This window comes from Candidatus Margulisiibacteriota bacterium, from assembly GCA_003242895.1.
In the GTDB taxonomy this organism is placed as follows: domain Bacteria; phylum Margulisbacteria; class Riflemargulisbacteria; order GWF2-39-127; family GWF2-39-127; genus GWF2-39-127.
Genome location: QKMY01000043.1, coordinates 1 through 57,671, shown reverse-complemented (window position 1 = coordinate 57,671; position 57,671 = coordinate 1). Strand labels below are relative to the sequence as shown.

The 57,671-nt window shown below is 37.9% G+C and carries 47 protein-coding genes (1 of these 47 running past the window's edge); 12 read left to right on the top strand and 35 right to left on the bottom strand.

The window, feature by feature from the left end; all coding sequences use genetic code 11:
- The 3 genes in view from DKM50_06010 to DKM50_06000 are tightly spaced (at most 48 nt apart) and all read right to left on the bottom strand, a layout consistent with a single transcriptional unit that may run on beyond the window.
- On the bottom strand, window positions 1-669 hold the 5' portion of the coding sequence (locus tag DKM50_06010) for a hypothetical protein (GenBank protein PZM80103.1). It extends 582 nt beyond the left edge of the window; 669 of the gene's 1,251 nt are visible here — the first part of the coding sequence; it begins with the start codon at window positions 667-669; its stop codon lies beyond the left edge, outside the window.
- Window positions 615-1,820: a hypothetical protein gene (locus tag DKM50_06005; GenBank protein PZM80102.1), complete on the bottom strand. Its 1,206-nt coding sequence runs from the start codon at window positions 1,818-1,820 to the stop codon at window positions 615-617. The genes DKM50_06010 and DKM50_06005 overlap by 55 nt, the downstream gene beginning before the upstream one ends.
- Before the next feature lie 48 nt (window positions 1,821-1,868).
- Window positions 1,869-2,651, bottom strand: coding sequence for a methyltransferase type 11 (locus DKM50_06000; protein PZM80101.1), 783 nt, complete (start codon window positions 2,649-2,651; stop codon window positions 1,869-1,871).
- Between the two features lie 75 nt (window positions 2,652-2,726).
- On the opposite strand from DKM50_06000, the gene DKM50_05995 reads away from it, so the two are divergent.
- Complete coding sequence (locus DKM50_05995) at window positions 2,727-3,854, top strand: glycosyltransferase family 1 protein (protein ID PZM80100.1); 1,128 nt, start codon at window positions 2,727-2,729, stop codon at window positions 3,852-3,854.
- Window positions 3,855-3,937: 83 nt separating this feature from the next.
- On the opposite strand, the gene DKM50_05990 is transcribed toward DKM50_05995, so the two are convergent.
- The 4 genes from DKM50_05990 to DKM50_05975 all read right to left on the bottom strand — a co-directional run bounded on the left by DKM50_05990 (window position 3,938) and on the right by DKM50_05975 (window position 8,390).
- A complete protein-coding gene (locus tag DKM50_05990; protein ID PZM80099.1) occupies window positions 3,938-5,080 on the bottom strand; it encodes a hypothetical protein in 1,143 nt (380 codons plus the stop codon).
- Window positions 5,081-5,130: 50 nt separating this feature from the next.
- Window positions 5,131-6,321: a glycosyltransferase family 61 protein gene (locus DKM50_05985; GenBank protein PZM80098.1), complete on the bottom strand. Its 1,191-nt coding sequence runs from the start codon at window positions 6,319-6,321 to the stop codon at window positions 5,131-5,133.
- Window positions 6,322-6,435: 114 nt separating this feature from the next.
- Window positions 6,436-7,350 (bottom strand): nucleotide-diphospho-sugar transferase, encoded by a 915-nt coding sequence (locus tag DKM50_05980; GenBank protein ID PZM80097.1) that lies wholly within the window; start codon window positions 7,348-7,350, stop codon window positions 6,436-6,438.
- A gap of 98 nt (window positions 7,351-7,448) precedes the next feature.
- Window positions 7,449-8,390 carry an SDR family NAD-dependent epimerase/dehydratase gene (locus DKM50_05975; protein ID PZM80096.1) on the bottom strand — a complete coding sequence of 314 codons (942 nt, stop codon included), beginning with the start codon at window positions 8,388-8,390 and terminating at the stop codon, window positions 7,449-7,451.
- A gap of 370 nt (window positions 8,391-8,760) precedes the next feature.
- Here DKM50_05975 and DKM50_05970 point away from each other — a divergent pair, with 370 nt between their 5' ends.
- A complete protein-coding gene (locus DKM50_05970) occupies window positions 8,761-9,690 on the top strand; it encodes a hypothetical protein (protein PZM80095.1) in 930 nt (309 codons plus the stop codon).
- Between the two features lie 31 nt (window positions 9,691-9,721).
- Window positions 9,722-10,606 carry a hypothetical protein gene (locus tag DKM50_05965; GenBank protein ID PZM80094.1) on the top strand — a complete coding sequence of 295 codons (885 nt, stop codon included), beginning with the start codon at window positions 9,722-9,724 and terminating at the stop codon, window positions 10,604-10,606.
- Between the two features lie 15 nt (window positions 10,607-10,621).
- On the opposite strand, the gene DKM50_05960 is transcribed toward DKM50_05965, so the two are convergent.
- The 13 genes from DKM50_05960 to DKM50_05900 form a co-directional block, all read right to left on the bottom strand.
- Window positions 10,622-11,563, bottom strand: a complete 942-nt coding sequence (locus DKM50_05960) for a hypothetical protein (protein PZM80093.1) — start codon at window positions 11,561-11,563, stop codon at window positions 10,622-10,624.
- 38 nt (window positions 11,564-11,601) lie between these two features.
- On the bottom strand, window positions 11,602-12,537 hold the full coding sequence (locus DKM50_05955; protein PZM80092.1) for a hypothetical protein: 936 nt from the start codon (window positions 12,535-12,537) through the stop codon (window positions 11,602-11,604).
- 163 nt (window positions 12,538-12,700) lie between these two features.
- Window positions 12,701-13,582, bottom strand: a complete 882-nt coding sequence (locus tag DKM50_05950; protein ID PZM80091.1) for a glycosyltransferase — start codon at window positions 13,580-13,582, stop codon at window positions 12,701-12,703.
- Between the two features lie 48 nt (window positions 13,583-13,630).
- Complete coding sequence (locus DKM50_05945; protein ID PZM80090.1) at window positions 13,631-14,566, bottom strand: GDP-L-fucose synthase; 936 nt, start codon at window positions 14,564-14,566, stop codon at window positions 13,631-13,633.
- Window positions 14,567-14,630: 64 nt separating this feature from the next.
- Window positions 14,631-15,668 carry a GDP-mannose 4,6-dehydratase gene (gene gmd / locus DKM50_05940; protein PZM80089.1) on the bottom strand — a complete coding sequence of 346 codons (1,038 nt, stop codon included), beginning with the start codon at window positions 15,666-15,668 and terminating at the stop codon, window positions 14,631-14,633.
- A gap of 77 nt (window positions 15,669-15,745) precedes the next feature.
- Complete coding sequence (locus DKM50_05935) at window positions 15,746-16,987, bottom strand: hypothetical protein (GenBank protein PZM80088.1); 1,242 nt, start codon at window positions 16,985-16,987, stop codon at window positions 15,746-15,748.
- A 190-nt stretch (window positions 16,988-17,177) separates the two neighbouring features.
- Complete coding sequence (locus tag DKM50_05930; GenBank protein ID PZM80087.1) at window positions 17,178-18,167, bottom strand: hypothetical protein; 990 nt, start codon at window positions 18,165-18,167, stop codon at window positions 17,178-17,180.
- A 132-nt stretch (window positions 18,168-18,299) separates the two neighbouring features.
- The gene (locus DKM50_05925) at window positions 18,300-19,454 is read right to left on the bottom strand and encodes a colanic acid biosynthesis glycosyltransferase WcaL (protein ID PZM80086.1); all 1,155 of its coding nucleotides are present in this window, start codon (window positions 19,452-19,454) and stop codon (window positions 18,300-18,302) included.
- An 11-nt stretch (window positions 19,455-19,465) separates the two neighbouring features.
- A complete protein-coding gene (locus DKM50_05920; protein ID PZM80085.1) occupies window positions 19,466-20,599 on the bottom strand; it encodes a dTDP-4-amino-4,6-dideoxygalactose transaminase in 1,134 nt (377 codons plus the stop codon).
- Between the two features lie 47 nt (window positions 20,600-20,646).
- Entirely contained in the window at window positions 20,647-21,699 is a 1,053-nt protein-coding gene (holA, locus tag DKM50_05915; GenBank protein ID PZM80084.1) for a DNA polymerase III subunit delta, read from the bottom strand.
- A 40-nt stretch (window positions 21,700-21,739) separates the two neighbouring features.
- The gene (locus DKM50_05910; protein PZM80083.1) at window positions 21,740-24,211 is read right to left on the bottom strand and encodes a DNA mismatch repair protein MutS; all 2,472 of its coding nucleotides are present in this window, start codon (window positions 24,209-24,211) and stop codon (window positions 21,740-21,742) included.
- Window positions 24,212-24,221: 10 nt separating this feature from the next.
- On the bottom strand, window positions 24,222-26,636 hold the full coding sequence (locus DKM50_05905) for a phenylalanine--tRNA ligase subunit beta (GenBank protein PZM80082.1): 2,415 nt from the start codon (window positions 26,634-26,636) through the stop codon (window positions 24,222-24,224).
- Window positions 26,637-26,661: 25 nt separating this feature from the next.
- Window positions 26,662-27,678, bottom strand: a complete 1,017-nt coding sequence (locus DKM50_05900) for a phenylalanine--tRNA ligase subunit alpha (GenBank protein ID PZM80081.1) — start codon at window positions 27,676-27,678, stop codon at window positions 26,662-26,664.
- Between the two features lie 322 nt (window positions 27,679-28,000).
- Between DKM50_05900 and DKM50_05895 the strand changes: the two genes are divergently transcribed.
- The 4 genes from DKM50_05895 to DKM50_05880 all read left to right on the top strand — a co-directional run bounded on the left by DKM50_05895 (window position 28,001) and on the right by DKM50_05880 (window position 31,011).
- Window positions 28,001-28,960, top strand: a complete 960-nt coding sequence (locus DKM50_05895) for a tRNA-dihydrouridine synthase family protein (GenBank protein ID PZM80080.1) — start codon at window positions 28,001-28,003, stop codon at window positions 28,958-28,960.
- A gap of 55 nt (window positions 28,961-29,015) precedes the next feature.
- Window positions 29,016-29,468 (top strand): YaiI/YqxD family protein, encoded by a 453-nt coding sequence (locus DKM50_05890; GenBank protein ID PZM80079.1) that lies wholly within the window; start codon window positions 29,016-29,018, stop codon window positions 29,466-29,468.
- Between the two features lie 74 nt (window positions 29,469-29,542).
- Window positions 29,543-29,899, top strand: a complete 357-nt coding sequence (locus DKM50_05885; protein ID PZM80078.1) for a cupin — start codon at window positions 29,543-29,545, stop codon at window positions 29,897-29,899.
- Complete coding sequence (locus tag DKM50_05880) at window positions 29,896-31,011, top strand: hypothetical protein (GenBank protein ID PZM80077.1); 1,116 nt, start codon at window positions 29,896-29,898, stop codon at window positions 31,009-31,011. The genes DKM50_05885 and DKM50_05880 overlap by 4 nt, the downstream gene beginning before the upstream one ends.
- A 50-nt stretch (window positions 31,012-31,061) precedes the next feature.
- Here DKM50_05880 and DKM50_05875 read toward each other — a convergent pair whose 3' ends face one another.
- The 9 genes from DKM50_05875 to DKM50_05835 form a co-directional block, all read right to left on the bottom strand.
- The gene (locus DKM50_05875; protein ID PZM80076.1) at window positions 31,062-32,519 is read right to left on the bottom strand and encodes a Ni/Fe hydrogenase subunit alpha; all 1,458 of its coding nucleotides are present in this window, start codon (window positions 32,517-32,519) and stop codon (window positions 31,062-31,064) included.
- Window positions 32,519-33,505 (bottom strand): oxidoreductase, encoded by a 987-nt coding sequence (locus DKM50_05870; protein ID PZM80075.1) that lies wholly within the window; start codon window positions 33,503-33,505, stop codon window positions 32,519-32,521. Before DKM50_05870 ends, DKM50_05875 begins: the two co-directional genes overlap by 1 nt.
- Window positions 33,498-33,944 carry a methyl-viologen-reducing hydrogenase subunit delta gene (locus DKM50_05865; GenBank protein PZM80074.1) on the bottom strand — a complete coding sequence of 149 codons (447 nt, stop codon included), beginning with the start codon at window positions 33,942-33,944 and terminating at the stop codon, window positions 33,498-33,500. The genes DKM50_05870 and DKM50_05865 overlap by 8 nt, the downstream gene beginning before the upstream one ends.
- Window positions 33,941-35,932, bottom strand: a complete 1,992-nt coding sequence (locus DKM50_05860) for a hypothetical protein (GenBank protein PZM80073.1) — start codon at window positions 35,930-35,932, stop codon at window positions 33,941-33,943. The genes DKM50_05865 and DKM50_05860 overlap by 4 nt, the downstream gene beginning before the upstream one ends.
- Window positions 35,933-36,349: 417 nt before the next feature.
- Complete coding sequence (locus tag DKM50_05855; GenBank protein PZM80072.1) at window positions 36,350-37,201, bottom strand: 2-oxoacid ferredoxin oxidoreductase; 852 nt, start codon at window positions 37,199-37,201, stop codon at window positions 36,350-36,352.
- Between the two features lie 61 nt (window positions 37,202-37,262).
- Window positions 37,263-38,966, bottom strand: a complete 1,704-nt coding sequence (locus DKM50_05850) for a 2-oxoacid:acceptor oxidoreductase subunit alpha (GenBank protein ID PZM80071.1) — start codon at window positions 38,964-38,966, stop codon at window positions 37,263-37,265.
- Window positions 38,967-39,147: 181 nt separating this feature from the next.
- Window positions 39,148-42,705, bottom strand: coding sequence for a hypothetical protein (locus DKM50_05845; protein ID PZM80070.1), 3,558 nt, complete (start codon window positions 42,703-42,705; stop codon window positions 39,148-39,150).
- Between the two features lie 228 nt (window positions 42,706-42,933).
- Entirely contained in the window at window positions 42,934-43,911 is a 978-nt protein-coding gene (locus DKM50_05840; protein ID PZM80069.1) for a hypothetical protein, read from the bottom strand.
- Entirely contained in the window at window positions 43,904-44,305 is a 402-nt protein-coding gene (locus DKM50_05835; GenBank protein PZM80068.1) for a YjbQ family protein, read from the bottom strand. Before DKM50_05835 ends, DKM50_05840 begins: the two co-directional genes overlap by 8 nt.
- A 603-nt stretch (window positions 44,306-44,908) precedes the next feature.
- Between DKM50_05835 and DKM50_05830 the strand changes: the two genes are divergently transcribed.
- On the top strand, window positions 44,909-46,051 hold the full coding sequence (locus DKM50_05830; protein ID PZM80067.1) for a hypothetical protein: 1,143 nt from the start codon (window positions 44,909-44,911) through the stop codon (window positions 46,049-46,051).
- Between the two features lie 123 nt (window positions 46,052-46,174).
- Here the strand turns inward: DKM50_05830 and DKM50_05825 are convergent, their stop codons facing one another.
- The 6 genes from DKM50_05825 to DKM50_05800 form a co-directional block, all read right to left on the bottom strand.
- Window positions 46,175-46,747 (bottom strand): dephospho-CoA kinase, encoded by a 573-nt coding sequence (locus tag DKM50_05825; protein PZM80066.1) that lies wholly within the window; start codon window positions 46,745-46,747, stop codon window positions 46,175-46,177.
- A gap of 21 nt (window positions 46,748-46,768) precedes the next feature.
- Entirely contained in the window at window positions 46,769-48,148 is a 1,380-nt protein-coding gene (locus DKM50_05820) for an amidophosphoribosyltransferase (GenBank protein ID PZM80065.1), read from the bottom strand.
- A gap of 16 nt (window positions 48,149-48,164) precedes the next feature.
- Window positions 48,165-50,405 (bottom strand): phosphoribosylformylglycinamidine synthase subunit PurL, encoded by a 2,241-nt coding sequence (locus tag DKM50_05815; GenBank protein ID PZM80064.1) that lies wholly within the window; start codon window positions 50,403-50,405, stop codon window positions 48,165-48,167.
- A 28-nt stretch (window positions 50,406-50,433) separates the two neighbouring features.
- Entirely contained in the window at window positions 50,434-51,045 is a 612-nt protein-coding gene (gene nadD, locus DKM50_05810; GenBank protein PZM80063.1) for a nicotinate (nicotinamide) nucleotide adenylyltransferase, read from the bottom strand.
- Window position 51,046: 1 nt separating this feature from the next.
- Complete coding sequence (gene rfbB, locus DKM50_05805) at window positions 51,047-52,042, bottom strand: dTDP-glucose 4,6-dehydratase (protein ID PZM80062.1); 996 nt, start codon at window positions 52,040-52,042, stop codon at window positions 51,047-51,049.
- 240 nt (window positions 52,043-52,282) lie between these two features.
- The gene (locus tag DKM50_05800) at window positions 52,283-52,663 is read right to left on the bottom strand and encodes a hypothetical protein (protein PZM80061.1); all 381 of its coding nucleotides are present in this window, start codon (window positions 52,661-52,663) and stop codon (window positions 52,283-52,285) included.
- An 843-nt stretch (window positions 52,664-53,506) separates the two neighbouring features.
- Here DKM50_05800 and DKM50_05795 point away from each other — a divergent pair.
- The 4 genes from DKM50_05795 (at window position 53,507) to DKM50_05780 (ending at window position 57,522) form a co-directional block, all read left to right on the top strand.
- On the top strand, window positions 53,507-54,640 hold the full coding sequence (locus DKM50_05795; protein PZM80060.1) for a hypothetical protein: 1,134 nt from the start codon (window positions 53,507-53,509) through the stop codon (window positions 54,638-54,640).
- Window positions 54,641-54,729: 89 nt separating this feature from the next.
- Entirely contained in the window at window positions 54,730-55,644 is a 915-nt protein-coding gene (locus DKM50_05790) for a hypothetical protein (protein PZM80059.1), read from the top strand.
- Window positions 55,645-55,662: 18 nt separating this feature from the next.
- Complete coding sequence (locus DKM50_05785; protein ID PZM80058.1) at window positions 55,663-56,043, top strand: hypothetical protein; 381 nt, start codon at window positions 55,663-55,665, stop codon at window positions 56,041-56,043.
- A gap of 189 nt (window positions 56,044-56,232) precedes the next feature.
- Window positions 56,233-57,522 carry a phosphopyruvate hydratase gene (locus DKM50_05780; GenBank protein ID PZM80132.1) on the top strand — a complete coding sequence of 430 codons (1,290 nt, stop codon included), beginning with the start codon at window positions 56,233-56,235 and terminating at the stop codon, window positions 57,520-57,522.
- The last annotated feature ends 149 nt before the right edge of the window (window positions 57,523-57,671 follow it).

Genomic DNA, 57,671 nt, shown 5'->3' with positions numbered 1-57,671 from the left:
TCCTAATTTCTGCAATAGATCTTTGTTTTTTTGTTGAGGTGAAAGATGAAATTTTTCGAGAGTTATTCCGTTATGGATATCAAAACACTTATTCTGGTATTCTGGGAACCGGTTAATTACTTCAAGGGATGAGGTATAATGGCTCACACCAACAAAAGCGTCGATCATATCGAGATATTTCTTTACTGATTTATCCTTCATATTGCAGAAATAGTGGTTATGGTGATGTAAAATAATTTTCGGTTTAAAAGTTAGAAGCTTTTTATAATATGGCAGTAACCATAATCGACTTCTGATATGGATGATATCAGGTTTTAATTCATTCAGTTTTTTTGCAGTGGCAAAAGCATATGGAAAATGGAAGTTAAAAGATAAATGTCGTAGCCGGAGAAGCGCTTTTTTTCGATCAGAGAGGTAAAAACGATGAATATGATGCTGCCCTTCCTTCTCGTATGATGACAGCTTATCGATTTCCGGTTCATATATCGAGAGTACGTGTACTTCGAATTTTTTCAAATGTGGCAGGATTTCCCATATGCCATTTTCTATTCCGCCTCCCCTGATTGGCGGAACTGGTAATGCATCCGGTGCGATAATTGCTACTTTTTTCATTATTACTCCAATAATTCCAGATAAATTTGCTCTGTAGTTGCGGCAGTTTTCTCCCATGTGAAATTGTTTTCAATCCTTGTCCTGGCTGAACGCCCTATTCTCTCTCGCAATTGCCTATCCGAAACTAACATCTGCATTAAAGGTAGTATTTCGTCTGGAAATTCAGGATGTTCAACCATATAACCTGCATCACCCACAAGTTCCGGTATACCTCCCCGCGTACTCGAAATAACCGGAAGCCCTGACGCCATAGCTTCAGCAATAACAAGTCCGAAAGTTTCTGTTACGATAGACGGCGCACAAAAAATGTCTGCCATTTGGTATAGGTCCTGTATCTTATTTCTTCCGGTAAAGCCGTTGTATATAATGGCAGGTTTATTGGCTATCTCTTTTTTGAAGCTATCAAAAAACACCTTCTGTTCTTTGTCCGGTTTGTCGCTTCCACCGGAAGGACTGCCGATCATCATTAGTTTAACATTTTTATTTATCTTTTCCAGTTCATTGAAAGCTTTAATAACGGAGAGTACTCCCTTATTTTCCCTGATCTGTCCTACATAGAGCAATAATAGTTCATGATCATCTATTCCAAAGGAAGCTCTATGCTTCTTTCTTTCTGACCCATTGAGCCAGTACGGCGTAAAATGTTCAGGATTTATCCCATTATAGATAACCCTGCATTTTTTTTCATAAACCGGATATGGACTTAGTACTTCACGATTAACTACATAACCAGATACCCCGGTAAACATATCGATACTGTTCATTATCGACTTTATTTCCCAGGATTTCATCGATCTGCTGAATGGGCAGGTGTGATGTTGCAAAATGATTTTAGGGTTATATTTCAAAAATCTTTTCAGGGGCCTCACGAACCATGGGTTGACACGGATATGGATTATCTCCGGTTGGATTTCATTGAGATATTGCGCAATCTGGTAACAATAATGTACGTATTCCTTAAGGCTCCATATATCGAATACGGAACTCCTCATACTTTCTTTGGTAACCGTTATATGTATGAACTGTGCATTCCCAATGATGTGCTTTTCCGGGAGCTCTTTATCCGCAACGGAGAAGACATAAGGCTTAAATTGTTTGAAGTGATTGACGACTTCCGCGATCCCGATTTGTACTCCCCCACCCCGTACCGGCGGTACGGGTCTCGTATATGGAGCTATAATGGCTGTTTTTTTCATTATTTTTTTCATATTGTTTGATTTCGTTTTCGAAAAAAGTCATTTTTCTCTTGATTATTATTATTTTCTTAAAATCTCTTCAGTGATGTAATAATAATCATTCATTGTTTTGCTGTCCATCTTGTGTTTAATTTTCTCAAACAATTTGTTTTTAGAACAAAGTAATTTGATGAAATATTTTTCTTTAATGTCATTTTTTGTGAGAAGATGAAAGTTGTTTTTATTTGTATATAAGTTCAAATTGTATTTTTGCGCCAAATAGTTCAATGTTTTAATTGAATAAAACGAAATATGTTGCCCATGATCTAAGCCGTAATACCACCAGTTGTCAGGTTGTGGTATGGGGCTTGGTAGTAATTCCGTCGAAAAAAAGACGCTGTCGGAAATCGCCAGCATAGTCTCAATTTCTTTAATCGGCTCATCAAAATGCTCAAAACTTTCAAATGTAGTAATCAACTCGATATTGGAATGTGTTTCGTTGAATTCGAATCCTCTTCCAAAAAGATTTTTTGAATATTTGTCGCTCCAATAGAAATCGAAGCCTATATCACGCATCAGCCTTGTGAGTATTCCATAACCACCGGCATACTCCAAAAACTTTTTATTTTTGTCAAAAAAATGATATATTAAAATTGCGGTTTTCTCTCTGTAATAAAAATTTCTTTCAAAAATGCCAGTGTCTGATTTGTTGATGGCTTCATTATAGGATTCTTCTAACCAGTACGGTTCTTCTGTTTGCAGAAAATTACAAAAAGGGCAAAAAAAATAAGATACGTTATGTTTGTTCAACAAAATTGATGAAAATATATAAGTAGATTCATTATAGCAAATTTTACATTTCATTTTTCACCCTAATTGTCTTATTTCATTGTATCTCATATACTATAATTGAATAAAAAAAAAATCACAAGTGAACAAATGAAGATACTATACGATCATCAAATTTTTAATATACAGCAATATGGAGGGATCTCCAGATATTTTTCCGAGATTATCAATACGTTTCACCTAGGCACTTCCAAATATAATGTGACCGTCGATTTTTCTCTTCGTTACTCTGACAATCATTATTTGACCAACGCTTCCTTTTCCACACACAAACAATTTATGAAGAACAGGTTTTTTAAAGGACTGAGACGCCACTTTAATAAAAAAAGGTCCCAGGTTAATATAGCGCATAGTGTTAATGCCCTTAGATCTGGGCAATTTGATATTTTCCACCCAACTTATTACGATACGTACTTTTTGGAGCATATTGGCAATAAACCTTTTGTCCTTACTATTTATGATATGATCCATGAATTATTCCCGGGATCTAATCATGCCTCGGACAAATCTATAGAAAGAAAAAAAGAATTAGCCCGGAAAGCAGCAAAGATTATCGCGATCTCTGAAAATACGAAAATAGACATTATGAAGTTTTATAACATAGGTTCTGATAAGATCTCAACGGTTTATCTTGGTCCTCCAACATTAAGCGAAAGTGATTTGAATAAGCATGTTGCGACAACTCCTGAACGATTTATATTGTTTGTGGGCAATAGAGGCGGCTATAAAAACTTCGACACCTTTATTTCTGCGATTACCCCACTATTATCGGAGGACAAAAATCTTTATTTGATCTGTGCCGGAGGTGGTTCTTTTTCCTCTGCAGAATTAGAAGTCTTCGAAAAATTACGGGTGAAAGATAAAACAATTCAATTACCTGTAAATGATGATACTTTAGCGTGTTTATATTCGCGAGCATTAGCGTTCGTATTCCCTTCGCTTTACGAAGGATTCGGACTTCCTATACTCGAAGCGTTTACTTACGGGTGCCCTGTTCTATTGAGTAACAGCAGTTCGTTTCCTGAGGTTGCAGGGAAAGCCGGTATATATTTTGAGCCGACAGAAAAAGATTCCATTCGAAGTGAAGTTGGGAAAATACTCTATGATAAAGATATCTTAAATGATTATAAATTAAAAGGGTATGAACAATTGGCGAAGTTTTCATGGGATAAGACTGCAGAATCAACAAACCAGGTATATGCGAGTATCCTTACGTAACCTTTGTTAACTTCTTTTTTAATCAGGTACTCTTAAATAATACTAATGATACCTAACTATATTAGTAAACAATTAAAACAATATTATACCGGTATAATATTTGTTAAGGCAGCTCTAATCTGTTCTCTATAGTTATTCATCGAATATTTATCACGAACTATTTGCTGAATTCTACTGGATTCATGCCTTATCCATTCACTACTTTTTCTTGCAAATGCTGTTAGAGTTTTATCTATACAATCAATAGAACAATTTTCAAATATATATACGTCCCCTTCGTCTAATCCGCACTCTCTACTTACAATAGGAATTAGCCCGGATGACATCCCTGTCAGTATACTGCCAGCCATTCCTTCCGAACAGGACGGCATAACCACATAGCTGCATTTATCTGCAATTTGCTGATACTGTTTACTATTAATATCTACAAAGCCTATAGGGAAAATGTTTTTGTTTTTGTACAAATATCTTTTATATGCACGGTAAAAATCCCCTTCACTTTCAAAGTTGCTGCAAACATAAAGATTGATATTTTTATTCTTGGAAAAAACTTCTAACAGTAGATCAAGCCCTTTGTGGATTTGACCAAAACTAGCGAAATACAAGAAGTTGTTGGTTTGCTTCTTAGAAAAGTCAGGTTGAGGGAAATTAATGTATCCTGTATTTCTTATTAAAAAAAATCTATTCGCAGCATATTCGTTAAAAGTACTGCGGGTATGCTCGTTACCTATTAGAAAGAATGAATCAAAAGTATCAAGAACATCTTTCCTGAAGAGATTAACTATTCGTCTTTGTTTTAAGGTTGCTCCGGTCCTACTATTTGCTGCCTGCACCCGCAGTAACTCTGCTTTGATAGAAAAATCCGGATTAGATCCGGTTATATAGGCAATTTTTTTGCAGTCAGGACTCATTTTATGCTCATAGATAGGTGCGATTCCAGGATGTATATCGATGATGAGGTCGTACGTTCGGTTTAATTGTAGCTTATTATTGAAATCTACAAGATCTACATTATATTTGTAATTGCCAACAATTTTTACTAATTCTTTTACTTGTAGCATGTTTTGGTGGGTTTTGTTCGGATTATCAGGAAGAAATGGTGCTGTCATGTATAGAATCAATGCATTTTTGCTAAAGTAAGTTCCATTTATATTTTCAAGCAACTCTATCTTTTGTTTTTTCTTCTTTTTATTAAAACCACGAAAAAGTTTATCAAATATAAGCATTTCCTCACCTTAGCATGCAAACAGTTGAAAACGGTAAAAGCGGATATGTTTTAAAAAGCTACAAATGTCTGCAGCATTTTTTTCAGCAGCTCAATATTTATAGTGATATTTTCTCGTCCTTTCCCCGGACAGACAAATCTGGGAGGTTCTTCTCCTTCACCAAGCACATACGCGTAGTCTAAATCGAGTAAATCGGATAAATAATAAAAACATAAATTTAAATAATTAGGAGAGAACAGCTCTATGACTTTGCATTCCGGCTTACAGAAAACGAGATTAGATAATCCCGCACCATGAGCAGCTAATACAACTCCGGCATGCGCAAAATACCGTATCTGTTCTAGAATGGGCATATCCTCAAGAACAATTGTCTTGAATCCTATCGGTTTAATTATGTTCAGCATTTCATTTTCATTGGAAATCTGTCGAACATTGTTCTTTTTGTTTCTCGAAATATAAATTTTCTCCGGATAATTTTTTTTTTGCTTTAAATCAGTTTTATCTAATAAATTTCTTCGTAAAAAATCACAAGACCACTTCGGCATAAACCCAGATAATCCCGGATATGAAGGTACGAGTAGCGAAGAAGCCTGCCCATAAAAACTTTTATCGGCATAAATAAGCTTGCTTTTTGGTATGCCGATTACTTTCAATGTATCGAGTTGAAACTTATTAGTGCATTTGTTGGCAACAAACTTATCAATACTATTGAAAGGGACCCCAGCCTTGGATATCAAGTCAAGCCGGGGTAATACGTCAAACATCCAGTGAAAATAATTTTTACCGGCATCACAGGCGATAACTGCAACGTTGCCATCTATCCTAGTAGGACTGGGAATCGAGTTAAGAGTTAGATATGTGTGGTGAGCTGTTGTTTTACCCATCTCAACAGCTAGGTCTCCAATGATTTTATTGTCAGGCGTAATAACAGAACCTGTCTCCCCAAAGATTTTGCCATTTTTTATCATGGTAAAAAAAGCATCCGGAGTTACAAATTCCCGGTCACGCTCGAATTTCCAGTGTAACTCTCCTAAAGTAAACGGACGTTTTCTCTTAATTCTATGCGATGGGTAAATGAGTTTGTAATCTATTGTGCCATCTGCCTTGATATAGTCTATTATTGTATTGTGATATCCTCTATGAGTGATGTCCTCATTTTTATTAAAAAACCTTTTATTCAAGAATAATTGAATAGAGCTTCTCACGCAATATCCCCCTATCATTAATGGCGCGCCTATCATAGCATATTATTAGGATTTGTGAATATATGTATTTGATTGCCATAAATTGTTTGAAATGGAAATGATATTTTTTTCAGGAATAGACTAAAAAGAATATACTTGGGTTATTTCTGGCTAGGCATTTAAGGAGCTTATTGCTCTTTTAAACTTTTTCTTAAAAGTTGGTTTTTTCAAGCCGTAATGATTAATATAGGTATAGTTGTCAGCTTCTTTGTTAGGCAAAGTAAACATCGGATGTATAATCTTTTCTGAAAGCTCATATTTATTCATATTTGATAATTCGCTGTTACTGTTGGTTACATGAGTCGCATCTGCCCCAAATCCAATATTGCTGATAAGGTTTATATTAGGCATTATCGATAGGCCATTATTCATTAGAAGAGTATAGCCCCATTGGTAATCCCATGTATTAATTTTATTGCTTGAAACCGCGCTAAGGCAATTGATCCAGTATTCTTTAATTTCAGGTTCGGAATAAACATTGCTTATTTGGTTACTGGCAAGAAAATCCGGGAATGTTTTTAAATTTGCATCGTAAAGATGCCAAGCCCTTCTCCATGTTGCCCATCCCCAAATATGAGCAATTCTGGAGAAATAATAGGTAGCATTTCCTCGTTGTACTCCATTTTGGAAGTTATCACCGGATATCATCATAACCCGTTTATCGTGCCTGTAATGTTCTAGTAATTGGTTGCAAAACATAAAAAAAGATTGGCTGGGAACACAATCATCTTCTAATATTATTCCTTCCTCTACATTCTCAAAAAACCAATCAATTGCAGAGCTTACAGCACGCTTACAACCGACATTCTTCTCCCTGAATAAGGTATGTATATCACAATCCCAATTAACTTGTTTTATTATATCCCTCGTCATTTGACATTTTTCATTTTCTTCTTTGTCAGCCCGGGGACCATCTGCGGCTATAAATAGTCTTTCGGGTTTAACCTTTTTTATTTCATCAAAAACCACTTGAGTTGTATCCGGTCGATTAAATATTATAAATAGTATTGGTGTTTTAAAAATCATACTGCCCCTGATTTGCTCTGATTTTCTAAGAACTACTGTTCTTTTTTTGATCACTACTTCTTTTCAATGACTTAATAAAACTGGAAGTATAATTGCAACTATCCCATGTTGTTTTCGAAATATTCAATAACTTTCTTAAGTCCCATTTCCAAAGGTACTTTTGGCTCCCAATCTAATTTTGTTTTTGCGAGTGTAATATCTGGCTGTCTTTGCTTGGGATCATCAGCAGGAAGCTTTTCATATATTATTTTAGATTTGCTGCCGGTTAATTCGATAATTTTTTTTGCAAACTCGACTATTGGGGTTTCTACAGGATTACCTAAGTTAACAGGACCTATATATCCCTTTTCTGAGTTCATCATTTTTATCATTCCGTCAACGAGGTCATCTACATAACAAAAAGATCTGGTTTGTGAACCATCACCATAAACTGTTATATTATTGCCTTTTAGTGCCTGGACAATAAAATTGCTAACTACCCTGCCGTCGTTTTCTGCCATTCGCGGGCCATAGGTATTAAATATGCGGATAATTTTTATACTAACGTTGTTCTGCCTGTGATAGTCCATCATCAGGGTTTCGGCTACTCTTTTTCCTTCATCATAACAACTTCTGATGCCGATCGGGTTAACATTCCCCCAATAGGTTTCTTTTTGCGGGTGCTCGGTGGGATCTCCGTAAACTTCAGAAGTAGAAGCTTGTAGTATTGTTGCCTTTAATCTTTTCGCTAGTCCCAGCATGTTAGTCGTCCCAATAACGTTAGTTTTAATTGTCTTAACTGGGTTATATTGATAATGCACCGGGGATGCTGGGCACGCTAGATTGTATATTTGGTCTACCTCTACCAGAATCGGTTCGATAATATCGTGACGTATAAGCTCAAATCGTTTATTATCCATTAAATTGAAAATATTTTCTTTTGATCCGGTAAAGAAATTGTCGACACAAACAACTTCATTCCCTTCCGTTAACAACCGCTCGCACAAATGTGAGCCGATGAATCCCGCTCCTCCGGTTACAAGTATCCTTTTCCTTATCATATTATTTCCCGTCCTTTTATTTGTTTAGTTATATCATCTCGTATAAGCTATTAGAACTGTTTCCGTTGTAGGATGAAAAGCGTATAATCTAGTGACCACAAAATGTTATGGCACCATAATGTTATTAAATATAAAAAGGCTTTAAATAATATAACACAGATATTTGCATAAGAAAACCTGGACAAGGTTTGTCGAAACGGTGTCTTTATCCCCGGATAATTCTGTTAAATGTATATATGCCAATTTATCTTAATAATTAAACCGGTTGCAAGAATTATCGAAGTAGCGTTTATTCAACACATAGAACTAATCATGGAACTGTAGTAAAATGTTAGAATTAATAATTTTGATATCAAAAGAAATTTAAACAATGTTGAAAATATCTATTGTTACTATAACCAAAAACTCCGAAAGATTTCTCCGTAGTACAATTCAGAGCGTTATTATGCAAAAAGGCATCAATGAACAATATCAGCTTGAGCATATTTTTGTCTACGCTCCTTCTGAAGATGATACTCTCAATATCATTCTTGAGTATCAGAATGATTACCCGGGGAGGATCAAGCTAATTCATGAAAAAGAAGCAATAGGGATATCCCATGCTATGAACTTAGGTATCGAGGCAGCAACCGGAGACATAATCAATCACCTTCATAGTGATGATTCATATCAGCATGATCATGTCTTATTAACAGTTACAAACGCCTTTGAGACCAACCCTGAATTCTACTGGCTCTACAGCGGGTACCGGCTAATTGATCATAATAATGTATTCCAAAAATTCCAATTATGCGAGATTTTCTATTACCCTGAATTGTTTAATAGATCGGTTGTGCCCCATCCGACGGTATTCATAAAAAAATCGTTATTCGAAAAATATGGATCATTTGATATTTCATATAAGTGTGCAATGGACTATGATCTCTGGTTCAGGATCGGAAACGATAATCAACCGATTATAATTAACGACTATCTGGTCAACATAAGAAATGGTATCTATAGTACCAGCAATGTTCTGTCAGAACTTACAGGAGACGAAGCACAAAGCTTACGACAGAAGTATGTCAGTGTAATCAATAAAGAAATTGATGCGATTAAGGATGTGCAAAACTTTGGATTTAATAAAAAATATTTTTCCGATGTTTTTTACAGAATGGCTCAGATATATAATAAAAAACAAATTAATGATAAAAAACGTGCATTAAAGTGCCTATCGCTATCCATAAGATTAAATCCTTATGTCATGAAACGGTATATATATTATTTATTTATTTATTTTAGTAACAATTATCAATGGTGATATTCGACCAGAGTAACTTAAGGAGTGCTTCATGAAAACAACCGGTATTGTACTTGTTCAGAACGAAGAAGAATTCATCGGAAAATGTCTGAATGGTATCTATGATGCGCTGGATGAAATTGTTGTCATTTCTGATACAAAATATAGTTTTACCGGTGAAATTATCACTCCCGATAATACCGTTAATGTCATCAATAATTTCCCTGATCCCAAGAACAAAATCGTGAAGATATTCGGCGAGTTCTATGACCCTAACCTTGCGCCGCTATATAATGATCGCAAGCAAAGGGAAATCGCCAGGAACTCCAGCCGGATTAATCCTGATATCTTTTTTGTTGCTGATTCTGATGAGATTTGGAAGCCTGAAATATTAAAAAATGTTATTAAATATATTTCCGATCATTTTGATGAAGGCAATTATTTTCGAGCAAAAGCAGTTCTGTTGTTCAGAAAACTATACAATGGAGAAACATTGGCAGTAGCCTTAAAAAATCGTAACAAATTTTATTTCCAAAACATATCAATCGCATATAAACCTGAATTAAAACCGAAATTTTCTCGATTAGTGGAGGGGAACATTAAAGAAGTCCATGTCCCATTATCAATTGGTTTACTGGAACATCATAGCTTTATAAAAGATGAAACACGAATGTACGAGAAATTGATGCATTGGGGCCATGCACATGATAAAACCGAAGAATACTTCGAAAAATGGTTTAAAGAAAAATGGTTATGCGCTGATCTGAACAGCAAAAATGTCGGACTCCATAATCCAAGCATGAAGCCTCGATTAAGAAAATATGAACCTGCTATGCTTGAAGCTATTATGAGCACAAACAATAATCTCAAAATCGAGAATGAAATAACCGGGTTTTTCAGGAAACATGATAAGAAAAAGCGTTTCTTCTTGTTTTAAGCAGCCGAATTTCAACTATTTGGTAGAGACCGCTTCCGTTGCTACCTGATATAAAGATACAGTATCTATAGAAGAATCTTCTGCTGTCAGATTCTGGTTATCTGAAAATTTCACGAATAATGCTGGACACTGTTCTTTCCAGAATTCCAGGTCAAACACCTGCCATGCATGACATCCGAATGGAAGTTTGTTCTTATTGATTTTATAGAGAAATCTGGGACTTTTTTCGAAAGAAAACCTAAGTGCAACTTTAGGTTTTGCAATATTAAACTGTTTATAAAACATGGGAACATAACGGACAAAGAAAATATCTTCGTTAGTGTTTTTATATTTTTTCCTGAATTCATACATTTTACTGGTTTTTAAGTAGACCCACGTTAATCCTAAAAATATGGTTTTTTTTAATAACTCATAAAATGATGCGTGGGGGGTCAGTTTTATTTGATTAATCTTATAAATCAAATTTAATATTTTATTTCTTTTACTTAAGTAACATTCAATCGCTGCAATTATGTCATCTACTTTTCGTAAAGAAAAGCCTCCGTTACCGGCTACTCCAGTAAATTTGTTTCCACGCAACCAGGGAGCTCCAATGTAACTATATCCCTGATCACACCAGTAACTAAGTTCATCAGAGAACACAAGGCAATCAAGCTGATATATAAGCACATACTCATAATTAATGAATTTTTTGTAAAAAGATTTTTGGTACATCAATCTGTTATAGGCTTCAACATCTTTAAAAAAAACAGCTGGAAGTCTTAAAAAAGTGATATTGAGATCTTTATCGTTTAAAAACTGTTGGTAATAAGTTAAATTAAGGTTTTCCGGACATACAAAAACCAACGGCCAGTTTTTGAGCACATGTACTAATTGGATGAAAGAAATAACCTCGTTATCGCTCAAGGTTTCTTTGTATAGAGGCGTCACGACAACTGCTTTGCTTTTGTTGTTCATGGGGGGCTCCTTATGATTTTAAGATTTAATAAGCTGCCTTATATTAAGCCAAGACAATCGCGGACACAATACTCAAAATCCTGATACGGAGAATCTATTCCAAATGTCTTGGTATTCACCGTATTATATACAAAGTGGCGCTTTTCAAGGCTGTACTTTTGCCATGGGGACATATTGAGGAGCTGAGGGAAATATTTAGTAATTCCGTCGGTGATATCCAGCTTGAAGCTTCGGTTAACCCCTTTTACCTTGCTTAGTGTCTCAATTATGTAGTCTGCTGAAATAATATCATTTCCCAATACCAGGTTGTTGTCATGGTTATCATTTTCAAGAAGATAATTAATAACTAAGGCAATGTCTTGTCCGTGAATGTGATGGAATTGGGAATCAGCAGTAAAGTAGCGTAGTAGTTTTATATATTTTGCTGCTGTTTTAAGACCTGAGTTAATATGGGATATTGAATGCCCATAACCACCTCCCATAACTAGCGTCGGGAAGAGCGTTGTAATTTTGGAAGCTATAGGTAATGACTTCATCTGTTGGTAGAGCCTATATTTTGTTTCGATATATCCGGTTGCTTGCTCCACAACAGATTGCGAAATAAGTTCGTTATTATCAGTTAGAATACTGGCAGTAGAGAAATTGATGATTTTGCGGCATCGTTGTGGATTGAGCAATGAAAAAAACTCCATGGTTTTTTCAAAATTAATGTCCCAGCATGCCCGCCCGCCCCAAACGGTGGCAATATGAATAACATAATCCATTTCCTGGAGTAAATCTTTGAATTCCGAAATGGAATAAAGACTGGAATGAATAGGAACTACGTTCTCTTTTTGTGCCTCGTTGATTCGCAGTTTGCCGGGAGTTTTTGCGAGCAGGTGGAGCTTGTAGCTGCTGTTTTTAATGAGCTCGTCAAAAACGTAAGAGCCTACACATCCGGTACTTCCTGTTATAAATATATTTATTTTGCTCATGGTAATAATATAGTTGTTATATCAAAAATAGTTGTGCAAAAATGCTGCTTTATAGATTATCATAATAACGAATGATCGTCCATTAATTAGAATAAATAATGAATCTATTATTCGGTTGCACTGGATATCATGACAAGGATTACCGTTTCAAATTGCCATCATATCAGAAAAAGAAAAAGCGTTTCTTCTTGGCTTGAGCAACGGGAACTTTCTCATTTTTTAAAATATAATCAAATTGTTTCAGAATTTTTTCCGGATTGATAAATTCATTTAAGGTATTGTTTTTGTAAAAAGGTTGTTTTACATATTCTATATAATGGTCGTCATTTTTGTCTAATTCAATCACCTTTTCAATCAACGCTTCCATACTTTCAAACTCATGGTAATTCAAAAAGCTTTTGGTATTAAAATCTCTATCGACAAGTTCATTTCCCCAATAGATCGGCAGACTGTTAACTTGCATAGGCTGAAATATTTTTTCGGTAGTATACCCGGGATATGAGGCATTCTCAAACGCAATTGTAAATTTGTAATCTTTGATGAAGGCAAGTTTGTCTTTTACTGGACCTCCGATGTTATTGAGGAATTTGCCTCCTGAATCTACTCTTTTGTATTTTGACAAAGCATGAAAAAAATCGGTACGTTTTTTTGCAGAATCTCTCCCATTTGAAAAGACGAAATTGCAGAATTTTGTTTTCTCTTTTAATATATCTTCAGCATTAAAAGAAGCTGGTTTAATGAGTTTTGTAGGCTCATCATACATGACATAAAGAGGCAATCTGTAATGGTCCGGGTTGTCGATGTAATCAAAAGTAAAAGCGTAATCACATTCATTGAAGTCAGGTCTGCGGTTCTCTCCGGTGTAATATATTTTTAGACATTTATATTTTTTGTGGTTATTGGTAAATGCGGAATAAAACAGAAAATCCGGTGATTCTGATATTTCGACATCATAGACCTGGCGCAGTAGATTATAAAAATAATTATCTGTTTTAATAAAGTCAGGCCAGAAATCTGCAAAATTTATTTTTATCTTTTTTTTCACTATTGCTAACCTGGTATGCTTTGTTAATTTAGCCTTAAGCTAATTAGCCTAATAAGCTTTGCTTTTTTCAATGTAGCTTTGGTACGCTTTCAGTATCCCGTCTTTAAGCGCTGTTTTATGTTTCCAGCCTAGTCCATGAACCTTGTTGACATCAAGCTGTTTGCGAGGTGTTCCATCAGGTTTCGTGGTATCATAAACAAGTTCTCCTTGAAATCCTACAATGGTTTTTATGGTTGAAGCAAGTTCTGCGATCGTAATATCTTCTCCTGTACCGATATTCACGATGTCATCGCCTTCATAAGAGTTCATTAAATAAACACAAGCATCGGCAAGATCATCGACATAAAGGAATTCACGGCGGGGGCTGCCAGTACCCCAGACGCATACGGTTGGTGAACTATTAACCTTCGCTTCATGAAATTTTCTAATAAGGGCCGGAAGAACATGAGAATTCTGAAGGTCGTAGTTATCATTTGGACCATAAAGGTTCGTCGGCATGACACTGATAAACTTCGTTCCGTATTGCTTGTTGTAAGACTGACACATTTTAATTCCGGTAATCTTGGCAATTGCATAAGGCTCATTCGTCGGTTCTAATTCCCCGGTAAGCAAATATTCTTCTTTTATCGGTTGAGATGACAATTTGGGATAAATACAAGAGCTTCCCAGAAATAGTAATTTTTTTACCTTATTTTTGTAGCTATGGTGTATAACGTTCGATTCTATCATGAGATTATCATAGATAAATTCTGCGGTATAGGTATTGTTAGCATGAATGCCTCCAACTTTTGCAGCAGCTAAAAAGACGTACTCGGGCTTCTCCTGCTCGAAGAAATTCCGGACGGCTGCTTGTTCTCGCAGATCAAGTTCTCGTCCCGTTCTGTAAACAATATTCGTATAGCCATCATTCGATAGCTTTCTCATTAATGCAGAGCCAACGAGACCATTGTGTCCTGCTACGTATATTTTTGAGTTTTTATTCATGCTTATTCCTTTTTAATTAATTACAATATAATAAACCTGGTCTCAGTATAAAGAGTTTGTGATATTATAAATTAATGCCAACGGCTTTACAGTCCGCTTTTACCATAATCTCAACGAGGTCGTCAAATTTTACAGTTGGTTCCCAACCAAGTTTTGATTTAGCTTTTGCAGGATTACCCAGCAACTGTTCAACTTCTGCAGGACGGAAATAGCGAGGATCTATTTCGACTATAACTTTACCGGTTTTTTTGTTAATCCCGACTTCTTCCCTGGCGTGGCCTTTCCATTCAATATCTATTCCAGCAACCTTAAATGAACGCTCGATGAACTCTTTTACGGTATGCATCTCTCCGGTAGCAAGAACATAATCACCCGGTTCATCTTGTTGCATAATTCTCCACATACCTTCGACAAAATCAGGAGCAAAACCCCAATCTCTTTTTGCGTCGAGATTTCCCATGAAAAGCTTTTCTTTTTTTCCGGCTAAAATGTCCGCTACGGCAAGTGTAATTTTTCTGGTTACGAAAGTTTCGCCGCGACGAGGTGACTCATGGTTAAACAGGATACCATTTGAGGCATGCAGGTTATACGCCTCTCGATAGTTCACAACAATCCAATATGCATAAAGCTTAGCGACCGCATAAGGTGACCGTGGGTAGAAGGGAGTGGTCTCTGATTGAGGAACTTCTTGTACTTTTCCATATAATTCAGACGTTGAAGCCTGATAAAATCTTGTCTTAATTCCAGTCTCTTTGATAGCATCAAGAAACCTGAGAGTGCCTACTGCATCGACTTCAGCAGTATACTCAGGGACTTGAAATGACACCTGTACGTGGGACTGAGCCGCTAAGTTATAGATCTCGTCAGGATGGACTTTCTCAAGGATTCGATTGAGGTTGCTTGAGTCAGTAAGGTCTCCGTAATGAAGATGCATTTTTATATCTTGGTTATGAGGGTCCTGATACAGGTGGTCAATTCTTCCCGTGTTAAACTGGCTACTGCGTCTGATAATTCCGTGAACCTCGTAACCTTTGTCAATGAGAATCTCGGTAAGATACGAACCGTCTTGTCCTGTTATCCCTGTGATTAATGCTTTTTTCATCTTTTACTCCTTATTGTAAAATAATTTTATAAGAAATCCTAAATATTATAAAACAAAAATATATTTTGGTAAAATACTTAATTGCCTACCCTTCTATCAAATCTACGAAATTTGTTTAATCTTTTGTTTTCGACAATAGTTAAAATTTTATTTAACTGCTGCGCGGAATCTTTCCAGGAAAAGTTATTCTCTACTCTTTCTCTTCCTTTTCTGCCCATGCTGGTTCTCATTTTATGATCATTTAATAGCGTTGTCAGCGAATCGGCAAGACTAATCGCATCTTCAGGATTCTCAACCAGAAGTCCGGTTTTCCGGTCTTCCACGATTTCAGGAATTCCACCTCTTTTTGAGCTTACTACCGGCAGCCCCGTCGCCATTGCCTCAACGAGGATGAGCCCAAAAGGTTCGTCCCATACCGAGGGAGCACAGAAAATATCCGCCATCAAATAGATATCCGGCATTTCACTATGCGGGATAAATCCTAATATTTTTATTTTATCTCCCAATTGTTTTGCTTTTTTAAATACTTTTTTACTAAATGAGTCAGTTGCGTTAGTATTCTGAGCTGATCCTCCTGCTATGAGGAGCACTGTATCGGAATGGTCATTTATGAGTTTTTCCATCGCATCGACAAGGACATGAATGCCCTTTCTTTCTCGAATTGCTCCGGCAAATAAGATTACTGTTTTGTTTTCCAGGCCATGTTCTTTTCGTAATTGCCGGCGTTTGTTTTCTGATTCCCAATATGGACGGAAAATCATGCTGTCAACTGCGTTATTAATGACACACGCTTTACCGGCATACTTAGAGTATTTCTCTGTAATATCATAATTCTTGCTATATTCACTCAGTTCAATAATAAGATCGGTTTCATCCAGTATTCTCCGGGCTTTGCGCTCAGAAAACATATCTCGTATATTATGATTATGTTCATGGAGAATAATTTTGACTGCGTTACCAAGGTGTTTACGGAGTAACTGGACATAGTCAGGTCTGTTGTGGACGATGAGAATATCCGGCATTAGCTTCTTGATGACAAAAGCCGATGTTAATAGGTACTCGTAATATGACGCGTTAAAAGAAAGTTTGTTGACGTAATGGTAAAAACCTTTGAGCCGGTGCATAACCCTCAGATAATGAACTCCGTTGATCAGCTCATATTGTTTCTGGTCTTTACCCAAGCAGGAAACTATATAAGTATCGTGTTTACCCGCAAGTTGATCGGCTAAATTGGTCGCTACATTTTGCACAGCACCTTGCTGTGGTGACGGGACAATCGATTTGTCTGATAATAGATGGATTATTTTTAACTTTTTCATTATATTGGTATTCCGTAATTTATTAATTCCACAGGGTAATTATACTACAATCTTTTGAAATGGTCATGATAATTGTAGGGGATTATTTCACTGGAATAAGTAATGAACGCTGTTTCCAGTTTATTGGTCTACGCAGTACCAGTAATCCGATCAAGGGTTTGGACAGCGGCTAAGCATAGGTTAAACAAAGCTAACGATTAAATAATGATAGCAGGAAATTCGAGAATTTTTTTACTTGTTTCCTGAATATTTTGTCATTTAAGCATGGATTAAAACGTTTTATGTAAAAATGATTAGTGAATCGGCTATTTGTACCGGGGTAGCTGGTAAATATCATTTTAAACCCTAGATATTTTGCCGCATTAACGCTTGAGTGACAGAACTTACCCCATGGCCAGGAAAAGAAGTCGCAATGTTTTTCAAGCTTTTCTTCAATCATTTTCTTTGAAATGCCTATTTCGTCAACAAATCGTTTGTAAGCTTGCCAATCAGTCTCGCGTATTCTGGTATGTGGATCGTAGGCTCGATATGCAAGGCTTGGCCCGGAGTTAAAAACGTCGGAACCGATTTTTATGGTATTATCTTCGAGTGACTTAAGTTTGAAACTTTCATATAATGTTTTTCCAATGTTATAATATTCGATCTTATCCGAGACATAAATATACCTATGATAATGACCGTGAGGTTCAAAATCAATTAATCCGGATTTGTGCATATCTTCTATTTCAGTCCAGTTCAGATAACTTTCGTAGCGTTTCTTTAAGGATTCAATAAAAGCGTCATTATCATCTTTCATGACTGCATTATCACAATTTCTTTCTTGGTCATTATCTGCAATGAGTGAAGTCGTTAAGAATATTGTTGCCGGAATGTTATGTTTTTTGAGGATAGTGTATGCGTACAGATAATTATCAAGATAACCGTCGTCAAAGGTAATAACAAATTGTTTTTTTTTGATTTTTTTTTTGAGAAATACCTGGAAATACATTTCTTCTGCGCTGATGCATTGATATCCTTGATTCAGCATATAAGTGATCTGTCTGTCAAAGGTATCAGGCCGGTAGTTAAGGTTATTCTCTGGTAAAGGACTGATATGATGATACTTAAATACCATGATCGTCGGCCTAGTGTATATGTAGACCGAGAGAGCTATAAAAATAATATATAATATAACAGTCATATTTACTTAAATATACTCCTTATTTGAAATATCATTGTATCAACATACTACATATAATTTGTTATGATTTCTTATACTATTTTACAAGCTTTTGCCTGATTATAGAAGCCTAAATCAAAAAATAACCGAAAACTACGTTAATTCCTCATATATCGAAGCCAGTTTCTTGCCTTGGACCGTTGCGTTGAACTCAGATTCAATATGCTGCCGGGCTGCTTTAGCAATTGTAACCCATTCGGTTTTGTTATTCACTAACCACATAAGATTTTCAAAGATTTCATCAACATCTCGTTCTTTTGATAGCAATCCCGTTTTCCCATGTTTGATTATTTCCGGGATATCACAGTGTTGTGAGCTGACTACCGGCATTCCTGTTGCTGCCATTTCGATGACCGATACCGGTGCTCCGCCTTCCGTGTCTCCATCTTTTGCTGTGACACTCGGCGATAAAAATATATGATGCTTGTAAGCTTCTTCAAATAGCACAGAGAACGGTCTATAGCCAAGCATCGTGGTTTTTGATTCCATTTTATATTTTTTTATGATCGCGAGGATTTTGTCTTTCTCACTTTTGCTGCCTGCATCACCGATAATCGTTATTTCTATCGGTACATCTTTTTGCAACCTGCCCAATGCCTCCAGTGCATAAGGTATTCCTTTTTTTTCTCTAAAGGATGCCGCAATTAATATCTTTAACGGGGAATTATCATCCCAGGTTCTAAGCTTAAATGGTATCGTATCAAGTGTGACTCCCAGGTGCTGTACTATTATTTTTTCTTCCGGGCAACCAAGCTTTTGAACGACGGTTTTTGCCATAAATGGCCCTTCGCAAAGAACACGGTCAACGTGCTTGAATAATTCTCTATACCTGCTGTACCAAAGGAAAAAAGCCTTGGGGAGATAGGTAACATCCAGACCATAGAACGTTACGACATGTTTAAGTCCCGCTTTTTTAGCTGCCCGTAAATTTGCCCAGCCAATGTACCCGAAATGAGAATGCAGGATGTTTGCATCATACTGTTGTGCCTGTGAAATAAGATACTCTGAATAAGTACTTGCAAATAGCTTGTGCGGGAACTTTTTGCGTAGCAGGTTCCATCGGGAAATATCAGACATGCAGTGTATGTTCGGGACCCGGAATTGTTCCAGATTAGAAGTCTTTTCGCAAACAACATGATTCTCTATCGTCTCCGGGAGATAGCGGACCTGGTTGTATAGCCATGTTTGTGTCTGTGCAAGCCATTTCGGAAAGCTATGTATCACACAGGTTTGGAGTGCTTCTGCCATTAATAGTTCCTTTATTTATTCCCGAAAAAACACTGGATTCTTTCGCAAATAAAATCGATATTATCCATGCTCAAATCATAATGCATCGGTAATCTGAGTATCCTCTCGCTATCCCTTGTCGTATACTTGTCTTCTCCGACAAAAGTTCCGAATTGATAACCTGCCTTTGCTGTATGGAGCGGAATATAATGAAAAGCAGATTGTATTTCGTTACTTCTTAAATAACCAATAAGCTCATGCCTTTTTTCCATATCTGCCAATTTAAGGTAGAACATATGCGCGTTATGTCTACAGTGATGAGGTATCGTGGGTAACTCCAGAAATCCTTTTATTTCCAAGTCTTTTAAATTCTTATAGTATCTATTCCATAATTGATGTCGTTTTATGTTTACTTCTTCTGACATTTCTAATTGGGCAAACAGGAACGCGGCATTGATTTCGCTGGGCAAATAACTGGACCCGATATCTACCCAGGTATATTTATCTATCTGACCCCTCAAAAACTTTGTACGGTTGGTACCTTTTTCTCTGATGATCTCAGCCTGCTCCATGAACTTCGGATCGTTGACGAGGATTGCCCCACCTTCTCCGCATTGGTAGTTCTTGGTTTCGTGGAAACTAAAACAGCCTATATGTCCGATACTGCCCAGTGCTGTCCAATTATAGCTGGACATAATCCCTTGCGCAGCATCTTCGATGACAATCAGATTATGTTTTTTTGCTATGTTCATAACCGCATCCATGTCACACCCGACGCCAGCGTAATGGACAGGGACTATGGCTTTTGTCCTTGGCGTGATTGCTTCTTCGATTTTGGTTTCATCAATGTTCATGGTGTCCGGTCGTATATCAACGAAGACGATCCTGGCGCCGCGAAGGACAAACGGGTTGGCACTTGAGACAAACGTATATGACGGCATGATCACTTCATCGCCTTTTTGAATGTCTGCCAAAATGGCCGCCATTTCTATCGCGTGTGTGCAAGAGGTCGTGAGTAAGGCTTTTTTTGTCTTGGTATTTTCTTCAATCCATTGATTGCATTTTTTTGTATAGATACCGTCTCCGCAGAATTTTTTGTTTTTAAGTACCTGAGAAATATAATAATTTTCTTTGCCGGTAACCAGAGGTTCATTAAATAAGATCATTTGTACCTACCCCACATTTATTTACCTGAACAAGCAGGAAAATATATCTATTTTTTAGTAATACTAAGTATATCCTGGCATAATAATTCTAATGCAATATCCGGTTTCAACTGTCCGGTTTTAATTGCGAGATCAGTTTGGCATAGCATATCCATAATTTTTACAAAATCCGAAGAAGTAACATTTTTCATCATTCCAATAGTGTTCTTGACGATAAAAGGATGTTTTCCGCACATTTTGGCTATATCTCCGAATTGAGTTCTTCCTTCATAGAGCGATTTAATCATCAAGAGGCCTCTGAAATGAGATACAATCAATCCTAATAGTTTGATTGGCTCTTCACCATGGTAAAGGATTTTGGAGATAAGTTCCATACTTAAGGCCGTTTTTCCTTCAACAAGGCAATCAAGCAATTGAAAGGAATTCGCTCCGGCAGAGCTGACAACTGTGTCGACATCAGTCACAGTTATCCGGTCATTTTTTCCGATAAACGTTATCAGCTTTTGGATTTCGTTATCAAGAAGGCGAAGATTTTCGCCTACGATCGTATGGAGTCTAAATGCTGCTGTTTCCTCTATTTCTTTGCCGTTTTTCTTTACCCAATTGTTAACCCAGTTGACAACCTTTTCGCCTTCCCATGATGCGAAAGGTTTATACTCACTGAACTCAGAGAGTTCCTTAAGATGTTTGACGAATTTTTTGCGGTTATCGACGTTGCCATATACAACAAATATAAGATAGGTGTCTGAGCTGAGATTGCGAAGCACGGCTTTGAGATTAGCTATTTCAAATTCTTCATTTTTGGATGGTTCGGATTCTGTTTTTGTATTTTTCAGCAAATAAAAATTCTTAACGACGACAACTTTAGTTGTAGCAAACATGCCTAGCGATTGGCAGGCATTAATGATATTCGTAATTGTTGCAGATTCGTTTTCGTAGACTTCTAGACCGAGAGCCCGGGACTCCGCAGGCAAGACAGTTGTTATTATATCTTGAATGTGTTTATCAATAAGAAAGTCTTCTTCGCCATATAGGACTGATAATAGAGGGATATTTTTGTTCATGATATGATAGTCACCTTGTTTTGAATAGTTTACCATAAAGGATTTGAATTATCCATATTGGGGAGCGAATCTACGATTAAAACAACCCGAGTTGCCGTGGTTGTTTAACCTCCTCTACATTGATCTTGACGGTGTTTTCTTCTAGACCAAAGAGCAATTCTTTTGCTCTCGATATGACATTTATTGGAAGACCCGCAAGTTGCGCTACATGGATTCCGTAACTTTTATCAGCAGCGCCGGGAATAACTTTTCTTAAGAAAACGACATGGTCATCCTCTTCGGCTACTGCGATATTAAAATTATTCATACCATGATACTGTGAGGTAAGTCCGGTTAATTCATGGTAATGGGTGGCAAAAATCGTTTTGGCGCCAATGTTCATATGAATATGCTCGGCGACAGCGGCGGCGATACTCATTCCGTCATAAGTCGATGTGCCTCGTCCGATCTCATCGAGGATAACCAGGCTGTATTTGGTAGCATTATGAAGAATATTTGCGGTTTCATTCATTTCAACCATAAAGGTACTCTGCCCGGAGAAAAGATCGTCCATAGCACCTACCCTTGTGAATATTCGGTCGACCATTGTTAACTCTGCCGACTGGGCAGGCACATACGAGCCGATCTGAGCTAACAATACAATAAGGGCAATCTGTCTCATATAGGTGGACTTCCCTGCCATGTTCGGACCGGTAAGGATCATAAACCGGTTATCCGTCGAATCCATATCAACATCATTTGGTATGAAGTTTGAAGAGTTGATTGTTTTTTCTATGACCGGGTGCCGCGCAGCCTTGACCCTTAAAATCCCCTGATTTTCGTCCATCGGATAGACGGTGGGACAGGTGTAATTATTCTCTATAGCAGCTTCAGCAAAGGAGAGCATGACATCAAGTTGCGCTAAGCTTTTGGCTGCTTTTTGAAGCGGAAGTATGTACTTGGCTATAGCATCTCTAATTTCAGTGAATACCTTATATTCCAGCTCAAGCGCTTGATCGGCGGCATTCAGTATTTGAGATTCTTTCTCTTTTAGTTCAGGAGTGATATATCGCTCGCCATTGGTTAATGTTTGTTTTCTGATATAGTAGTCCGGAACCTGGCTAATGTTAGCATTTGTGACCTCCAGGTAATAACCGAAGACTTTGTTATAGCCAACTTTTAATGACTTAATTCCAGTCGATTCTTTTTCTTTGAGCTCCAGTGCCGCAATCCAGGCTTTGCCGTCACGGGATGCTAGCCGTATATCATCGAGTTCCTGAAAATATCCTTCTCGAATAATCCCGCCGTCCTTGAGCGCGATAGGAGGATCGTCGACAATTGCAGTGTCGATAACTTCAATTATTTCGTCAATCTTATTGATATCTTCCGCTGAGAGCATCGTTGCTATCATTGGAGAAATACAGTCCTTAATCAGTTCCTTAATTGTTATTGCCTGCTTGAGCGACGTACACAATGCCCTTATTTCTTTGGGGTTTGCAATCATCGATGCAATTCTTGTTGTGATCCTTTCGATGTCGTAGACGGACTTGAGTTTTTCACCCAGTTCCAATTGTAATGAATAATTCTTGAATAATTCCGTGACAGCTTCCTGTCGCGTAATAAGTTCATTATAATCAAGGAGAGGACTAGCAACCCAGTGTGCAAGTAACCTTCCGCCCATTGCTGTCCTGGTCTTATCGAGTACCCATAGTAGCGAACCTGTTTTATCTTTTTCACGCATCGTTGTGTTAAGTTCGAGGTTTCTTCGCGTCGCGACATCGAAGAACATGTACTTTCCCGATAAATACGGGGTAAGCCTGTTAATGTGACCGATATTTGTTTTCTGAGTTCTTGATACGTAGTTAATAATGGCTTTTACTGCTGGAAAAGCTAGTTGGAGTGATTGGCAACCAAAACTTTCGAGGCTATTAATATTAAAAAAGTCGAGAAGTGCTTTCTGTGATTTTTCTATGCTTTCCGCTTCATAGATAGTTATGGTCGGCAAAAGTAACTGCGAGAGTTCTTTTGTCATCAAAATCTCCGAGGGATTAACTCTGCTTATTTCATCCTTCAGGTTCTTTTCGGATTGTGCCTGTGACACATAGAAATCCCCGGTAGAAACATCGATATAAGCTATGCCGTATGCTGAACTTTTGTCTTCCTGATAAACGGCCATGAGATAGTTATTGCTTTTTGAGTCGAGCATAGTCGTTTCCGTAACAGTTCCAGGAGTTACGATTTTGACTACTTCACGTTTCGTTATCCCTTTGGATGCGGCTGGATCTTCTGTTTGTTCACATATTGCTACTTTGTAGCCTTTATTGATAAGCCTGGGAATATAATTGTTTGCCGCATGGTAAGGAATACCGCACATAGGCACATGCGCGCCTTCTGTCGTTTTTCCTCGTGCAGTCAGGGTGAGTTCGAGTATTCGCGATGCCAGTTTCGCATCATCGTAAAACATTTCGTAGAAATCACCGAGACGGAACATAAGGATACAGTCCTGGTGCTGAGCCTTGATTTCCTTATATTGCTTTATCATCGGAGTGTCATTACTGTCAGGCAACATGCTCAATCATTTATCCAAACTTTGCACCGGTTTTTGTTTTAAGGCTCTCGATGATCTTCTCAAAGAGCTGGTTTACTTCATCATCAACAAGAGTTTTTTCCTCAGATTGGAAGTAGAGTGCATACGTTAAATTATAGTAGTTATCGCCATGAATATTCTGGCCTGTGTATCGATCAAGGAGTTCCATGCTGACGAGTAGCTTTCCTCCTGCTTTGAAGATCGTATCTTCAACTTGCTTAGAGGTAACTTCTTCCGGCACCCATATTGTGGTGTCTCTTCTCGTTGAAGGGAATTTCGGGAGTTGCTTGTATCGTATTTTTTGTGAGGAAAATTGTGCTGCTTTTGTCAGATTAACTTCAAAATAATATATCTTCCCTGTCAGATCATAATTCTTAATAATATCCGGATGTACCTGTGCAACTGTTCCTATAACATTGTTACCTATTTTTATCTGAGCTGTTCTGCCGGAATGGAAGATTTTTATTTTTGCTGCTTCAAAAGCATATTTGGCTATTCTGAGCGTTCCCAGGAGATTCTCTACGATACCTTTAACGTCTAGATATTCTACCATGTTTTTCTTGCGTTCTCCACTATTGATTACCCCTTCAAACAGTTCCCCTTCGAGTGCTCCGGCAGCAATAGTCTGCTCTTCCGGTTTGCCTTCTTTGTTTTTTATATACACTCTGCCGATCTCAAATAACTTCAGGTTGGATAGTTGTCGTTTTTTGTTATAAGCGAGGACATTCATAATACTAGAGATCATCTGGGTCCTCATAACCGATTCTTCTACACTTAAAGGGTTTGTTATTGTGAAAGCCTGTCTCTGGTCCTCGATACTATTAAGCCGTTTGAATTCGTCAGGAGAAGTGATTGAAAACGTGACGGCTTCTGAGAGGCCGTTCCCCGTTAAGCTTTCTCGGGTTAAAGCAGAGAGCCGGTCGATGTAGTCGAGTTGTTCAAATGGAACATATCCGCAAGGCAATGTAACCGGGACATTTTCATAACCGTAAATTCGAATGATATCTTCAACTAAGTCTTCGATACGAGAAACATCACCTGTCCTCCAGGAAGGAACTTCTATAATACCCATTTCATAAACAAATCCGAGTAATTTCAGGATTGCTAACATTTCTTCTTGTGCAATGGACATTCCAAGGACTTTGTTTATTTTGTCAGCATCAAAGTTGATGGTGACCTTTCTGTTGAGCGGAGATGATTCATCTTTGACATCCGCATGCCCTTCAACTGCCTTGCCTCCACCGAGTTCGACCATTAATTGTGCAGCCCTGTTGAGTGCCTTTTCGACTCCGGCAAAATCAACGCCCTTTTCAAACCGGTGTGAAGATTCCGAGCGTAAGGCAAGTTTGATACTGGTACGCCGCACAGATGTTGGATGGAAATAGGCTGATTCTATTAAGATATTTTTGGTATTTTCAGTTATTTCAGTATCTGAACCACCCATAACCCCGGCAACCGCTATAGGTTTTTCCTGGTCACAAATGGCAAGCATATCTGATGCCAATTCCCGCGAGTTACCGTCTAGTGTCAATATGAGCTCTTTGTCATGCGCTCTTCGAACAACAATAGTATGATCTACCAATTTGTCATAATCGAACGCATGTAGCGGCTGTCCCATTTCCAGGAGAACATAGTTTGTTATATCAACGATATTATTGATCGGCCGTATTCCTGATGCTTCCAATTTGCGCTGCATCCATTCCGGCGACGGGGAGATGGTGATTCCCTTAACAACTTTGGCCATATACCGGGGACATAGATCTTTATCTTCGATGATTATTTTTGCGTCCATAGCTTCATGTATTACATTATTTTCATTGATTGAAAGGTCAGGATATTTCAGCGGCTTTTTCAGGAGGGCGCTGATTTCACGCGCTATGCCAATAATAGACAGACAGTCACCTCGATTGGGAAGAACTGCGATATTAAGGATCGCTTGATCCAGACCTAGATAGGTAATGATGTTTTCTCCCAGCGGAGCTTCACTGGGAAGTATAAGAATTCCTTCTGCATCTTCGGCAATGGCAAGCTCTTTTTCTGAGCAGAGCATACCGGAAGAATCAATTCCCCGCAGTTTGGACTGTTTAATCTCAAAGCCGCCAGGAAGCTTTGCGCCAACCATGGCGACCGGAACGACTGCTCCTTCGAAGACGTTTTTCGCACCGGTTACAATTTGAATAATAGTTTCACTTTTTGGTCCGACATTGACCTGACAGATAACCAGTTTGTCAGCATTCGGGTGAGGTTCAATTTTTTCTATTTTGCCTATGAAGACATTCGATATGTCTTTTCCTTTTTCAATGACTTCGTCAACTTCCAGCGCATGCATGGTCAGTTCATGGGCAAGCTCTTGCGGTGTTAGCGAAATATCAACATATTCTTTCAACCATTTAATTGGAACAAGCATTCGACTACCTCCAGAATATCACTTATTAAAACTGTTTTAGAAATCTAACATCGTTATCATAGAATAATTTAATATTATCGATGCCGTACTTAAGCATAGCAATTCGTTCAAGGCCCATACCGAAAGCAAATCCGGTATACTGCTTCTTATCATAATTGACCATGTCGTAGACATTAGGATCAACCATTCCGGAGCCGAGGATCTCCAGCCAACCGGTATTTTTGCATAGCCTGCATCCGTTACCGTTACAGATAACACACTCGACATCAACTTCGGCACTTGGTTCAGTGAATGGGAAGTAACTTGGACGAAGCCTGACTTTTTTTGTAATACCAAACATTTTTTTGATGAAGATCTCCAGAGTTCCCTTAAGGTCAGAGAAGGTAACATTGTGATCGACATAAAGCCCTTCCACCTGATGGAACACTGGAGAATGGCTTGCGTCGGCGTCACGGCGATATACTCTTCCCGGTGCAATTATTTTGATTGGCGGTTTCTGATTCATCATCGTATGTATCTGTACTGGTGAGGTATGGGTCCTTAGTAAGTACTCACTTTCGAGATAGAAAGTATCGTGCATCTCTCTGGAAGGATGATCTTTAGGAATATTTAGTGCTTCGAAATTATAGAAGTCAGTTTCTATTTCCGGACCCTCAGCTACCGAATAGCCAAGGCTTTTGAAAATATCAACAATCTCTTCTAATATCTGGGTAAGAGGGTGTTTAGTTCCTCTTTTTATTTTTTTTCCCGGAAGGGTAACATCAATTTTTTCTGAGATAAGCTGTCGTTCCTGTTCCTGCGCTGCAATATCCTGATATCTTTTTTCAATAGATTCTTCGATAGCAACTTTAACAAGGTTCACCAGCTTCCCGACAAACGGACGTTCTTGAGCCGTAAGTGTGCCAACATCTTTTAGCGTTTGACTCAAATCACTTTTCTTGCCGAGATACTTTACCTTAATGTCTTCTATATCCTTGGAACTTTTTGATTGATTAATCTCATTAATTGCTTGGGTTTTTATCGCATCTAATTTCGATTGCATTGCCTCAATACCTTTCTGTCAGGCTAATTATTATTGATATGAATGAAAAGATTATCAGCCATCACTTAGCGGTAACGGTGATAATTATAAGTCTCAATTATGATAATATTAATGATTGGAAAAATCAATAGAAATCAATTATTTGTTTTAGGTATATTTGATTTTATATGATTCTGTAATCTGGTTATCAAAGGGGTTTTTTAATAATTATCAGCTTTTTAAGAAGGTGCCGCTGTAATGCGTTGATTTTACCAACTCATTAGTGGAAAAACAAGAAAACAATTGACATCACCCAAAGAGCATCATACTATTAGTGCTTACCATGAAACCACTACTTTATCTTGCCCCGATACAGGGAATAACAGAAAGCTTATTTCGCAATATTTTTCCTAAATATTTTAAGGGATTTGATCTTGCTATTGCTCCTTTTATTGCAACCTCGCACAGCAATAAGCTAAGAGGTGTTGTCGCAAGAGAACTTGATCCAAAAAACAACTATGGAATAAAAACGATTCCACAGATACTTAGCAAAAACGCGCAAGACTTTATATCGCTTGCGAATTCGCTGAGTGAGCTTGGATATGACGTTATCAATTGGAATCTGGGTTGCCCGTTTCCAGTGGTTGTAAAAAAAGGCAAAGGATCCGGAATGCTTCCTCATCCGGACCAAATTGATTCTTTTTTAGAAAAAGTGATCCCGGATATTAAATCGAAGATATCGGTAAAACTCCGGTTAGGACTCTATTCATCAGAAGAAATACTGCAAATAATTCCTATATTAAACCGGTATCCTCTGCATGAAATAATCATCCATCCGCGGACAGGCAAACAAATGTATAAAGGTGTCGTTGACCTGGACGCTTTCGAAACCTGTCTTGCTCTCTCGAAACATAGTGTTGTCTATAATGGCGATATTGATTCATCCTCGACGTTTCAAAAATTCTCCGGCAGATTTAACACCGTCAATAAATGGATGCTTGGCAGAGGAGCTTTAGCCAACCCTTTTCTCCCTGAGGAAATCCAAACGAAAACTATTCATACAAATAATGAAAAACTTGAGATACTTTGTAACTTCCATAACGAGTTGTTTGACGGATATTCAAAAATTCTCTCAGGCCCAGCCCATCTTACAGACAAAATGAAAGAGATATGGTCATTCCTGGGTAACTGTTTTGAAGACAGTAAAACCATACAACAAAAAATATACAGGATACATACCACACAAAAATATAAAGAATTAATAAATCAGCTCTTTAATGATGAATTAAAGTTAAAGAAATAAGCTCGTGATAAGGCAAGTATATATTTTAAATTTCTGTATTTAGACAAGGCTTATTATGAATATATACATCGACGCGGATGCAAGTCCAAAAGTAATTAAAGAAATCCTGTTTCGGGCAGCTCAGCGCGTTTGCGTTCCATTGATCCTGGTTGCAAATCAGAATATGAATTTTCCTAAATCGGATTACATTTCGGGTATCGCAGTATCTGCCGGTCCTGATGAGGCTGATGACCGTATCGTTGAGTTGGTACAACCGGGAGACCTGGTAGTTACTGCAGATATACCACTAGCCAATCGTGTCGTTGACAAAGGCGCTTTTGCGCTCGACCCAAGAGGCCAACTCTATACGAACGATAATATCAAGGATCGTCTCGCCCTGCGCGATTTATTAGATAGGCTTCGCAGCACAGGAATGACCACCGGAGGACCTGCTCCCTTCAACAAAAAAGACAGCCAAGCCTTCGCTAACCAGCTCAATAGCTTTCTTACGAGGCACTGCCGGGATTAAGAATAGATCGATTTGCATTATTATTTTGTATATAATAGACTTTATTATAGATAATTCGAAGGAGGTTCCTCGCAATGATCAAGAGAAAGTCAGAAACAATAAAAGAAACCAGAGAAAACATGCGTGGGGGAATTGGTACAATTTCGATCGAACATTTTTTTACTATCGACGAGATCAAGGCCAATTGCAGATTATGTTCAAAGATGACTATGGCCCCCGGTACAAGCATCGGATTACACAAGCACGAAAAGGAAGATGAAATTTATCTTGTATTAAAAGGAAAAGCGCTTCTATCTGATGGTACGATCGAAACTATCATAGAAGCTGGTGACTCATCGATCACAGGAAAAGGAGAGAGTCACTCAATCAAAAATATTGGTGAAGATAACCTCGAAATTATAGCAATAATTATGAAATACCAAAGCATATGACCATCGGTAATAAATTAATTGTGCCGTCTATTACCATTACCGGCAAAGAGAAGCTTTTCACTTTAAAAGATATTCTTTTAGGGCGCGGTAAGGGTTTGATTGTACATGGTACTTCTTTTTCTCTTAAAAGACAGTATCCTCTTCTTCGAGAATCATTAGCTCCATGTGGGCAGTTTTACCAATACAATGGGCGCGAACCTCGATTGCAGGATGTACGCGATCTCCTTGTTCGTGTTAGAGAGTCTGAATGCAATTGGATTGTGGGGATCGGCGGCGGCGCGATAATCGACTTGGCAAAAGCAGCAGCAGGACTTGCAAATGCAGGTAAAGATCCGGAATTCTACATGCAAGGCGGAGTCATAGAAAAAAAAGGAATCTCGTTTATCGCTGTCCCTACAACCGCGGGTTCCGGTGCCGAGGCCAGTATTAATTCAGTTATTATTAACGAGAAGACGATGGACAAATTGTCGATTAGAGATGATTTGTTTTTAGCGCAGACTGTTATTCTGGACCCTGAATTGCTTATTGAGGCCCCCGCCCCTATTATTGCTCATTCCGGTCTCGACGCAATCACTCAAGCAATAGAATCATATTGCTCGATCAACTCTACATGCTATACAGAAACGATGGCTATAAAAGGATTTGATTTGCTCATAAATAATTTAGAAACAGCTTACGATAGAGCTCAAGATAATAACGAGGGTACGGACCGGGCTTTCATTAATATCCTCACTGGGAGCTATTTAACAGGAGTTGCCTTCACTAACTCACGATTAGGAGTAGTCCATGGAATCGCACACCCTCTTGGTTCCTATTATGGTGTGCCTCATGGCCTGGTTTGTGCTCTTTGCCTCGTTCCTGCACTTGAGATCAACAAGCCATATATTCTTGAAAAATACGAGATATTATCGCAAAAATGCGGTATGGACCTTATTGAAAAAGTAAAACAGCTAATGCAGAAAATGAATATAACCAATGTGTTTAAAGGAAAAGAAATAATCAATAAGGACGCAATTATTAGCTATACCCTCAAATCCGGATCAACCGCTGCTAATCCTAAGAAGATTACTCCTGATGATGTCGAGTGCATGTTATCCGGTATTTTTAGTTAACAACAGAAAAAAAAGCCCGCTATAAAACGGGCTCTCCTTCTTTATTCTCTTTACTTCACTAATGATTTATATATTTTTTTATTTTCGTCGTAGATATCTACTTTTAGCGGCGTTTCGCCGAGGAGGCTATGGGTCGTACATGAAAAACATGGGTCATAGAGCCTGAAAGCCATCTCGACCATATTTAATAACCCATCGTTGACTTCACCATTTTTTATAAGGCCCGTAGCAGCCTTTTTGACTGACATACAAATCGGTGCCAGATTAAACTGGGTAGCAACCAAAAGATTCGCTTTGGTGATCAGGCCTCTGCTGTCAGTTTCGTAGTGATGGACCAACAATCCTCGTGGAGCTTGAACTGCGCCAACACCTTTAGTCGGAATCTCAGTCGGTATCGTTCGGACGTTATCTGAAGTAATTTCAGGATCACGAATTAGTTCAACCATTCTTTCTGCTGCAGAAACCAGTTCAATCAATCTGGCCCAGTGTACTGCTAGTGTGTGATGTGACGGTCGCCCTAGGATAGAATACATTTTGTCAGCTTCAGCCTGGGCTAAAGGAGTTGACATTCCATCTGACGCGTTTATTCTTGATAACGGAGTAGAACTGACAATACCTGAATTCCTATCTTCGTTAAGACCATTCCAGGCACAATCTTTCATGTGCAAGAATTTGCCATATGTCCAAGGTTCAACAATTTCAGAAAAGTAATTTTCATAGTCAATGACATCAAATTCTTTAAGTAACTTACCATCCTCATCGACAATCCGTATAGCACCGTCATAGAAGTTTGATTTTTTGTTGCTATCTACCATGCTCATGTGTTTTGTTCGTAGTATATATGACTCGCTGGTAATGAGATCTATATATTGTTTGTTTTTAAGCACAACATCATCGAATATCTGCAAGCAGAATTTTCCGAACTCCACAGCTTCAAGCGCAACCTTTTCGAATTCGGCACGTTTCTCTTCAGTCAATCCTTTTGAAACACCTCCAGGGAGTACCCAGGCCGGATGTATTGGCTTACCGCCAAAGTATCCCAGGATTTCTCTAAGCTGTTTTCTCATCAAAATGACTTTTTTCCCAACATCGAGCCCTACCTTATTGAGTACACCTAAAATATTTCTCTCGCCTTTCGGAGCTGTAGGCCCGACAACGAAATCCGGTCCTCCAAGATAAAAGAAATGAATTGCATGATCTTCAACAAAAAATGTTGAATAAAAAAGCTCTCTTAATTTTTTTGCAGCACTAGTCGGGTCGATTTTGTAGAGATTATCCAATGCTTTAGCAGAGGCCATCATGTGTGCGGAAGGGCATACCCCGCATATTCTAGGAGTAATTCTTGCCATGTCTTCAGCCGGACGGCCTTTCGAGAATTCTTCAAAACCTCTCAGTTCCGGTATTTGTAAATACGCGTCTTTAACATTACCTTCTTCGTTTAGAAAGATTTCAATCTTTCCGTGACCTTCTAATCTCGTTATCGGATCTATTGTTATTTTGCGGTTCACTACTTATTCTCCTTTCCCTGTAAAATAGAAGAAGCCAAGCTAAAACGATAAAAATATCCAGCCGGATCATCTATGGTATCTATTACTCTTTTGATCTCTTCTTCATCATCAGTATCTATCATCGATGCCACTGCTGACAAAAATTTCGCGCCTTGGTCTTTAACATTATCGGTAGGACCAAAACATCCTTCGCAAGGCATATTTGCGCTTATACATTGCGCTCCGCAACCTGCACGGGTAGCAATTCCCATACAAATAAATCCTTGCGATAACAAGCATTTATCCGGATCAACTTTATGAAGATGAGGTCGTTTAAATTCTTTAATCGTAAACTTATCTGGCTTTGTAGAATTTAATTTGCATTCTTCACAAAGTGCCTTGTTAGGAGAGAGGACAGTTCCTTTTGCCGGAAGATTTCCAGTTAAGATTGCATTAACTGCGCCTACTACAATGTTTTTTGTTGGCGCACAACCAGGTAAATAATAATCAACATCAATTATTTGATCGAGAGGATAGACATGGTTAAACATACCTGACAGTGTTAATTCGCCTTTTTCATCCTTGTTGTCACCCAGATCAACTTCACATTTTGTACGAGGAATGGTTCCTTCCGTATTGTTCACTATCGGACTGTTTTTATAGATTTCATCCATCATGTTTTTACCGGTACTGAAATTCATGAGTCCTGGAATACCACCTAACTGTGAGCATGCTCCGAAAGCAACAACTAATTTTGATTTCTTTCGTAGTAAATGCACCATCTCTTGTTGTTCTTCTGTCCGTACTGCTCCGTTTATAAATGACACAGTTATCTCGCCGTCTTGAAACCCCTCAATGTCAGACTTTTTAAAGTCTAATGCTATCGGCCACAATACGATATCGACTGCTCCGACAACCGGTAAAATATCAACATCAAGGTCTACGATAGCTTCTTCGCATCCTCCACAACTTGCGCACCAGTAAAAAGCAATTTTGGGTTTACTCATTTACGAGCTCCTTTCCGCTTGTAGCCAGGGTCCTGATATTAAGTGGGCCTAAGGCTTTTACATTGTCATATGCCTGGTTTACAACTGCTGCGAACTTTTGTCCTTCAGATGCAGCAACCCAATCAAGAATAAATCTATCTTTTTCAATTCCAAATTGATCTAACATTTTTTCCATCAATATAGCTCGTTTGAGGGTCTTATAATTTCCATTCTGATAATGGCAATCACCAGGGTGACAACCAAGTACGAGAACTCCGTCAGCGCCATTCTTGTAAGCCTCGAGTACGAACTGGGGGTCAATTCTACCACTACACATGACTCTTACCAGCTTAACACCCGAATTATATTTAAGTCTCGAATTTCCTGCTGAGTCTGCCCCTCCATAGGAACACCAATTACATACAAATGCGATTATTTTTGGTTCAAATTCATCACTCATGCTAACACCCCCTTAATTTCTTCGAATATCTGTTTATCGGTAAAGTGCAGGCTTTTGGCAGCTCCACTAGGACATGCCGCTACGCAGGTCCCGCATCCCTGGCATAATACGTCAATCAGCTCTGACTTCTTTGTATCCTCATTAAAATTTATTGCTTTATAAGGACAGAGCGCTATACAAACCTTACATCCGGCACATAGATCTTGATCAATTTGTGATACCATAACTTCAACATCAAGCTTCTTTCCTGGAACAAGTTTTGAGAACACTTTTCCGCAAGAAGCTAATGCCTGGTTTACCGTCGCCGAAATATCTTTAGGGTATTGAGCTGTACCTGCAATAAATATCCCTTCAATCGTTGATGAGACTTCATTAAGCTTCATGTTGTCCTCTGATAGGAATCCATTTTTATCTATAGGAAGCTTGAGCATCTCTTGAATATTCCTGGTACTTTGTGCGGGGACCAGTCCGGGACTCAATACAACCATGTCAACACTTATTGTATCGGTTTTACCGTGAATATCGGTATAGGTTACTTTTATTTTAATACCAGCAGGATCATTAGGATCAATAGGAATATTAGCGTTTTCCTGATCAATACTCACCGCAGCCGAATTCTTTAATTGAACAAAATCGACACCTTCATGTTTTATGCCTTCGTAAAAATCGTGATGCTGTTTGCCCGGTAAAGTAAGATCAACGTACAGTTCGGTTACTTTGACATCAGGTATTCGATGTTTTATGATCTTCGAAGCTTTCAACGCGTTCAAACAGCAAATTCCGGAACAATATGGCAGGTGATCTTTGTTTTTACTTCCTGCACAATGAATTACTGCAACTGATTTAGGAGCATCCCCTGACTTGAGAACCAGCTGTCCATCAGTCGGGCCTGTCTGCGCTATGATACGCTCGAACTCTAAAGTTGTGTAGACATTGTCGATTCGCTTGTATCCATATTGAGGAGCTTTTGCAATATCATACAGTTCAGATCCTGTTGCAACTATTATTGCACCTGCATTAACAACTGTCTCTTTATCCGTATCGTCATACTTCAAAGCGTCAAACGGGCAGGAATCTTTACAAAGTGTACAATCCTGTCCATTGAACCTTAAACACTTTTCTTTCACAATAAACGCACAGTTCGGTACTGAACCGGGAAACAAGATATCAATGGCTTTTTTATCTCTCATGTTTTCATCGAATTTACTGCTGTATGTTGCCGGACATACTTCGAAGCAAGCCTGGCATCCGATACATTTTTGCTCATCAACATATTTGGCATTTTGTTTGACTTTTATTGAATAATTTCCGAAGTAGCCGACGATATCCTGAACTTCTGCGCTGGTAATCACTTTGACTTTTTCCAGACTGCTAAGCTCGGATAATCGGGGAGCTACCATGCAAGGAGCACACTCCATATTTGGGAAAACTTCATCGTATTTAACAATATTGCCACCAAGAGAGGGTTCTTTCTCAATAATATAAACATTTCTATCACCAGCTTGACCGATAAGGATTGCCGCTTCGATACCAGCAATGCCACCACCGATTATTACTACATCAGTGTTGCAATCAATTTGTTTTTTCTCAAGCGCTTCCTGAACAACAACGCGGTTAACAGCCCCATTAATCAAAGATTTAATCTTTTCTGTCGAGTTTTGTTTCCCTTCAGTTACCCAGGTTACCTGCTCCCTGGCATTTACCATTTGCAGGTAATATGCATTTAATCCGCCTTCTTCACAGCATTTTTCGAATGTTGCCAAATGCGTTTTTGGCGAACACCCAACAACAATGACATGGGTTAACTTTTCCTTACGGATAGTCTCTTTGATAAGATTTTTACCATCGATATTGCAGTAGAAGTCATTCACCAATATCAGTCCGACACCGGGTCTCGACTTTGCATACGCAGTGATTTCATCCATGTTGACCATGTCTTTTATATTAGTCCCACACCCGCACATAAAAATGCCTATGTTATTTTGCATCTATTATCTTCTCCATTCTCTTGGGTTTTTTAGAGCATAACAATGAAGCTATTATATCCACACAGTTATTTTTTACTTAAAAATAATAATTTGTTTGAAATTGAAATTTTTATTATTTGAGTGCGCGTAGGAAAAAAACAATATTTTTGATATTTCCTGCGTCTGTAAGGTCACTCAATAACTGCATAACTGTACTTCTTCTTTGCATCACTAATAGTACCTATAATGAATCTTAACAAATTTAAATCAATAAATCCAATTTGTTAATTTTTGTAATAGGTAAAATATGGGTTTGAGTCGGCAAGTCAGTCAATTTTGACCTGTTGCCAAAAAAAGTCGTGGCAACAATCCCGGCTGGATTTAATGCATTGTTATTTTAGGAAATGCTTTTTGGTAGCTGAAACAAATCTATTTATTTCATCTTCTTTCCAGAATTGAAACCTGAAGATTTTCTTTGTTTAATGTTCTCATGTAGAGGGGCTCTTTATTATCTTTATATACTGAAAGTTTATCTTCAAATATTTCTCTGTCATTGTTCACATAGATTACACCGAGCGCTAGCTTATCTCTTTCCATAGCTATCTTAAAGGCTTCGTTTCGATCAAGCGGATTGTAAGAGCTATCAAGATAGTAAGTATTATCCTTAAACCATTTAAACGTATTTACCTTATTATAGGTTACACACGGCTGGAAAATATCAACGAGAGCAAAACCTTTATGTTTTATCGCCTTTTTAAATATATCAGCGCTTTCTTTTGCATCACCTATAAAAGCCCTGGCAACGAATGAAGCATTGAGAGCTATCGCAACTGAGATTGGATTGAAGGGTTCAATAGCGACACCTCCCAGCTGTATATTAGTCTTAAAACCTATTGCGCTTGTTGGCGAAGCTTGTCCCTTGGTTAATCCGTACACCATGTTGTCATGAACAAATAACGTAATATTAGGGTTACGACGAATAGCATGGATAAAATGATTTCCACCCTCTCCATAAATATCTCCATCACCACTGGTAATAATAACGTTTAGTCCGGGATTCGCTACTTTAATTGCGAAAGCCGCAGGAAGCGGTCTTCCATGTAGACCGTTAAAATAATTACATCTTAAATATTGTGGTAACTTTGCAGCTTGTCCAATCCCGGAGACAACAACAAGATCTTCAGTTTTTATCTCTAGCTCAGACAGTGTTTGCTTTATCGCTCTCAATATCCCGTAGTTCCCGCATCCGGGACACCATGCTATATCTATATCTCCCATTTCATAATTCATAATAATCCCCCTTGAAGTTACGATTATTTACTTGGACAATCCAATAATAAGCCTGATGCTGCTATATCCCTTGTAAGTTTTCTATAACTTCTTCTACAGAAAATGGTAATCCATTGTATTTTAGTATCTTGTGTTGTATTTCAATACCCGTTATCTCCCTTACTAATTGTCCAAATTGTGAAGTGGCATTATTTTCGATAATAACAGTTTTTTTTGCTTTCTCCAGAAATTTGTGCAGATCAGGATAAAGTGGAAATACCTGTTTAAAGTATAAAAATGAAATATCCGGTCGTCCTAACCTCTCCAGCGATTCTTTAATTACATTACAAGTGGAACCCCATCCGATTACTAGTACTTGGTAATCCTCATTACCAATTAGTTCCGGTGGAATAATATCTTCTTTTATTAACTCGATTTTTTTTAACCGCTTATCAACCATCCTGATTCTTAAATCAAGGTCTTCGGTAATATGGCCTTCTTCATCGTGTTCATCACTATCCACATCAACCAACCCATTTCCATAGCCAGGGATGCCTCTGGGAGAAATTCCAGTAGCTGTAAATTTATAGCGTTTATAATTCTCGCTTGTTTTAACAACAAAGTTTTCATTATTAACCGATAGAGCGTTGATAGTTGGTATCGTATAATATGAATCTACGTAATATTGGTCAGTGAGTATGAAAACCGGAATTTGATATTTGTCAGCAAGATTGAACGCTTTCTGGGCTAAATAAAAACCATCTTCAAGCGTACCTGGTGCAAATACGATCTTTGGGAATTCACCATGTCCGGCATTAATAATGAATTTTAGGTCTCCTTGCTCAGTTCTCGTTGGAAGTCCGGTTGCCGGAGCAGGTCTTTGCCCGACATGAAGGACTACTGGCATTTCAATCATACCGGCTAGACTTAATCCTTCAACCATGAGAGCAAAGCCACCGCCGGCAGTAGTTACCATGCCTCTTGCCCCCGCATACCATGCTGCAATTGCCATATTGATAGCAGCAATCTCATCTTCAGCCTGTTCAACAATTATATTGAATTTATCTGCATAGCCGGCAAGGAGCGTTAACACTGAAGTCCCGGGAGTCATCGGATAAGCTGACATGAAACTGCATCCTCCGGCAATGGCGCCAAGTGCTACCGCGGTTGCACCTTCGATTACAATATCTTCGGAGTTTTCGACCCTATCAAGCTTCGGTATTTTTACCTTGCCTGATTCTAACAACTGAGCACCAATTTCATATCCCTTTTTTAGTGCTTCTATATTTTTATTTATGATATCCTCAGATTTTGTTTTAAAATGCTGCTTTATCTGTTCGATGGCCTTATCCAAATTAACACTGAGCAAACCTGATAATGTACCGGCCGCAACCGTATTAGAAAAAATGGGACCTCCAACTTCTGTTGCCATCTGAGAAAAGGGGATATCAAGTATATTGTAGGATGTAACAACTTTTTCTTTTTCCCCGATTATGACAGTATCTTGGGATATCCGCGTTTTCATGTGGGGTATAGCATCTTTGTCTAATGGAATAAGAATATCAACTCTCTGGACATACGAGGCTACTCTGCGTGATGAAACTCGAATCGAGGTAGAGTTACTGCCACCTCGGATTCGCGACATATATTCTTTTGTTGCAAAGACATTATAGCCACTAGCCTTTAATAGTTTTGTAAAAATCTGCTCTATTGTTTGAATTCCCTGCCCTGCTTCACCACACAGCACTATGGATATGTCATTATTGTTAGGAACATCTGCATCCATGAAGACCCCTCCTTCATATCCGTAACTATTTTGGGAACACTAGTATATCTGCCGGGATGAGTCAATAATGTATATTTAATGGAAAATATCCTGAAATCTTAGGTTTACAAAAGAAAAAGGTTCTAATGATCTTTACAAAACTGATCACATAGAACCTTTTTTTAACGTTAGTTATGAATAATTATTCTACAAAACTTACTTCATCTATATATATATTTCCTGTTTCCCCCGGTCGTTCAGACAGCGTCTTAAATTGAATATTGTAAGCTCTAGTTAATTCATTATCAATAATGGACTTGGTTCCGAATCCAAATTGCTGAAAATCTTTGAAATACAAAGTATATTTCACCCATTGATTTTTAGGGCTGACAATAGGGCCATGAAAGTAATCATATTTCAAATCGATATATCGAGTTTCTAAGGCAACTGTTATCGGATTACTATTATCGGATTTCAAGTAGAAAGTTATCCCTTTGTACTTTGAAATATCTTTGTAGTTTTCACTCGGGTCCAGGTTAAATAGTGCGATTGCCTGTGCTCCGATAATAGATCCTTTATCCATGTAAGGGTTCCCAAGGGTATAATTCATTTTTAAAGAGGTACTACCTTTGAAGCCATTGTTCACTGTGGTTACAGAAGCTGTGGTACCTGCATTGGCAGTTAAGGCAATAGCACTCCAATAGCTCAGCAAGTTTGTTTGGATTGTATTATCTTCAAAATCGTCAATAAGGTTCTTATTTAATTCCGAAATCAATTGTAGCCGGAGATCTGCATTATAAGTCCCTGGTATTGAACTGATAAAGTTAGATTTAAAAAAGAGATTTTTATTGGTTAATGGCAGAGAAGTTGTGTTGTTGAATATCACGCGTTTGTCAGCATTATCCTGCTGATCAAAAACTGTTCGCCATCCGCCATCCCCAATATCAGGTGTCGCAGCGCTATCCTGAACTAGCATGTTTAAAGTGACGTTACGGGTTATAACTCCTTTTTCATCAAACAATGATAAACCTGCATACCCGGGTCCAGCATTATTGTCCGTATATACAATTAAGTTCCATGATGGTGATGAGCATGCAAATGAAATAGGATTATTTAATCTGGTAACAGAGTCTGTGGTAGCCGAAATTGATCCGAAGTTAACAGTAACAAAAGTTCGAGATATATAATCATCAGGATAGGTGAAAAAAGTAGAACTATCTAGATTCGGGCGATTTGCGTTTTGCCCGGACTTATCATATGCGGTAATAGTGTAAGCAGTATTTCCTTGAGCCCAGTTTGCAGAAACAACAAGATTAAAGGTAACGTAAAGATTATTAGCTACTATGCTTTTTTGAATACTTGCTAACCTGAGGACATTACCAGGATCTGAGAGAATGTTACAAGTACCTTGTGTATTATCGTTGATCATTCTGATGCTAACCTGTTGCCCTCCACGGTCAAGTTGAAGATCGGCATAGTTTATATAACCTCCGCCGGCAGGAGAACTGATGACATACGGTATTTTGACAAGTGAATTGTTGTAAATATTAGCAGGTATATTTCTGGGCTGGATAGATGGGTTCAAAGGATTAGTCAGATGCGCATAGACATTCGGATATGCACCTGAGATCATTAATGCTGATATGAGCCCTAAACTCTGATTGAAATAATTATACTTGCTGTGCCATTCATTCGATTTTCCGAAAAAAGAATACTCGCCATTATTTGCTTCTGCAAGGTATAAATCAAAAGCATTTTTCCATTTTGAACGGTAAGTTGCATAAGCGCTTTCATTCGATCCCAGCGCACCGACAGAAAACATACCAACCAATGAGACATCAGTATAATTCAGAGTTGCAGAACCATCCATGTTAAGGCACGTGATATTTGAAGGATTAGAAGCAGCCGGCAAATTTCTTGTGTTCGCGAGATATTGCTTCGCTCTGGGCTCTCCAAACCATACATAATCATTCGCCATTCTCCAGTATACTCTAATCGCATCTTTTGACTGAATGTAAGAATTGTACCTGTCATTAGCCCTCGCACCCCAAGAATCACACCAGTCAGGAGCAATACCCAGATTATATCCCTGTTGAGCAGCAAGAACTTTGTATCCCTGGTCAATGATATACTGCCAGTCATGATCTTTATCTTCGTATAAATCAAATATTCGATAGAAAGCTGGCGAAAAATATGACAAATTGGTAATTGCCCTACCACCATAGTAGTAGTCGCCAAGTCTGACATATTTATAATATTCATAATCATTTTTATATATGCTATCAATTAATTTCTGGGCTTTACTTTTGTAATCATAACCGGTATTTGTCCATTTACCATTTTGTACAAGTACATCTGCGAAAACAAGGCTCATAGCAATATCTTGATCCGCATCAGTTGCAGAATTATAGTCCAAAACGTTGCCGTTTTGATCGAATACCCACGAGAAAAGATTAGATGTCGCTAATTTACAGAGTGGAGTTGACCATACTTTATTGAGAATACCGTCAAAGGTTGTCTGATCATCCATGAATAAGGATAGCATCATTCCATAACCGGTTGCCTCGGAAGTGGACTTATCACCAGAATCGACTGCTAGGTTAGGCGAGTTGGAATACGGATCAAAAACTAATCCTTGCACCGAAGGATTTACAATATTTCTATAATTTTCTATAAACATTTTTTTATAGCCTGCCCAAACTGTTGAGCAATAATATTTATAGTCAGCACTACTCACTAAAGGAACATAAGTTCCAGGTGCGACATTAAGCTTTTCGATGAGGAGAGGTGTTGCTGTAAAATCGCCCGATTCGTCATCAAAACGAATGTTGCTGATATATACGTTTTTCGTAGTGATCCATGATTGAAGAACCGGAGCAAAATGAACAGCTTTTATCTGAGAGAAATCGATGTTACTGAATTCGCCTAGATTAACTACATAGGTATTAGCCGTTGAATTTGGAACGTTTTCAATTCTGAATTTATTGGACTCAACGTCACCTGCTGTTTTCAGAGATATATCAAGCAAGGGATCATCTGACTGGATATTAAATAGTAATCTTTTGTAGGAACGAAGATCTCTTCCTGAACTATAATCTGTTTCACTGACATTATTGATAATAACACCCATTCCGGTATATACAGAATCTTCTCCGGTCATCGTATACCGGAACCTGTTCCAGGTTGATTGTTTAGGAGAAGTAGCATTACTTACATAAAAATTCTTTCCGCTAATTCTATGAGTGCTTACTCCATCTGATAGATATATATTTCTTATAAATAATTCTTTATAATTAATTACTGAGGTATTATTCGAATGAAAAGTAATATGAGTGGCGTTGATTAAAAGGGTGCTTGGAACGGTTATGATCGAATAATTTTTTTGCTGATAATCTGAATATACACTAAATCCACCGGTTAAAGTTTTTTTCTGTCCGCCTGTTCCATAGATATTTACAGTAAAGGTATTCATACCAGTCGAAATGCCCTTTGTGTCAAAATAGAGTGTAGTGTATTGAGAAATATTCATGGGAATTAGATTGCCGTTTCCATCCCAGCCAACAAGCGCAACAGTTATCTCAGGGTTTTTTGTAGTGCTTAAGCATTCATTGTCGCACGCGTCAAAGTATGATGATTCCGCGTTACCGTAACTATAACTCTTATATGACTGTGTTATGTTGATAGTAGTGGCGTTTGCTGCAAAATTAAAGAATAGCAAAAGGCAAAAAAACACGATTGAAACCATAATGTTTTTCTTCATTAATGATGTTCTCCTTAATTGTTCTTGTTAGTTTTCCTATTAATCTTTCGTATGTTTACCTGAAATGTCCCAAACTATTTTTAACCTGACGATCTGGCAATTATCGATTTCTATATATTTAACCATATAAATGCGACAACATCAACGCATATTTATTAGATAATACTAATATTGCCATATAAAATATAGACGTAACTATATCAATTATAGGACCTCTCGGCATAAAAATCAGGACAAAGAATTGTAGGTTATTTTCATCTTCTCAATCTCTTTCATGATCCGCCGTCTTAGTCCGACCGGCTCAACAACCGTTACCTCAGCTCCGAAACTCATAATCCACCAGATAACTTCGTCTAAACCGGATATCTCAAGGCTCATAACGACCGAGCCGTCCTCGTTTTTTCTTAATTGCTGTGTCGGATGCCATAGTTTTCTTTCAATCCATTTTGATATGTAAGAACTAAAGAGCAAAATTATTTTTTCTTTTTCTCCGGACCTTATACCCCAACTTCCGCCAAAATACTCTTCCGGAGAAAAATCCGACTGAATCTCGAATTGATCCTCAAGTATTTGCATCGCCTTGATATACCCGATACCAAAGGTGCGGACAGACTGGCGGGTATGACAGTACCCGATTAAATACCAGGCCCCGTAAGCATACCGGACATGATAAGGGTTAACAATTCGTTCGGAAATTTTGTTACGGCTCATCGTGTGATAAGTAATTTGGATGGATTGTTTTTGTTTAATTGCAGAAATGACCGAATTAAAAACCTCGATAAAATCCTCATCGATACTTGTCTCTTTAACCGATTCAAAAGAAAACGATTTGTTTATCATCTGCGGGTCAAAAGAGACTTCGTCGGGTAAAAAAAGATTTAATTTGTCAAAAACTGAGGATAGTGAATTATAGAACGGAGTGTTTTTATATTGGGCAAGTATTTTCTCGCTGATAAAAAGTGAAATCATTTCTCCTTCAGTGAATTTTACCTGAGGCAATTGATAATCACTATCATAATAATATCCATTTTTGCCCCGACTGTATTTTATTGGGGCACCAAGGGAGTCCTTTAACGCCTCCACATCTCGAAGTATCGTACGTTCGGAGACCTCGAATTTGTCAGCTAAAAACACACAATTAGGATAGCTTTGGTTCCGAATTAATTTATCGATGTGGAGGATTCTGATGAAAGCATGTCTATCCATCTGGTAATATTTTTACGTAAACCTTTCGTATGCGCGGTCCATCGTATTCGCAGAAATATATTCCTTGCCAGGTACCGAGAACAAGTTTTCCATTTTCAATTATTAATGTTTGTGAAAAGTTAGTTATTGTACTTTTTATATGGGCATCTGAGTTTCCTTCCATATGGAGAAAACCTTCGTTAGGAAATGCCCGTCTCAGTCCGACGATGATATCCCTGGTAACATCCGGGTCAGCATTCTCGGTAATTGTAATCCCAGCAGTCGTATGAGGAACAAACAATATGGCAATGCCATTTTCTATATCATTTTCAGATATAAGGTCTTGAACTTGCCGAGTAATATTAATGAGCTCTTCTTTTTTATTCGTTTCAATTTTAATTGTTAATTTTTCCATGGTTTTCCTGCATTTCCTGATAGAATAGTCCTGAATGCCCATATTGTTTATCTATAATTTATTGTCTTTAAAATTGCCTTTTTTATGATAAAAAAAATATAGTACTAAGTTAAATTTATGTCTATAGTTTTTTTATTTTTCAAGCAATAACGATGCATTGTTTACCCGCTGTATAAGAAATCTCATTATTTTACCTTTGCTGACCATAAGAATATTTCGATTTAATTATAAACCATAAATTCAATTTTTTAAGTAATTAATTCGAGAGAACTTGTCTTTAGTTTGTATTCAGAGAAGAATTAGTGAAAAATCCTTTTAGCTCTGATTAGTATTTTATTTTTATCAGTTTGCTATTTTATGGCAGAGTAATATACAATTTTATAATAATTAGTTATAATTAATTCATATTAAGGGCTATTTACATTAAGCCATAGTAGATGATTTAACGGTATATAAAAGTTCCCGAATTCAGCATTAGTTTTAAATGTAAGAAAATCAAATTAATTGCAAACTATTTATTGACGAAAATTTACTGTTTCTGATATATTTGATAGTTGTGTTGAAACATTTTTAAGCAATAAAAATATTTAAGGAGAAGGAAATATGAATTTACCAAAAGATTTACCGAAGATATCAATAATAATCCCTGTAAGGAATGCGGATCGCACCTTGGATACGATGTTCAAATATATATTTGAAATAGATTATCCTGCAGATAAAACTGAAATTATTATTGCTGATGGTGATTCAACTGATGCAACCGTGGATGTGACAAAAAAATGGCAAAAAGAACATTCTAACATTAAGTTTGTACAAGTAAAGAATTGTAAGAGCCCTGGAGAAGCACGTAATGCAGCAATCTCAGAAGTTACCGGGAAATATGTGTTGTTTACTGACGGTGACTGCGCACCAAATAGAGATTGGGCTAAAAAACTCATTGCTCCCTTTTTTATGGACCCTAAGATCGGTGGAATTGGTGGAGATGTTTTAACATTAAGAACAGATCTAAGCAATGATACCGAAAGCTATTGTGAACAAGTTCATTTCTTATCACCTACAGGACGATGCGGACGTAAAGATTCAGGATATATGCCAATTGTCCAGAAAAACCTGCCTCATGAAGTTAATGGCGGCGACAATAGCCCATTTTTTGCTACCGCGAATGTTGCATTTTCAAAAGAAGCTATTGATAAAATCGGTGGCAAATTCTGGGATGAAAAAACCGGGGAAGACGTAGACTTTTCTTTACGAGTTATGGCATCAGGCTATAAATTATATTATGAAATTGACGCTATTGTAAAACATATGCATCGTGTGAGTATGGAAAGCTACTTAAAACAATGGTACGGATACGGCTACGGTCATCCACTATTAATTAAGAACCATTCAAAAGGTGTTTTCGAGGTGGTATTGCAGATAGGTCGAGGGATTAGTTTCTCAATCCCTTCTCCGGTGAAAGGAATAATTCATTTTGGCAGTTTCCATCTTATGCACATATTTGCAGCATTAACAGTGCTTAGTGCCTTAGCAAGTATTTTTACTTTAAACAGAAGCTTTCCATTAGCTTCGCTATTATTATTCGTATTTTTTACTGTTAAATATTTCTGGCCCTGCCTAAAATTAAAACCAATGAACAAATTTTTTGCATGGAGTAAGATCCGTTATCTAACGAATTATAGTTTTATGAAAGGTGCTTATGACGGCACCAAAGAATTCGGTGGGATCTGCATCGAACCAAGCTGGTAGTATGTAGCTGGAACAATAACAATCAAGAACCACATACCCCCCCAATATGGGGGGGTATGTATTAAATATTCCAATATTCTAAGGACTCTCCGGTAATAGCATTAAAAGCTATTAGTATTCACGCTAATTATTAATAGCTTCATCTAAATAAGCATCTATCTGCTGCTTAAGATCTAATAGCGAACCTTTGTTCCTGATAACCCTATCTGCTCTTTGGCTGTACTCGTTTCGGCTCATTTGTGTTTCTAATCGGCTCTGAATATGATCATCACTTAATCCTTTATTCCTTAAACGCTGGATAATATCTGCATCCGGTGTATCAACAACCCAGATCTCATCACATAATAAATCGAGCTTCATCTCGTAAAGAATTGCGGCATTAATGACAAAGGATTTGGAAGTATCTTGAATAATTGATTTTATTTTTTCAACCATCACAGGATGCAAAACTGTCTCTAGCTGTTTTAACTTACTCTTATCAGAAAAAACTAGTTCGGATAACTTTAGGCGGCTTATTTCGTTATTTATTAGAATTACACTGCCAAATAGGCTCGTTAGTCGTTTTACTGTGGCAGGATCGGTTAAAGACTCATGTCCCACACAATCAACATCGATGATTTCAAATCCTCGATCTGCAAGTAATTTTGCAACTTCATTTTTCCCGGAGGCTATACGTCCTGTGAGCCCAATAATCATAAGTGTCTCTTTCAACAATGATTATTCGTATTTTAGTTTTTCCCTTTTAATATCCTGCGGGATTTTAATCGGGTAATCTCCATTAAAACATGCCATGCACATATGGTTTGCTGGTAAATGTATGGCATTTATCATTCCTTCGATGCTGAGATATCCGATAGTATCAACCTTTAAGTATTTTTGTATTTCCTCAACTGAGTAATTTGCTGCGATAAGCTCTTTTTTTGAAGCGGTATCTATACCATAAAAACAAGGATTAAGCACTGGCGGCGAACTGATTCTTATATGAACTTCCTTTGCACCGGCATCTCTTAATAATTGAACAATTTTCTGGCTGGTAGTCCCTCTAACAATTGAGTCATCTACCAGAACGATCCTTTTTCCTTTAATTGCATCAGCAATAGGATTGAGTTTTACTTTTACTCCGATTTCCCTTAACTCTTGATCCGGTATAATAAATGTACGTCCAATATAACGGTTTTTTATCAAAACATCGTCGTAAGGAATCCCTGATTCTTTAGAAAATCCAATAGCAGCCGGCGTTCCCGAGTAAGGGACTCCAATAACCATATCCGCTTCTACCGGATATTCTTGATAAAGATTCCGTCCCATTTTGGTTCTGCATAAATGAAGATTTTTTCTATGGATGTTACTATCAGGGCGAGCAAAATAAATGAACTCAAATACGCATAACCCGCAACGGTCCTGTTCTTTGTATTGCACAGTTGTATAACCATCATTGGTTATTGTTACCATTTCTCCGGGATTTACTTCTCTCACTAAGTTTGCACCGATAACAGGAAGTGCACAATCTTCAGAAGATAAAACATATCGGCCATCCAATTCTCCTATAACAAGCGGACGAACTCCAAACGGATCTCGAAGACCTAAAAGTTTACCGTCAAGGAGGATAAGAAGTGAATAGGCCCCCTGAATCTTGTCTATAGCTTCCATGATCGCGTCTTCTATTGTGATTGCAGAGGACCGAGAAATGAGTGCCGCAATAATTTCGCTATCGCTACTGCCAGAAAACATATATCCTTCTTTTTCCAATGCATCGCGAAGTTCGTTGATATTGACTAAATTGCCATTATGGACAAGAGAAAATGGTTTGTCGTGAAAGGTGCTTAATATGGGCTGTGCGTTCGCTAATTTTGTAGATCCCGTAGTGGAATACCGTGTCTGCCCAATAGCGGCATAACCTTGTAGTGGCTTAAGCAATTCCTCAGTAAAAACTCTGGATACTAGTCCCATTTCTTTGTGAGTTTTAATTGTGCCGTCGTCTGAGATAACAGATATCCCCGCACTTTCTTGGCCTCTATGTTGTAGCGCATACATGCCAAAGTAAGTGAGCTTTGCTACATTTTTTCCAGGTGAGAATATACCGTATATCCCGCACATAATTATTAATCCTTTCCTACTGATTCATTATTCTAGGGATAGCCTCATAATATGCCTCAGCCATATCTTTAACTTTGTTATTGATAATTTCTTTATTATCCACTTTTACAACAAAATCCGTTCCCGTAACTTTCCCAATATATTTACTACTAATTCTTTCTGTTGCACACTTGAAACTTTCAACGTTTTTTTCTGGAACAGTCACAACAATTCTCGACTGGGTTTCTCCGAACAGCAAACTATCGAGCCTAAGTCCTTTTCGGCTGAGTTCTATATTCGCACCTTTATTTCCAGTAATTGCTCCTTCTGCCAGCGTTATGAGTAAACCGCCTTCAGAGCAATCATGCGCTGAATTAACGATGTTCTCATTGATTATCTTTCTCGTAATCTGTTGTAATTTCATCTCGTATTCCAGATTGATAGCCGGTGGTAACCCTGCAGTTTTATCGTAAATAACCTTCAAATATTCACTTCCACCAATTTCGTCTTTATTTTCGCCTAACAAATAAATATGGTCACCCTCATTCTTCCATTCCATGGAGCAGTATCCCAAATCTTTATTAATAAGACCGACGATACCTACAGATGGAGTCGGGAAAATTGCGCATCCTTCATTTTCGTTGTAAAGACTTACATTGCCGGAAATAACCGGAACATTGAACTTTTTGCAGGCATCAGCTAATCCAGTAACGCATTGCTCTAGCTGCCAGAACATCTCCGGCTTTTCCGGATTAGCAAAGTTAAGACAGTCTGTTATAGCCATCGGCTCTGCACCGGTACACGATACATTTCGAGCAGCTTCGGCGAGCGCTATTTGCCCCCCGGTATATGGGTCCAAATAACAGTACCGGGCATTACAATCAGTTGAAACTGAAAGCTTTTTGTCACTGCCTTTAATGCGTAACACTGCGGCATCTGCCGCACCTGGAAGCGCGATTGTATTTGTTTGCACCATATGGTCATATTGTTCATAAACCCATCTTTTTGAAGCAATATTCGGAGAGGTTAATAGTCGTTGAAAAACTGATGCCGCCTTATTATAATTTACGTCCGGAATAGTATCGAGATCTAATTGCTGAACTTGATCCAAATAGCCCGGTCGAATTGATTCTCTTTTATAGACCGGGGCATCATCAGCCAGCGAACGGGCAGGCACTTCTGCTACTACCTTGCCGTTTTCAAGTACTCTGAACATTTTGTCATTAGTTACCTTACCGATAACAACTGAATGTAATCCCCATTTTTCGAATATTTTGTAGGCTTCCTCTTCTTTCCCTTTTTTAAGTATGATGACCATACGTTCCTGACTTTCTGAGAGCAAAAATTCATACGGTGTCATTTTAGCTTCACGGGCTGGCACTAATGCAATATCTATCTCCACTCCATTATCTGCTCTGGACGCCATTTCGCTCAGTGAACTGGTAAGTCCGGCAGCTCCCATATCTTGCATCCCTACAACGCAATCTTTTTTAAGAAGTTCTAGACACGCTTCTACCAGGAGTTTTTCTTGGAACGGATCTCCTACCTGAACAGAGGAACGTTTTTCTTCGGACTCTTCTGACAACTCAACTGAGGCGAAGGTTGCACCGTGGATGCCGTCTCTGCCTGTCGAGGCACCAACATAGAATATCGGGTTATCAACACCGGCAGCATAGCCTTTTATAATCGGTCCATAGAGATCATCTACCTCTTTTTCCCCTGACTGGACGATACCTACACACATCGCATTAACAAGACAGTTTCCTGTATATGATTCATCAAAAAACACTTCTCCTGCAACTGTTGGGATTCCTATACAGTTACCATATCCGGCAATACCTGCAACTACACCGGATAGAAGAAATCTATTTTTTTTATTATTAGTAATCGGACCGAAACGTAATGAGTTAAGACCGGCAATTGGACGTGCACCCATTGTAAATATATCTCTGATTATTCCGCCAACTCCTGTCGCTGCACCTTGATAGGGCTCAACTGCACTGGGATGATTATGTGATTCCATTTTGAATACTACCGCTAGTCCGTCACCAATATCGACAATACCAGCATTTTCTCCTGGTCCTTGTAGTACATATTTTCCGGTTGTCGGGAATTTTTTGAGAAGCGGTTTCGAGTTTTTGTAGCTACAGTGTTCAGACCATAAAACACTATACATTCCTAATTCGTTAATGTTTGGATGACGTCCTAATATTTTTATAATGCGATCATATTCTTCTTCGGTTAAGCCATGTTCTTTCACTATTTTCGGATCAATCATTTTTTCCTCCATAATAATTCAGTTATAATTATTTTTTATAAAGACCTTTTTGATTAATATACTCAAGCACGTGTTTGTCTAATAGCGAAGAAACATCATCTCCATTTTTTATCTTTTCTCGTATTTCTGTTGAAGATACATTCGGAGTTTCAATGTTCAGGTAACTTACGCTATCGTTATAATCCTTAAGTATCGTAGTATTCATAAAGTTGTAGAATTCTTCACTCTTATATCCAGGTCGATTAATTACAATTAACTTACATTCGTGAAGCAACTTGATCGGTTCTTTCCAGCTCAAAAAATCCAGAAAAGCATCGATACCAATTATAAAGAAAAAATCACGATTTGGGTATCTCGATTTTAAATAGTTTATTGTATCAATAAAAAACGACTTTTCTCTTCGATTATACTCTATATCTGACAAAACAAAATGTTCTTTATTCTCAAGCGCTAATTTACACATGTGATAGCGTTGATCAGGTAGTGCTATAGGCTCGTTCCTATGGGGCGGTATATGACTGGGAATAACCCAGATTTCGTCTAATGACCTGGCTGCCAGGACTTTTCTGGCTAAGGCTATATGGCCTTCATGAATCGGATCGAAAGTGCCGCCAAGTAAGCCTATTTTCATTGTTTTCATATTATTTTGCTATTTGTACCCTTCTATATTCACCGGAAGAGATCCTTTTGCACCAGTTAGCATTGCAAACATACCATTCAACTGTTTCCGCTATTCCCTGATCGAAATTAATGGTCGGCGTCCAGCCTAATTCTCTTTGTATCTTCGATGAATCGATTGCATAACGTCTGTCATGACCAAGTCTGTCCGTAACATGCTTGATCAGGGATTTTGGTTTTTTCAGGTAATCCAGAACAAGATGAACTATTTCTATATTTGGCTTTTCATTGTTTCCGCCGATATTATATACTTCTCCATTCTTCCCATTATGGAGGGCCATATCGAGAGCTCGGCAATGATCGATGACATGAAGCCAATCCCTTACCTGGAGTCCATCGCCATATACCGGCAGTTGTTTATCAACAAGCGTATTGGTAATCATTAAAGGTATAAGTTTTTCCGGGAACTGGTAGGGACCATAGTTATTTGAGCAACGTGTAATGACAGCAGGAAAACCAAACGTCTCGAAATAAGATCTGACAAGCAGATCACTGCCTGCTTTACTGGCCGAATATGGACTATTTGGTGAAATCGGTGTCCCTTCTGTAAAATAACCTGTTGCGCCAAGCGATCCATACACTTCATCAGTTGAGACATGGAGAAACTTTTTTACATTGTTCTTCTTCGCTGATTCTAGCAGATTAAATGTGCCAAGAACATTAGTTTTAACGAAAACTGACGGATCTTCTATACTTCTGTCAACATGAGATTCCGCAGCAAAATGCACTACATAATCAATTCCGTTCATTACGCTATCAACATCTTCTTTGTTAACGATATCGCCTTTTACAAAAGTATATGGCACGTGTAATTCCATGTCTGAGAGGTTATCAAGGTTGCCCGCATACGTTAAGTTATCAAAATTAATAATCTGATAATCTGGATAGGTTTGGATCATATGACGAATAAAATTTGAGCCAATAAAACCCGCACCGCCGGTGATAAGAACTTTTTTCATTCCAGGTATCCTTCCTTTTTAATAATTATAATGAATTGAAACTCAATATTTAGCAGATTTTTGTGATTGTCTATTATTTTGTATTTCCATATACAGTTATTACGACCCTTTTATTGGCTGGTTTCAACTAAAAGTATCACCGTTGATAGTGAATCGAATGTATTGGCATAAGGTTGTCTCCCAAGCTGCTGAATATTATATATATTATCAGAATAAACCATTAAATATTTTCATGCGAAGTTAACCTGTATTTTTTTTCAAAGTAATATCTTTGATGATTTTAATTATTTCTTGAGTATCTTTTAGTGTATTTTTGTCGATTAGAACATCATACGCTGGCTTGCCGACTCTAATATCATCGATATCCACATATCCGGTCAATAAGATTCGGATAGTTTCAGTTTTGGTCTGTTTTGCTTTTTCCAAAACCTGTATTCCATTGAAGTTAGGCATCTTGTAATCACTGAGAATAATATCCAATTTATCTTCGTGTTCGGACATGTATTCGATTGCATCTCCGCTGTTAGAAAATCCGACTACATCATAGTGCTCTGAAAAAGAACGAGACAATACATGTAATAAACTTTTATTGTCATCCACGAATAGTAACATTCTTCGCATTTTATTTTCGCCTTTTAAAATCTATCTAGGATAATCAGAATTTTATTTGATTCAGAATGGTATTATTATACATTGAAAATAAAATTTGCATAAGGCTTAATTGTTCGAAAAGTAATGCTATGAATAAGCTGTAAATATATTAGAATTCTACTGCATTTACTCAACACCTGTCTGCTCTTTTAAAAATTAAGCCAATACAAAAAGGAAATAGCAAAACACGTAAACACATAAATCCCCAACTCCTAAACAGAGAACTATAGCAACTCAAAAAAACATTGTAGTGATATTGAAAAATAGAGGAGAACAATGTTCTGGCTTACAATGTTCTTCAGATAATGAAGTTGTTTTATCTGGACAAGGAAGCAGAAAGCTGGACAGTGAAAAGAATAAGGTATTGGTTTATCGAAACCGTTGGCAAGTTCGTCATTAGTGGAAGACAGGTAAAATGTAAGCTTATAAACTGCTGTGACCTAACTTGGAAGTTGTTCGTTTCTTGCCAGAGACGGCTAATCTTGAACTGGTAAAGAAACCAGCCCATTAAGAAAAAAATCAATAATTTCTGCAAAAACCAATTGTAGAAGATAGAAGTTCAAAACAAAAATGACTTGATTGAGCAAAATCTATGAAATTACAGAATAATCCTGGCCAATAAGGGCATAAAAATCAACACCATCCAGGGTTTGGTAAATTTTTTGGCAAAAATCTGTCCTATACATTCCTATATCTTTGTGTGAATTTTCTATTTAGGAGTTGGGGAAATAAAAAAAATGCAACTTTCAAATATTGCTTACGATATATATATATAAATTTTTATAAATAAAAAGTTGTGGAGACTAGTTCAGAATGAGATACTCAAATGACTATCAGATAAGAAGAGATTCAATATCCACGTATAACGGACCTAACCACTTCCACAGAAATCATTCACAAGACAAATCAGTCCAGAAAATCGAATCCGTCCCAGACAATAACAGGGAAATTGCCTGCTGGGAATACTTAGATTCCATGAGTATCAATAATAGAAACTATATTTTCGCATACGGTATTGTTCAAAATGAAAACACCACAAAAACAAAAAATGATAACCACATCGATGTCGAGATCATACAAATTGATCCTTATAACCATCAATATAGGGTTGTAGGAGAAGTACAGGTCGACATTGAACCTTCAAACAAAATAACTGCAATTACAACTGAAAGAAAAAGCAATCCAAGTCCCTCAAATGATACAATCAACGAAGCATTAAAAAAAGACTGGAAAAGGACTCTATCGTTAATTCCTGAAGAGAAAAGAAGTGAATTGGCAATAATTCAGGAACTAAAATCCCTCGGAATAGATTTTCCGGAAAGATTCAACAGCTATGAAGAAGTTCTGGAAATCATTAAAAACCGAAAGAATAATGATCCGGACGACACCAGACCTGTAGCACTTTTCTTCTATCCTAAAGTTGACGAAAATGATGCCCTTATACAAGAAAACAAAAACAAAATGTCCGAATTCATGAAAAACGGCTACAAAGTTGTTTACGCAGAAGGTGCCTCAGAAGATGATTTCTACGATACCCTAAAGGACATTGGAGGGAAGAAAAAAATTGATACCTTAGTATTGGCTGGCCATGGAAATAAAAAGCTGCTTTCACTTGGAGCTGATGATCCTCGACTAACACCGATGGACAATGAAAGAAGCTATATTGATATTTCTGATGAACGTGAAATGAAAAATATGAGTTTGAATAACTATATGACTGATAATAGCAATGTCATACTGCTGAGCTGTAGTACCGGAGAAGGCGGAGCACAAGCAGATAATCTGGCTAATGTGATAAAAGACGTGTTCAATCAGAGTACCATTACCTCTGCCCATGCTCCAATTAATGATATAGAGGTATCTTTTGATAAAAATGGACAGCTTAAGACTGCCAGCTTGTATGATATTGAAAGAATGGATGAAGATGTAACCTATCGTGTTGCATAATATTTCTTAACTCACGCAAAAAGCCTATTAAGCATTCATATCTTCTCATGCTATAATTAGCCATCTGCTGTATTTTTAGGATAAAACTGATGGCAAAAAAAATAATTACCGGAATTATAGTCTTAAGCACTCTTTTTATTCTAGTCTCTGCGATTGGTATTTTTTACTTTTCCAACGTAATAATGTATCCGCCCAAAATGTCCTTCGAAAAATACAGGATGTTGCATCCTGACCAGGAAACCCATCCGGGGAAGCTCGGGCTGCCATATAGAGATGAAACAATTTCAATAAATAAGCCTGATAATAAATGCCTTGGCTGGTACCTCCCGGCTTCAAAAAAATCTGATAAACTGATCATTCTCGTCCATGGGCGTGGAGTTAACCGACTTAATGTGTTAAAGTATGCTCCCTATTTACACGCCGCTGGATATAACTTATTCCTCATGGATTTTCGCAACTGCGGATTGAGCTACTCAGCCCCATGCTCTATGGGCTTCTTTGAAAGCCAGGAACTTGTTGTCGCTGCGGATTATCTTGATAAGAAATACAAGAACAAGTCAGTCGGCATAATAGGCTTTTCGATGGGAGCTGCAGTAACTACCCTCGCAGCACCGCATATAAAAAACATTAAAGCACTTGTCCTTGACAGCCCATTCTATTCATTCCGTTCGATTATCGAAGAAAGGACGACTATTGAGCAACCATACATACCGATAGTATATGTTGACCTGGTACTACGTTTTATTGGTGCTCGGTTAAGCTTTGATACAGATAACGTGGACCTGGGAAAAGAGCTCCGGACAATGCATATACCACTCTTTCTCATTCATGGAAAAAAAGATACATATATTTCTAAACAGCATAGCCTTAGGATATATAAAACGGCTAATGGTCCGAAACAGATCTGGTTAACTGAAAACGGCACACATGTCGAAAGCTTTTCGCATCACGAAAAAGATTACAAGAAGAAAACTCTTGATTTTTTAGCAAGGTATCTAAATTAAATTTGAGGTAGTTGAATTATGGCAAATCCGAAAAAAAACATACTCATAGTCGAGGATAACACCGCGATCCTCGACATATATAAAAAGCTTTGCGAAGTAAAATTCGATGCTAAAGTTTTTGCTGCTGATAATGGTGAAACCGCGCTTAAAATAATTAATACAGAGAAACTTGATTTAATACTTTGTGATTTGATGCTGCCGACCATTAGCGGTTTCGATATAATAAGTTATCTTAAGAGCGATGAAAAATTTAAAGATATACCAATAATAATTGTCTCAGCTGTTGCGGATAAAGGACATGTTAAACTTAGCATCATAAAAGGCGCAAATGATTTTCTTGTTAAGCCTGTACCGTTGAAGATAATGGAAGAGAAAATCGCAAATTTTTTGGTCCGTTGATTTTTGTTTAGTTATCTCGGGTAACAACCGAAAAACCACTATTCATCTTATCGTATTTTACCCTTTACATAATCACAAGTTCCTATTATGATTTACAAGGTTTATTGAGCCAAAATAATGAAACAAAGAGACTAGAAAAGAAAGGACAAGGGGCACACAATGACAATGAAATATTATATTGCAAATAAAATGATAGATGAAGGCAGCAAAATTGATAGAATTATCGGAAGAGAAATTCTTGATAGCCGCGGCAATCCGACAGTTGAAGTAGACGTCGTTCTTAAAGACGGAACAATAGGAAGAGCAGGAGTTCCATCTGGAGCATCCACAGGCGAAAACGAAGCACTCGAACTTCGTGACGGAGACAAAAGCAGATATTTAGGAAAAGGTGTACTTAAAGCAGTTAAGAACGTCAACGATATCCTCGGACCGCAAATAATCGAAGCCGGATATTCTGTATTTGATCAAGTCGGCATTGATAACTTTATGATACAGCTCGACGGTACAAAAACAAAATCAAAACTCGGAGCCAATGCGATACTGGGCGTATCACTTGCTTTGGCTAAAGCTGCCGCTGCAAAACTTAACATTCCACTCTATCGTTATATCGGCGGAGTAAATTCTAAAAAACTGCCGGTTCCAATGATGAACATCATAAACGGCGGTTCACATTCAGATGCACCGATAGCCTTCCAGGAATTCATGATCAGACCAGTTGGAGCGAAATCATTTAAAGAAGGCCTTAGAATGGGCGCAGAAGTTTTCCATTCACTTAAAAAAGTTCTTCATGACAGAGGGCTCAGCACTGCTGTTGGTGATGAAGGCGGTTTCGCACCTGCGCTCGCCGGAACAGAAGATGCTATTGAATCTATATTAAAAGCAGTAGAAAACGCCGGTTACAAGCCTGGTGTTGATGTTAAAATCGCTCTTGATTGTGCTGCTTCAGAATTCTACAAAAACGGAACTTATAACTATAACAAATTTGAAGGAGACAAAGGCGCAGTGAGAACTTCAGCACAGCAAGCTGAATATCTTGCTCAGTTAAGCGAGAAATATCCAATCGATTCAATTGAAGACGGAATGTCTGAAAATGACTGGGCTGGATGGAAGCTACTTACTGAAAAAATCGGAGATAAATGTCAGCTTGTAGGCGACGATCTTTTCGTAACTAACGTTGAATATCTTTCAAGAGGTATCAAAGAAGGCTGCGCAAACTCTATTCTCGTCAAAGTTAACCAAATTGGTTCACTCACTGAAACGCTTGATGCTATCGAAATGGCACATAAAGCTGGTTACACAGCAGTTATTTCCCATAGATCAGGAGAAACAGAGGATTCTACAATTGCAGACATCGCAGTTGCAACGAATGCTGGTCAGATCAAAACCGGTTCTCTCAGCAGAAGTGATAGGATTGCAAAGTACAATCAGCTTCTCAGAATTGAAGAAGAACTTAATAGTTACGCAATTTATGGTGCGTAATCAAATCTAAAACTAAAAAGGCTGTCAGATCAAACTGACAGCCTTTATTTATGTGCGCCCAGCATGGGCGCTTTCTAGTCGGTGAAAGTCCGATATGGGGGTTGATAGTGCCAACCATTAGCTCAAGACAAGGGTGTCCATCGTGAGGT

What these genes read in the sequence shown, in the direction of transcription:
- DKM50_05975 (PZM80096.1), bottom strand. Translation starts at nt 8,390, where the DNA reads ATGATAAGGAAAAGGATACTTGTAACCGGAGGAGCGGGATTCATCGGC.
- DKM50_05910 (PZM80083.1), bottom strand. Translation starts at nt 24,211, where the DNA reads ATGTTGCCTGACAGTAATGACACTCCGATGATAAAGCAATATAAGGAA.
- DKM50_05935 (PZM80088.1), bottom strand. Translation starts at nt 16,987, where the DNA reads ATGAAAAAGTTAAAAATAATCCATCTATTATCAGACAAATCGATTGTC.
- DKM50_05920 (PZM80085.1), bottom strand. Translation starts at nt 20,599, where the DNA reads ATGATCTTATTTAATGAACCTCTGGTTACCGGCAAAGAAAATTATTAT.
- DKM50_05890 (PZM80079.1), top strand. Translation starts at nt 29,016, where the DNA reads ATGAATATATACATCGACGCGGATGCAAGTCCAAAAGTAATTAAAGAA.
- DKM50_05815 (PZM80064.1), bottom strand. Translation starts at nt 50,405, where the DNA reads ATGATTGATCCGAAAATAGTGAAAGAACATGGCTTAACCGAAGAAGAA.
- DKM50_05905 (PZM80082.1), bottom strand. Translation starts at nt 26,636, where the DNA reads ATGCTTGTTCCAATTAAATGGTTGAAAGAATATGTTGATATTTCGCTA.
- DKM50_05960 (PZM80093.1), bottom strand. Translation starts at nt 11,563, where the DNA reads ATGAACAACAAAAGCAAAGCAGTTGTCGTGACGCCTCTATACAAAGAA.
- DKM50_05895 (PZM80080.1), top strand. Translation starts at nt 28,001, where the DNA reads ATGAAACCACTACTTTATCTTGCCCCGATACAGGGAATAACAGAAAGC.
- nadD (PZM80063.1), bottom strand. Translation starts at nt 51,045, where the DNA reads ATGAAAACAATGAAAATAGGCTTACTTGGCGGCACTTTCGATCCGATT.
- DKM50_05830 (PZM80067.1), top strand. Translation starts at nt 44,909, where the DNA reads ATGAATTTACCAAAAGATTTACCGAAGATATCAATAATAATCCCTGTA.
- DKM50_05855 (PZM80072.1), bottom strand. Translation starts at nt 37,201, where the DNA reads ATGAATTATGAAATGGGAGATATAGATATAGCATGGTGTCCCGGATGC.
- DKM50_05980 (PZM80097.1), bottom strand. Translation starts at nt 7,350, where the DNA reads ATGATTTTTAAAACACCAATACTATTTATAATATTTAATCGACCGGAT.
- DKM50_05990 (PZM80099.1), bottom strand. Translation starts at nt 5,080, where the DNA reads ATGCTTATATTTGATAAACTTTTTCGTGGTTTTAATAAAAAGAAGAAA.
- DKM50_05900 (PZM80081.1), bottom strand. Translation starts at nt 27,678, where the DNA reads ATGCAATCGAAATTAGATGCGATAAAAACCCAAGCAATTAATGAGATT.
- rfbB (PZM80062.1), bottom strand. Translation starts at nt 52,042, where the DNA reads ATGAAAAAAGTTCTTATCACCGGCGGTGCGGGTTTTATTGGCTCAAAT.
- gmd (PZM80089.1), bottom strand. Translation starts at nt 15,668, where the DNA reads ATGAAAAAAGCATTAATCACAGGGATAACAGGACAAGACGGTTCGTAT.
- DKM50_05930 (PZM80087.1), bottom strand. Translation starts at nt 18,167, where the DNA reads ATGACTGTTATATTATATATTATTTTTATAGCTCTCTCGGTCTACATA.
- DKM50_05945 (PZM80090.1), bottom strand. Translation starts at nt 14,566, where the DNA reads ATGAATAAAAACTCAAAAATATACGTAGCAGGACACAATGGTCTCGTT.
- DKM50_05925 (PZM80086.1), bottom strand. Translation starts at nt 19,454, where the DNA reads ATGGCAGAAGCACTCCAAACCTGTGTGATACATAGCTTTCCGAAATGG.
- DKM50_05790 (PZM80059.1), top strand. Translation starts at nt 54,730, where the DNA reads ATGGCAAAAAAAATAATTACCGGAATTATAGTCTTAAGCACTCTTTTT.
- DKM50_05840 (PZM80069.1), bottom strand. Translation starts at nt 43,911, where the DNA reads ATGGATAGACATGCTTTCATCAGAATCCTCCACATCGATAAATTAATT.
- DKM50_05850 (PZM80071.1), bottom strand. Translation starts at nt 38,966, where the DNA reads ATGGATGCAGATGTTCCTAACAATAATGACATATCCATAGTGCTGTGT.
- DKM50_05785 (PZM80058.1), top strand. Translation starts at nt 55,663, where the DNA reads ATGGCAAATCCGAAAAAAAACATACTCATAGTCGAGGATAACACCGCG.
- DKM50_05780 (PZM80132.1), top strand. Translation starts at nt 56,233, where the DNA reads ATGATAGATGAAGGCAGCAAAATTGATAGAATTATCGGAAGAGAAATT.
- DKM50_05885 (PZM80078.1), top strand. Translation starts at nt 29,543, where the DNA reads ATGATCAAGAGAAAGTCAGAAACAATAAAAGAAACCAGAGAAAACATG.
- DKM50_05870 (PZM80075.1), bottom strand. Translation starts at nt 33,505, where the DNA reads ATGAGTAAACCCAAAATTGCTTTTTACTGGTGCGCAAGTTGTGGAGGA.
- DKM50_05835 (PZM80068.1), bottom strand. Translation starts at nt 44,305, where the DNA reads ATGGAAAAATTAACAATTAAAATTGAAACGAATAAAAAAGAAGAGCTC.
- DKM50_05955 (PZM80092.1), bottom strand. Translation starts at nt 12,537, where the DNA reads ATGAGCAAAATAAATATATTTATAACAGGAAGTACCGGATGTGTAGGC.
- DKM50_05970 (PZM80095.1), top strand. Translation starts at nt 8,761, where the DNA reads ATGTTGAAAATATCTATTGTTACTATAACCAAAAACTCCGAAAGATTT.
- DKM50_05825 (PZM80066.1), bottom strand. Translation starts at nt 46,747, where the DNA reads ATGATTATTGGGCTCACAGGACGTATAGCCTCCGGGAAAAATGAAGTT.
- DKM50_06000 (PZM80101.1), bottom strand. Translation starts at nt 2,651, where the DNA reads ATGAAATGTAAAATTTGCTATAATGAATCTACTTATATATTTTCATCA.
- DKM50_05800 (PZM80061.1), bottom strand. Translation starts at nt 52,663, where the DNA reads ATGCGAAGAATGTTACTATTCGTGGATGACAATAAAAGTTTATTACAT.
- DKM50_05845 (PZM80070.1), bottom strand. Translation starts at nt 42,705, where the DNA reads ATGAAGAAAAACATTATGGTTTCAATCGTGTTTTTTTGCCTTTTGCTA.
- DKM50_05965 (PZM80094.1), top strand. Translation starts at nt 9,722, where the DNA reads ATGAAAACAACCGGTATTGTACTTGTTCAGAACGAAGAAGAATTCATC.
- DKM50_05860 (PZM80073.1), bottom strand. Translation starts at nt 35,932, where the DNA reads ATGCAAAATAACATAGGCATTTTTATGTGCGGGTGTGGGACTAATATA.
- holA (PZM80084.1), bottom strand. Translation starts at nt 21,699, where the DNA reads ATGGTAAACTATTCAAAACAAGGTGACTATCATATCATGAACAAAAAT.
- DKM50_05995 (PZM80100.1), top strand. Translation starts at nt 2,727, where the DNA reads ATGAAGATACTATACGATCATCAAATTTTTAATATACAGCAATATGGA.
- DKM50_05985 (PZM80098.1), bottom strand. Translation starts at nt 6,321, where the DNA reads ATGATAGGCGCGCCATTAATGATAGGGGGATATTGCGTGAGAAGCTCT.
- DKM50_05795 (PZM80060.1), top strand. Translation starts at nt 53,507, where the DNA reads ATGAGATACTCAAATGACTATCAGATAAGAAGAGATTCAATATCCACG.
- DKM50_05820 (PZM80065.1), bottom strand. Translation starts at nt 48,148, where the DNA reads ATGTGCGGGATATACGGTATATTCTCACCTGGAAAAAATGTAGCAAAG.
- DKM50_06005 (PZM80102.1), bottom strand. Translation starts at nt 1,820, where the DNA reads ATGAAAAAAATAATGAAAAAAACAGCCATTATAGCTCCATATACGAGA.
- DKM50_05880 (PZM80077.1), top strand. Translation starts at nt 29,896, where the DNA reads ATGACCATCGGTAATAAATTAATTGTGCCGTCTATTACCATTACCGGC.
- DKM50_05865 (PZM80074.1), bottom strand. Translation starts at nt 33,944, where the DNA reads ATGAGTGATGAATTTGAACCAAAAATAATCGCATTTGTATGTAATTGG.